This window comes from Acidobacteriota bacterium (assembly GCA_026393675.1).
Classification (GTDB): Bacteria; Acidobacteriota; Vicinamibacteria; order Vicinamibacterales; family JAKQTR01; genus JBAXOX01.
In genome coordinates this window covers 115,343-156,657 of record JAPKZQ010000030.1, presented here as the reverse complement: position 1 = coordinate 156,657, position 41,315 = coordinate 115,343, and the positions used below count along the sequence as shown (strand labels likewise).

Here is a 41,315-nt window from a genome sequence, read left to right as displayed (position 1 = left end):
GTCGACGCCTACGCTGCTGCGCGTCACCCCTCATCGAGGTGACACCACCAACTGGAGAGCTGGATGCGGGAGAACCGCCCGTCCAGTTCGGAGGGAGGGGGGGACGAACACAATCGTCTCTCCCTACCCCTATCAGGCTCGACACCGATCAGACAGTTGGCAACGTGACCCGCCCTGGGATCGCCGGGCTCCGGCTCGGCCTGCGGTCCTGACGGCGGGACACCCCTGGGATCGCCGGGCTCCAGCCCGGCAATTAGCGATGCCGCCCCCGGGATCGCCGGCTCCTCGACTTCGCTCGTTGAGCTACAGTCGAGGTCTCGCCGTAGCGCCTCGCGCGGAGGCGGACAGCCCGGCTCGAAGAGAGGCCACGCTGGAGCGTGGCGATCCCAGGCTCGACACCGATCAGACAGTTGGCAGCGTGACCCGCCCTGGGATCGCCGGGCTCCAGCCCGGCTCCGGATCTAGCCACGCTGGAGCGTGGCGATCCCAGGGAAGACGCAGCGCCTAATGCCCGAGGCTGGCGATCCGATAGAATCCGTTCCGATGCAGCGCGGCGATTCTTGGATTAGTCTCGGCGACAGTCCTCAGGCGTGGCGCTCGCGCGGGTACTTGCCGCATTTCGATTCCGAACGCGTCGTCCAACACGTCACCTTCCATCTTGCAGACAGCTTGCCTGCCGATGCGCTCGCTCGTCTCAATGTCGAGGTCGCGACGAACGCGTCTGCATCCCGTGACACAGAGCGGCGGCAGAGAATTGACGACTGGATAGACGCCGGGCATGGCAATTGTCTGCTTCGCGCGCCACGCGCGGCTCAACTCGTGCAGGACGCGCTGCTGTTTTTCGACGGCGAGCGGTACACCCTCTACGCCTGGGTCGTGATGCCGAATCACGTTCACGCACTGTTCCAGACGACGGCCCGCTGGGAGTTGGCTCGCATCGTCGGATCTTGGAAGTCATTCACCGGTAGGCGCCTCGCGAAGTTTCCGGAGGCACTTGCGGGACCGGTGGCGAGCGGTCCCGTATGGCATCGGGACTACTGGGACCGTTTCATCCGAGACGAGCAACACTTTCACGCTGTGCGGCGCTACATTCACGACAATCCGGTCAAAGCGGGATTGGTGAGTCGTCCGGAAGATTGGAACTGGAGCAGTGCCAGGCTGTCTTCCGACTCCCGCGCCGTGTAGGCCACGTCCGAGGGTGGCGAGCCCAGAGGTGTCACGCTGCCAGGACTGCGGGCCGGGCTGGAGCCCGGCGATCCCAGGCTCGAGACGGCACCTGATGCAGCCACACGCCCCGCGGTGACGCTTCAAGAAGTTGCCGTTGCGACAGCCGTTCTGCTGGATAATCCCCCACGAGGACCGTCCCGAGGAGGCATGACAGAGATGACGCCATCATTCCGCCGCCGTCACTGGACCCGCTTCATGTTCGCGCTCGCCCTGTGTGCCGGCCTGGCGGCCGTCCAGGGTGCATCGCGCGCGGGGCTTGCAGGCGACCCGCCGGACCCGCGCCTCAACTGGTGGCGCGAGGCGCGCTTTGGCCTGTTCATCCACTGGGGACTCTACGCGGTGCCGGCAGGAGAGTGGAACGGGCGCACCGAGTACGGCGAGTGGATTCGACATACCGCGAAGATTCCGATTGGCGAGTACGAGAAGTTCCGTGACCGGTTCAATCCCACCCGATTCAATCCCGACGAGTGGGTCCGCCTCGCCAAGGCGGCGGGCATGAAGTACATCGTCATCACGAGCAAGCACCACGACGGCTTTTCGCTGTTCGATTCGAAGGAGACCGACTGGGACGTGATGGCGACGCCGTTTGGCCGCGACATCCTGAAGCAACTGGCAGCCGCGTGCCAGCGCGAGGGACTCAGGCTCTGCTTCTACTACTCGATCATGGACTGGCACCATCCGGATTACGTGCCGAGGCGGGATTGGGAACAGGCCTCGCGGCCGGCGGCCGGGGCGGATTTCGAGCGCTACGTGCGGTACATGAAAGCGCAGTTGAAGGAACTGCTCACCGGCTACGGGCCCATCGGCGTGCTGTGGTTTGACGGTCAATGGGAGGGCACATGGACCAACGAGCGCGGGCGCGATCTCTACGACTACGTGCGCGCGCTGCAGCCGTCGATCATCATCAACAACCGCGTGGGCCGTGCCGGCGGCGATTTCGGACTCAATCGCGACCAGGGGCTTGTCGGCGACTTCGGCACACCGGAACAGGAGATACCTGCAACCGGGGTGCCCGGACTCGACTGGGAAACCTGCATGACGATGAACCGGAACTGGGGCTACAACCGGGCGGACAAGGACTTCAAGACCACAGAGGACCTGATCCGGAAGCTTGTGGATATCGCATCGAAGGGCGGCAACTTCCTCCTCAATGTCGGGCCGACGGCCGAGGGCGAATTCCCGCCCGAGAGCGTCGATCGCCTCAAGGGCATCGGCGACTGGATGCGTGTCTACAGCCAGTCCATCTACGGCACCAGCGCGAGCCCGTTTCCATCGCTTCCCTGGGGCCGATCGACCGAGCGCCGCCTCGATGCGAACATGACGCGGCTCTACCTGCACATCTTCGACATACCCGCGGACCGCGTGCTGGTGGTTCCGGGGTTGCTGAACGAGGTGAAGGCCGCTCGCTTCATGGGAGAGACCAGGGCGCGGACACTCGCCGTCGAGCGGCGTGGCGACGATGTGCGAATTGCCCTGGAAGACACGCCGGCCGGAGCGATACCGTCGCCCGATGTCGTCGTGGAACTGGATATCGCGGGCGAGCCGGATGTGACGATTCCTCCGTCGATCGAAGCCGACGCGCCCATCTTCGTCGACGCGCTCAACGTGCGCGTCTCGACCGCCCGCCGCAACGTGCAACTGCGCTACACCGTGGACGGCAGCCAGCCGACAGGGGCGTCGCCGGTCGCGACTGGCGCCATCACACTAACGCAATCGGCAACCGTGCGCGCCCAGGCCTATCGCGGCTCCACGCCGGTGAGCCGCGTGACCGACGCTGCCTTCACGCGCGTCACACCGCGCCCGGCGGTGCGAGTGACCGGTGTTGTGCCTGGGCTCGGCTACACGGTCGTGGAGGGCGACTTCCAACGGCTGCCAGATTTCGATGTGGCGAAGCCCTCGCGCTCGGGCGCGGTCGCGACGTTTGATCTCACGCCCCGCACCCGCGAGATGCAGTTTGCGTTCGAATTCCAGGGGTTCATCGACGTGCCGGCGACGGGCGTGTACCACTTTTACGTCAGATCGGATGACGGAAGCCGGCTCTGGCTGGATGATGTGCTGGTCGTCGATAACGACGGTCTTCACAGCTCCCGGGAACGCTCGAATGCTGTGGCGCTCGACAAGGGGCTCCACCCGCTTCGGGTCGCGATGTTCGAGCAATCGGGCGGGTTCGAACTAGGCGTGTCCTGGAGCGGACCCGGCATCCAGAAAGAGCCCATACCTTCCCGCGTGCTGCGGCGCAAGTAGCGTCGCCGCGTGATACCCTTGAGCCGCACGCGATGACGGCCTTTTCGCGCATCCTCCTGACCGGGGGCGGCACCGCCGGGCACGTGAACCCGGCACTGGCGATCGGACGGGCGCTCGGCGATGAGCGCACGGCGTATCTCTATGTCGGCGTGCGGGGCCGCGCCGAGTCCGACGTCGTCCCACGCGAAGGCATCCCGATTCGCTACGTCCGGGCGTCGGCCTATCCGGGGGCTCGCCCGTCGCCGCAGTGGCTCCGTTTCCTGGCCAACCTCACCCTCGGAACCCTCAAGGCACTTTTCCTCGTTCGGGGTTTTCGGCCCGACGTGATCGTCGGCACGGGCGGATTTGCGTCGGCGCCCGTGATGTTCGCCGCGTCGCTGCTGAAGCGGGCGGGCCTCTGCGATGCGAAGGTGTACGTGCACGAGCAGAATGCCACGCCGGGAAGGCTGAATCTGCTCGTGGGCCGCCTCGCGGATCGGGTCTTTGTGTCGTTTCCCGAAACGCTTGCGGCGTTTCCCGCCAACGGCATCGTGGCCGGTTACCCGCTCAGGCGGCGCATCCAGGCGATCGAGCGCGACGCGGTCCGCCAGTCGCTGGACTTCGCGGTGCCTGCCGGCCGCACGGTCGTGTTCGCGTTTGGCGGTTCGCAAGGCGCGCGCACCATTAATCAGGCCGTCGTCGATGCCCTCGGATCGCTGCTGTCGCACCGTGACAGGCTCTTCATCATCCATGGTACCGGCCTGAGAAAATCCGGCAGCGGCTACGACGCGGGCCAGGCGACGACCGAGCGGCTGCGCGCCCGGTACACCGACGAACAACGTCGCCAGATCGAGTCGTTCTACGTGTCGCGACCGTTCTTTCACGAGATCGAACGGGTGTACGCGCTGTCGGATCTGGTGGTCGTGCGTGCGGGAGCGGGCACGCTGAACGAGATCGCGTCGCTCGGGCTGCCGGCGATCGTCGTGCCGAAAGCAAACCTGCCCGGCGAACACCAGGTGATGAACGCGAGGGCGCTCGCCAGGACGGGCGGGGCAGTCGTGCTCTACGAGGAGACCCGCGAGCGCAACGGCACGCTGGTTGAGGAGTTGGATGGCGGTCTGCTCGCCGCCACGATTCTCGACGTGGTCGAGCCGGCGCGCCTGCGCCAGATGGCGGGCGCGGTGCGGCGATTCGTGCAGCAGGATGCCCTCGACCTCATTCGACGTGTTGTGGCCGGTGAGACGATCGACGCGACACTGGTGGGCAGGCCGGCGGACGCGCCGCGTGAGTCTGGCGCCAGCCTGCTGTCCAACGCGGCGCTTCTCAGCAAACTCGAGCGCGCCCTGGGCGCCAGAAAGCACGACTACCGGATAGAGCGCGAAATACCGCCAGCCGATGACCGGGCCTATTACACGAGCCGCGCCGCCACGCTGCTTGTCAGTCCGCGGTGGGAAAGCCGGAATCTGGGCGTCAAGCTCGTCGGCCTCTTGCAGGCGCGCGACAAGCTCCCGTTGGTCGTCGCCCTGCTCCAGGACCGCCGTCCCGCCTCCTGGTACAAGCGGATGTTCGGCGGCGATTTTGAACAGGTGGGCTTCATCCGCCGCAACGCGCTCACCTGCATTGCGCGCCTCGGGGTTGTGACGCCAGCGGTCGAAGAGATCCTGGTGGCCTCATTCACCGATCCGTACTACGAAGTCCGGAGCGAGGCCGCGCGAACCGCGGCCGCACTTGATCGGTCGTTTGGCGACGAGGCGCGGCGTCGGCTGACCGCGTCGCTCATCGGCTTGTTGCGGGATTCGTGGATCGAGGTGGTCGCAACCTCTGCCGAAGCCCTCGGCACGATCGGCGGGCAGGACGACGCGCTGCCGGCGCTGATTGAATTGCAGAACTACCGGTACTGGGTGGTACGGGCTGCCGGCCTGCGGGGCTTGCTGTCATTGGTCGAACGCGGACGCGCGGGCGATCTCGCCGAGCTTGAACGGCAGCTTCGAGGATTCGTGCTGACCGCCACGGACTTCCGGCCGGAATTCACCATTCGCAGTTCCTACGCGGGCGTCCTCGACGCCATCGCACGACAAAGGAGTTCGGGCACATGATTCACCTGCTCGGACATCTGCTCGAAGGCGGCTACCGCGCCTGGTCCATTCTCAGGCTGCTCGACTACTTGTCAGTGCGCGCCATCGCGGCGTCGATGACGGCCTTTCTGCTGGTGCTCGCGCTCATGCCGCGATTCATCTGGTACCTCCACCGACGGGGGCTCGTTGACCAGGTGCGCGAGACGGGCGTGCCGTCGTCTTTCGACAAGGCGGGCACTCCGGTGATGGGCGGCGCCGTCATGGTCGGCAGTGTGCTGGCCGCATCTCTAACCTGGTGCGATCCGACGGACCGCTACGTGTGGAGCGTACTGGTCGGCATGGTGTGGTTCGCGCTCATCGGCTTGAGCGATGACGTGGCGAAATGGCGGGCCAGGTCAGGCAATCGCGGCATGAGCGAGGGGCGGAAACTGCTGCTGCAGGGCGCGTTCGCCGGGTTGTTCGTCGTGTTCCTGGCCAGCCCGTGGTCGCCGCTGCCCGCGAAGGAGGCCGGGGCGTTTTACGTGCCGTTTGTGAAAGCGGCGCTCTTCAACTCGCTGTGGGTCTACCTGCCCATCGCGTTCTTGTTCGTCGTGCTAGTCGGCAACGCCGTCAACATCACCGATGGGCTCGACGGTCTGGCGATCGTGCCGTCGGTGCTGGCGGTGTCGACCCTGGGCGTGTTTGCCTACGTCATGGGCAGCGCGGTCTGGGCCCACTACCTGTTTTTCCCGCACCTGCCTGGCGCCGGCGAGTTGATCGTGGTGTGCGCCGCCTTTGCCGGCGCCGGGATCGGGTTCCTCTGGTACAACGCCTATCCCGCGCAGATCTTCATGGGTGACGCTGGCTCGCTCGCCATTGGCGGCTGCCTGGCCACGCTCTCGGTCGTCGTCAAACAGGAAGCGCTCTTCCTGATCCTGGGCGGCCTGTTCATTGCCGAAGCCGTCACCTCGCAGGTCCAGGACAAGGTCGGCATCAAGTGGCTCGGCCGACGGCTGTTCTACCGGGCACCGCTGCACCATCAGATGCAGCACACCGGGCTGGCCGAGACCAAGGTCGTGATCAGATTGTGGATTGTGTCGCTGATTCTCGCGCTGGTGTCGATTGCGACCGTCAAACTGCGATAGTGTCCCATCCGGGACTCCTGCTCGACACGTGGAGGCAAGTACCATGATCTCGAAGCGGTATGTGGTGTGGGTCGTGCTGGGATGTGCGCTGGCGATCACGGCAACGGTGTCGACCGCGTCGGTAGCGGCCCAGCGATCGGCAGCCCGCGGCGACGTGACGGCCGCATCCGTGGCGGCCCAGCGGTCGGCCGCTCGCGGCGACTTTACGGCAGCGTCGGCGGCGCGTTTCGCCAACCTCGCTCTCGCGTGCGTGCACAAGGAATATCCCAATAAGATTGCGCACGTGTTGAACGGCGATGCCGACGTGCGGGCGCCCCACCAGCTGACACCCGTCTTCTACGGGTGCTACGACTGGCATTCGTCCGTGCACGGGCACTGGCTCCTGGCGCGGTTGGCTCGCACATTTCCCACGGCGCCCTTTGCCGAGCCGGCGAGGCAGGCGCTCGCCACCAGTCTGACTGCCGCCAACATCGCGGGCGAGGTGCAGTACCTCAATGGCGCGGGACGGACCAGCTTCGAACGTCCCTATGGCCTGGCGTGGCTGCTGCAACTGGCGGCCGAGTTGCGCGAATGGGACACGCCGCAGGCGAGAGCGTGGGCCGCCACGCTGAAGCCTCTCGAGCAGGCCGCCGCCGCGCGCATCAAGGACTGGCTGCCAAAGCTGTCACGGCCCATCCGGATCGGCGAGCACGACCAGACAGCCTTCTCGTTCGGGCTGATGCTCGACTGGGCGCACATCGCCAGGGATCAGCAGATGATCGATCTGCTGACCTCGCGCATCGCGACGTATTACGGGAAGGACCGCAATTGCCCGTTCGCCTACGAGCCGTCCGGCCAGGACTTCCTGTCGCCCTGCCTCGCGGAGGCCGACCTGATGCGCCGCGTGTTGCCGCGATCAGGCTACGGCGCCTGGCTGCAGGCCTTCCTGCCCGTGATTCCCGTGAACGGATCGGCGACATGGCTCGAGCCAGCCGTTGTGACCGATCCCGGCGATCCGAAGCTGGCGCATCTGGATGGCTTAAACCTCAGTCGGGCGTGGATGCTCGATGGCATCATCACGGGCCTGGCGCCATCCGATGCTCGTCGCGCGTCTCTCCAGGCGGCGGCGCTGCGGCACCGCACGGTGGGACTGAAGGCCATCACTGGCGAGCACTACGAAGGCGGGCACTGGCTCGGGAGCTTCGCCGTGTACCTGGTGACCGCCCGCGGGCTCACCACGGGTGGACGCGATGCCAGATGAACAGCGAGACGGCGACGAGCACGGCCCCGACGCCGACGGCGAGGAACCAACCCCACATCACCGGCAGGCAGGCGAGAAAAATCCCGACAACCACCACGAGACCGCCGATATCCCCGCCGACCGGAATCTTGGCCATGTTGATCTGGGGGTTTGCGGGCAGATGGCTCGGGATGCCAAGCTCGGTCCGGACGCGCCCCTGGCGCCTGTGATCGGCAATGGCCAACCCGCCAGCGATGAGTCCGCCGCCAATCAGCACGAACCCGAGCCATTGCCAGAGCCACGCATTCCAGATCCAGTCGGTCATCTTGGCCTCCTTACTCCCAAGACGGCATCGGGAGTGTTTGCCGAACGGGCGGACGACGGGGGCTTAGCGCTGGAGGCCGGGGCTTCAGACCCGGCAATCAGGATCCGGATCACTCCGGACTCTTTGGGTCGCCAAAGGCTGCGAACCGTCGAATATCCGGCGTGCCGGCGCTGCGCATGATTCGGAGACGCACCGCGTCGACGACGGTTGGCGCGATCCGATCGATCTTCTTGTGGCCGATGGCGGTTCCTGACGAGATGCGCTGCCACGCTCCTCGCACCTGGCCTTCGACCACGTACTCGCGCACGCGCTCACCGCCGGCGAGATTCTCCATCATGACCACGTGGTCGATGGGCGTGGGCGCCTTGAGCGTGAGTGTCAATGCGGTGCCCGCGCCGCGCGTTTCCCCGACGGGTGTGCCCAGCCGGCGCCGGATCGTCTCGCCGAATTCCGCGGCGCGCTGCGCGTCGGCTTCGGGCATCAGGCCCGTCCGGTCGGGCGTGAGGTTGAGCAGCAGGACGGCTCCGTGGCCGACGCTCCTGTAGTACATGTCCATCAACTGGTCGACGCTTTTCAGCGTCCGGGCGTTATCGGTTCGCCAGAACCATGTGGCACGGATGCGCGCGTCGCACTCGATCGGCAGCCACCGGTTGCCGCCGAACATGCTCTGCGCGGCCGTGTAGTCGCCCCATTTCACGCCAGGGCTCGGGTCGTTCACGGCGTTCCATGCCGGGTCCGGCGCGATCCCGTCCTCGTTGCCCACCCAGCGGATTGAGGCTTGCGGCCCCTGGAACACCACAGCATTCGGCGCGTGCTTCGCCAGGATGTCGCCCACGTCGAAGATCAGATTGCCGTCGAACCACACCTCGGCCATCTCGCCGTACTTCGACAGGACCTCGACCAGTTGCGTGCGAAAGAGCGCGTCGTAGGCCGATTGCTGCGACGGATCTTTGGCGCGGCCGCCGACGGCGACGCCGTGTTTCCTGTCCTGCGGCGACAGGTAGATGCCGAGCTTCATCCCGCGTGAGCGGCACGAGGCCGCCAGATCCGCCAGCACATCGCCCTTTCCGCCACGCCATGGTGTGTGGCGCACGCCGAAATCCGTCGTCTCGGTCTGCCACCAGCAGAAGCCGCCCTCGTGTTTCGCCACAAAGACGATGTACTTCGCCCCCATCGATTCGGCGACACGGACCCAGCTGTCGGTATCAAGTTTCTCGGGGTTGATGGCGGCGAGTGGCGTCGCGAGGTTATCGGATTCCGAATCCTGCCACGTTTGCGGCGCGATGTGAATGAACATCCCAAGTTCGTCATCGTGCCAGGCGAGCTGCTGCGGAGACGGCCGCGCCGGCGATTCCTCAGTGGGCGAAACCTGGCGAATCACCTTTCCGGACAGGGCAACGACGCAGGTGAGGCTGGCGATGATGGCCATCCAGACGACGACACGAAGACGCTTCATGCGGCGGATTGTATACCCTCCGCCGGCCGACGGCCGGGCTGGAGCCCGGCGATCCCAGGCGAGCGCTAGTTACGCAGGCTTCGCTCTCTCGGCACCGAATCCCAAATCCCGAATCCCGAATCCCGAATCCCTATGACATAATCCGCGGGGTGCGCAGAGAATCACCCCCGGAGTGATTTGTTGTTCAGCGGGATCCGGAAATCACTCCGGGAGTGGTTTTCTCACGCCGAAGCGGATCCGGCGGCGTCTGATTCGGGCGAGGCAGCATGAGCGACATCTTCAAACATCTGCTGGTGATTGGGCGGCCGGCGTGCGGCAAGTCGGAGTTCATCGATTTTCTGAAGCACGCACCCGAGGACATGCGGCGGCGTCGATTGCACATCGGCCGCTTTGAGGAAGTCGACGACTTCCCCTGGCTCTGGGAGAAGTTCCAGGACGACGTGATCTGGGAGAAGGCCGGGTACGAGCGCGTCTACACGCAGGAATACATGCCGGGCAATCCGGGCATGGCCCCGAAAGGCGCCAGGCTCTTCGACTGGTGCATGCACAAATTCAACGACGTCATCGGAAAGCAGTATCTGGGCAACGCAGATGTCTATCGCGATGCGACGCTGCTCATCGAGTTCTCGCGAGGAGGCCGCGACGGCTTTGGAAAGGCGCTCGCCACGCTGGATCGGCGGATTCTCGAGCCGGCCGCCATCCTCTACATCCAGGTTTCGCGCGAGGAATCCTGGCGGCGGAATGTCGCCCGCTACCAGGAAAAGCTGAAGCACTCGATTCTGGCGCACATGGTGCCCCGCGAAACGTATGACTTCTTCTACGACGTAAACGATTGGGAGACGCTGACGGGCGGCCAGCCGTCAGGCGCGATTGACGTCAACGGCTTGGCCGTGCCATTCGTGTCGATGAACAACGAGCCCGAATCGACCGACCCCGTCGTGCTCGAGGGGCGGTACGCCGAAGCGCTTAGCCGTCTCTGGGAGTTGCGGAGCGCACGGCGATGACGAGCGCTCGACCCGCGATCTTCGAACACCTCTTCGTGCTGGGCCGTCCGGCCGGAGGCAAGAGCGAGTTCATCGACTTCATGAAGAAGCTGCCAGCTGACGAACGCGCGCGCGGCTTCGGCATTGGCCGGTTCGAAGAGGTGGACGATTTTCCCTGGCTCTGGGAGGCCTGTGTCGAAGACGATGCCCGCGAGGGGCGTGGCGAAGCGCGACTGGTGTCGGAGCGGACGCGCGAGGGCTACAACATCACGAAGCCGAAGTTCCGCGGCTCGCTTGTCGATCACTTCAACCGCGCCATCGCGGCGAAGGACCTCGCCAAGCCGGCGTTCTATGCGGATGGCACGCTCCTGATCGAATTCGCGCGCGGGATTGACGACGGGTTTCGCGAGAGCCTGGACAGATTCCGGCCGGACATTCTCCAGCGCGGCGCCATTCTCTACATCAAGGTCTCGTTCGAGGAGTCGTTCCGGCGCAATTCCTCCCGCTACAAGCCGGGACAGGAAGAATCAATCCTGTTCCACAAGGTGCCCGACCGCGACATGCTGGGGTTTTTCCGCGACAACGACTGGGACACCATCACGAATGGTGCGCCCGACGGCTGGCTCGACCTGGCAGGTGTGCGCGTGCCGTTCGTCTCCATGTCGAATGAACCCGAATCGTCCGATCCGGGCGTGCTGCGCGATCGGTACGCGCGGGCGCTGGGCCAGCTGATGGACCTGCGCCGGTCGACAGGCTCAGTGGCCTGATCGCCCTTTGGGCAGGACGTTCCACAGCCGCGACATCAGCCATGCACCCGCCAGCGCGAACGGGATTGGCACCCAGTGCCACGCATCCCATCCCCAGTTCGTAGTGACGTAGCCGGCGGCCACTCCCACAAACGCACTGGCCAGGTACTGCATGCCGTCGAACAGCCCTGCAGCCGTGGCCGCGGCCTTCCGGCCGCCGAAGTCCATGGAAGCGGCACCGCCAATCATCCCGTGGGCCCCGTTGACGCAGAACGACAGCGCCACCAGGCAGCAGGCCGCCGCGATCGGGCCCAGATGCATCATGTCGGACAGGCCGAAGAGCGCGAGGACGACGGCCATGCCGATGAATCCGAAGGTAATGACCGGCGCACGGCGTCCGCCAAACGTGCGATCCGAGGAAATGCCAAAGGCGAATCCTCCGGCCATGCCGGCGAGGGCAATCCCCCAAATCGCGATGATATAGGGGAGATACGTGGCAAACAGGGCCTTGTCGGCGCCGTGGAAATCGACCAGGTATTTCGGCCACCACGCATCCACCCAACTCCGGCGCACAATGCCCACCATCATCGATCCGGCGGCAATCGTCCACATGGCGGGCGATGCAAACACCTTCCGAATGATGTCCCGGACGGCGGGAGCCCGATCAGAAGGATCCGTGTCATCCCCGGTATCAAATTCCCCGAGACCGGCATCCTTGGGGGTATTCGCCATCCACCGCAGGTTGACCAGGAAGAACAGCGCGACACCCGCGCCTGGAATCCAGAACGCGTAGGGCCACGGAAGGAACAGGAAGATGAGCGGGACGCCCTGGAACGCGAGCAGCAGGCCGAAGCGGATCAGCACGCCGAACACGCCGGCAAAGGTCCCACGTTCCCGGACGTGAAACCACTGCGCGTTCACCTTCACGATCGACAAGGCGCCGAACGACTGGAAGTACCCGTTGATGCCCCAAACGATGGCCATCAGCGTGAGCAGCATCCCACTCGACATCCCGAAGTTCAACACTGCGGGCGTCACGACATGATGCTGGAGGCCGGTTCCCGCCCACGCCGCCGGCGACGCCACCCCAAGGCTCGCCAGCCCGAAGAGCACGTTCATCACGATCACGCCCACGGCGCCGAACAGGAACGCCTTCTTGCCGCCGATTCGATCGGCGATGGGCCCGTTCAGCACGACGCTCAGCCCATAGACGAGCGGCATCACCGTTTCGAAGACACCAAGCTCCGTGTTCTTCCAGCCAAGGGTGTCCGCCATGTACGACGCGGCGGCCGAGAAGTTGTACCGCGTGGCGTAGAAGAACGCGTAGAGCATGCCAAGCGACAGCCAGTTGATGGCCCGGCGGCGGCGGAACTCCGCGCTGAGTTGAGGACGTTCGAGTGTGGTGGTGTTCATGGTCGGCAAGGTGATGTCATTCGGCCGGCTCGCGGCGCGCGCGCCTGAATTCGAGCCAACGTGACGCGAACGGCGAATTGGCTCGACAGACTGTACTCGTTCCCGATATCTTCGACAAGCGATCGGCGGCCCGGTCGATCGGAGACTCGCCAGACGCCATGTTCACCGTTGATCTGCACCGACATTTCGAGGCTGGGCTGAGGCCGGAGACCATCGCGAAGCTCGCTTTGCGGCATAGCCTGACCGACGTGCGGACGCGATCGGGCGTGGTCGTTCCGGGTGTCGACCCGCAGAATCCGGAATCGATCCGGCGGTACTACCGCGAGATCGCGGCGGGCTTTGGCCGCCCGGACGGTTTCACCCGCTTCGCCGATTCCTTCGGCCTGCCGTTGTCGGTGCTACGCACACTTGAGGATCTGGAGGAAGCCGCGTTCGACCAGGTCGTGGATTGCGCCGATCACGGCAGTCTGCATACCGAACTGCGCGGATCGCCATTCAGCTACCAGGAGCACGTCGACGCGCCCATCGAGGAAATCGCCGCTGCGCTCGTCCATGGCGTCGATCGCGCCTGGCGCGAGCGGCGCGCGAGCGGGACATTCCTGATCGCGTTCAGCCGCCAGAAGGGATTGGCCGGTGCCGCCGCCGGACAGGCTTGCGGGCAGGCGCCCGCGGTCGCTGAGCTCGCCGCCAGGCTCCATCGCTCGGACCGACCGGTCGGGCTCGACATCGCGGGCTTTCCAGAAACATCGTTTCCGCCGCGCCTGTTCGAGCACGCGCTCAGCCCCGCGCGTGAGGCCGGCGTGCCCCTCACCGTGCACGCCGGCGAACAGGGACGACCGCCCGGGTACGAGGCGGCGCCACCCGCGCTCATCGTCGAGGCCATCGAGTCTCTCGGCGCGCGGCGGATTGGCCACGGCACGTCGCTGGCGGCCTCGCCCGAGGCACGTCTGCTGGTTCGTGAGCGCGGCGTCGCGATTGAGAGCTGCCCGGTGTCGAACGACCGCATGGGGTTCGTGCCGCTCGCGCAGCATCCGCTCCCGCTGTTTCTCGAGGAGCAGTTGCTCGTGTCGGTTGGCACCGACGACCCGCTGATGTTCGGCCCGTTCACCGTGGCCGAGACGTGTGACATGATGGCCCCCGCGCTGGGACTGGGAGGCGCATGGCGGCTTCAACTCACCAGCAATGGCATCCAGTCGGCGTTTGTCACCGACCAGCGCCGTGCCTGGCTGTGGGCACGGTTCGAAGCGGCCGGGGCGGCCGCGGCGTCATCCGCGATTTAAGGATCCGGGAAACCCGCCGACTGTACAAGTGGCGGTCGTATTCTGCCTCCGTGATGGAGTCTGGTCATGGCCATTCCTCCGCGTTTGATCGACGGCATTCATCGGCTGGACCCCCTTCCGGCGACCTTGCAGCGGCTGATGCGTGCGCTGGATGACGAGGATGCCGGGGCCTACGTGATTGGCGAAATCGTCCAGTTCGACCACGCGGTTGTGTCGATGTTGCTGCGTGTGGCCAATTCGGTGGCGTATGGCGGCTGGGTTCGCACCGAATCGGTGCGCCAGGCGGTGACGCGCATCGGCAAGGCGCGGGTGGTCGACCTCATCATGGGCGACCACATCAGGAAACTGCAGGGCGCCGCGCCGATGTTCGACCTCAGCGAAGAGGATCTGTGGCTCCACTCGACGGCGGCGTCACTGGCCGTGCGCGCCGTCGCCCGTGAGTGTCCACAGGCGGGACTGACCGAGTCGGCGGCGATCGCGGGGCTCGTGCACGATGTCGGCAAGCTCGTGATGGTGCGCTACCTCAAGGCCGATGTGTCAGCGTTGCTCGCCTTGCGTGACGAGCGGAAGATCACCTTCGTGCAGGCCGAACGGGAGCTGTTCGGCTGCGATCACGCGGAGGTTGGCGGGGAGATGGCCAGGCACTGGGGGTTTCCGCCGGAAATCCAGGAGGCCATTGCGCGGCACCACGAGGCGCCGATCGAGAACTCCACGCCGCTGCTCGATGCGGTGATCGTGGCCAACCTGGCGGCCAAGTCCATCGGGGCGGGGCTTGGCGCCGAAGGGATGGACATGATCGTCGACGACCGTTGCCACTTCCGGCTGAAGCTCGACTTCGCGGGCTTCTCGCGCGTGTGCCTGGCGACGATGTCTGGCCTCAAGGACGTGGCGACAGCCTACGGCGTCACGATGAACTGAACTAGCGCGTCTCCTGGTCGGACGCGTGGCCCTGCAGCGCTTCCCACTGACTCATCAGGTTGCCGACGTCCCACATCAACTTCTGGTGCTCATCGATGATCGGTTTGGACGTGTCTCGATTGTCGTAAAACCCGGGCGCGGCCATCGCGGCCTCGATCGCCTTGATGCGGCCTTCGCGGTTGGCAATGCGACTCTCGAGTTCGGCGATACGATCGCGCAGCACCTTGCGTGCCCGGGTGAGCTTTCGTGCCTCGGCATCCGCCCGCTTTCTCGCCTCGTACCCGGCGGCACGATCGATCGGTGCGGCGGGAGCCAGACTCTTCGGTGGCGCGGAATGTCTGTCCGGTCGGGGCGCTGCCTCTGCAGCAGGCAGAGAGCGTGACGGCGCCGGGCCCTTCGATGCCGGCTTGCGCCCGATGTCCAGCGGGTCCGGAAGCGCCGGCGTCTGGCCCGCATGCGTCCGGCTCCAATGAAACTCCTCGTACGTGCCAGGGTAGAGCAGCGCCAGGCCCTTCCCGATCTCCACGACCTTGGTCGCCAGCTTGTCGATAAAGTACCGATCGTGCGAGACGACGATGAGCGTGCCGCCGTAGTCCATCAGGGCATCGAGCAGCACGTCCTTCGAATCGAGATCGAGATGGTTGGTGGGCTCGTCGAGCAGCAGCGTGTTGGACGGCTGCAGCAGCATACGCGCCACGGCCAGTCGCGTCCGTTCGCCGCCCGACAGCACGCCAACCCGCTTGTACACGTCGTCACCCGAAAAGAGAAAGCCGCCGAGGATGTTGCGAATCATCGGCACCATGTTCATCGGGGAATCGGACGACAGTGTCTCGTAGACGGTGAGATCCGGGTCGAGCCGCGCCGCCTCGTCCTGCGCGAAGTACTGCATCACCACCTGATGGCCCAGGGTCCGCTCGCCCGCGTCGGGGGGCTCCACACCCGAGAGCAGACGCATCAGCGTGGATTTGCCCGCGCCGTTCGGACCGAGCAGCGCGAGGCGATCGCCGCGCTCGATGTGCAGATTCGCGCCGGTGAAGACGGTGGTCGTGCCGTAGGCCTTGGCGGCATCCTTCAGGTCAAACACCATCCGCCCGCTCTTCTCGCAGGTCGGAAAGTGGAAGTGCACACGCTTCCGCTCGGGCGGCACCTCGATGGGCGTCACCTTCTCGAGCAGTTTGATCCGGCTCTGCACCTGTGCGGCCTTGGTCGCCTGGTAACGGAACCGATCAACGAACATCTTGATCCGCGCCACCTCGTCATCCTGCCGGCGCTTGGCGTCGCGCAGCCGCTCCATGCGGGCTTCGCGTTCGGCGAGGTAGTGCGAGTAGTTGCCAGGGTAGTCGGTGAGCGTGCGCAGATTGATGTCGGCGATGCGATCGACGACGGCGTCGAGGAAGAAGCGATCGTGCGAGACCAGGATGACCGCGTGGGGATAGTCGTTCAGGTACTCCTCGAGCCAGTTGCGCGCGTCGAGGTCGAGGTGATTGGTCGGTTCGTCGAGCAGTAGCAGGTCCGGCCTTTCGAGCAGCAGTCTGGCGAGCGCGATTCGCATCTGCCATCCGCCCGAGAAGGTTTCGGTGGGCCGGTGGTAATCGGCAGGGCCGAAGCCGAGACCCCGAAGCACGGTGTCGATCTTCAGATCAATCGTGTATCCGTCGTGCAGGCGAAACCGGTCCTGAAGGTCGCTGTAGCGGTGCAGGATCTCGTCGTGCTCGGAGACCGGCACCAACGGGTCCGCGAGGCGATCTTCGATCGACAGCATCTCGGATTTCGCGTCGAGCAGCCACTGGAACGCCAGTGCGGCTTCTCCGTAGAGCGTGCGGCCTTCGTGCGTCAGGCCGTCCTGGGGTAGATACCCGACACGCGTGCCGGATGGCTTGGTGATGGCGCCCGCGTCGGGCTCGTCCAGGCCGGCCAGCATCCGGAGCACCGTCGTCTTGCCGGCGCCGTTCGGGCCGCACAGGCCGACCCGCTCGCGGTCGGACACCTGCCAGGTGACGTCCCACAGCAGAACGCGTTCACCAAAGGCCTTTGTCAGGGATGAGAGCTGGATCATGAATGAGGGTGCGGACTGCCTCGCCAAACGTCTTCGCGCGCCGTAAACAACACTCTACTACACGCGGATGTCTCGTCGTCTCACCACGGTGAGTGACCCAACGACCCGCGCCGGTTCCCCCTGGCAGTGGATGTGACACATCAATAGTACTTTATAGACCAGTAATCAAATGACGTTAATACCGTATATGTGTCATAAGATACCGTAGCAGGTCATTAAATCCATTACTTACAGCGAACCCGAGCCATTCTCGAGGCCAACGGATCTTGTGGCGGTTTATCGAGGGATTCTGGCGTTTCGGGACACCGTGTCCAGGAATTTGACACTGTCACTGTATGGTTTTGTAACACGCCAGGTAGCTTCTGAGGGGGAACTTCCCGCGAATCCGCGTTGCCGTCATGCAGGTTTGTGAGACAAATCTGGTGGGTTGGCGGCCTATTCGCCAAGCGCCTTCGCGATAGTCCCCAGGATCCTGGCGATCCGGAACGGCTTGGTGAGATACCCGGCCACCCCGAGGTTGGCCGCCTCAATCGCGCTGGCCTCGGTCGAGAACGCCGTCATGATGATCACCGGCAGCGTCGGCACCAGCCGCCGTGCGTCGCGAATCAGCGCCAGTCCGTCCATGCCGGGCATCTTGAGGTCGGTGATGAGCAGATCGAACGCGCTGGTCCGGATCAGGCCGAGCGCCGCACGGCCATCCGGCGCTTCCTCCACCTCGTACTCCGCCAGCGCCAGTGTCTTGGTCATCAGTTCGCGAATGGCGGCCTCATCATCCACCACCAGCACACGCGGGCGTCGCGTCGATACACGCTCGCCACCCGATGGCGTTCCCACTGCCGTGGGCTCAGCGGCAGGCAACGCCGTGGTCTGACTGTTCAGCCAGCGATCGATATCTGCTTTCCGGAAACGCCACTGCCGCCCGACCCTCACGGCCGGGATCTTCCCGGCCTTTATCAGCCGGTACACGGTGCGCAGATTGACCTGAAGGTACTCGAGAACTTCTTCGCTGGTGAGGAAGACGTCGTCCATGTGCGTCGATGGTGCTTACCGTATCACCGTTTGGATGACGGCGCTGCCGGAAGGTGCACGGTGAACACGGCCCCGCCGCTGCCTCGCGGAGCCGCCACGACGTCGCCGCCATGCTCGCGGATGATGCGAAGCGTCATCGTCAGTCCGAGACCGCTTCCCACGTCCTTGGTCGTGAAGAACGGATCAAAGACGCGCGGGAGCACGTCGGGAGCGATCCCGGAGCCCGAGTCTTTGACTTCGACCGCCACCAGTTTCCGGCTCGCCGAATACGACGACCGGACCTCGATTCGGCCCGCCCGTCCCTCGAGCGCCTGTTCGGCGTTGAGAATCAGATTGAGAAACGCTTGCTGGAGAAGCACCGCATCGCCAGCCACCTTCGGCACCGATTCCGACAATCGTCGCACCACCGTGATCTTCGCGCGGCGGCAGGCAGAGGCTCTCAGGGCCAGCGCGCGGCGCAGGGCCGCGTTGACACTGACCGGACGCTGCACCACGTGCCCGGAACCAGCCAGCACCAGCAGGTTGCGAACAATCCGTGCGGCGCGATCGGATTCCCGGTAGACCAGGCGCAGTCCACTCGAGACCATCGCCGAGAACCTGTGTGAGCGCTGAAGCAATTCAACGTGGCCAAGCACCGCCTGCAACGGATTATTGAGCTCGTGCGCGATGCCGGCGACCAGATGCCCCATCGCTTCCGATCGCGCGAGCCGCTCCCTGAGCGCGGCCCGCTCGGCCCCGAGCCGGCGTTCCTCGGACACATCGCGGGCGACCACGACAGAGCCCAGCAGCGACGGGTTCTTATCGGCCAACGGCGTCACCGTCACCAGGAATGTCCCGCCCAGCACCGCATCTTCGATTTCTGCGGTGCGCGCCGGTCTCTGTTCGCCCTCGCCGTCGTCGGGCGTGGCCAGCCATTCGGCGAAACTCGGGCCGACCATCGCGGAGATCGGGTGCCCAACCAGTTCCCCACGTAACCGATTCAGGCGGCGCACCACGGCCTGGTTGACATGAGAGACGCGGCCATCGTGGCCGCACACGAACACATGGTCGCGCATCGAGTCGAACGTGTTCTCGAGTTCGCGCCTCGTGCGCAGCACATCGTCCAGCAGCTGAGTGCTCTCGATGACGTTGGCCAGCTGGTGTCCCAGGCCTTCGACCAGATCAAGCGTCTGCTGGACGTCTCCCGGATGCACGCTGAGGCCCTCGATCAGCAGGACCCCCAGGGCACGGCGGCGTCCCTCCAGCGGCACCGCCACGGTGGCGGCGCCCGTGCCGCCGTCGGGTGGAGCACCGACAAATCGCGCGCATGGCTGGCGGAGCGTTTCCGCAACGACGTGTTCGGTGTCGGAGGTCAGTACGCAGACCACGTCTCCAGGAACCAATCGGTCGGATGACACCATCCGGTCAATCTTGCGGCCAAGGCGATCATGCAGCCACAAGTCGACGCGCTCTGCATCCATCGCCCGCGCGACATCCGTGCAGAAATTCTCGAATCGATCCAGCGGGATCGTGGGCGTCCCGCTTCGGCCAAGCTCCACCAGTAGCCCCTGAAGGTCGTGCTGCAGTGAGGCCTCGTGCCGCATCCGCGCGCGAACCAGCGTCAGGCCGATTGCCTCCGCACATTCGACGACGCGGTCGGACCACTCAATGGCAGGGACGGCAGCGGGCAGGCCGAGCACCAGCAGCCCAAGCGGCTGCCCCGCGTGGATGACGGGGGCCAGCACGACGGCCGCTGTTCCGAGCCGCCGGGCCAGCTCGGGTGCCGTCCTGGAATTGAGTGCCACCTGTCGCACACGGCCCGACGACAGGACGTCTGCGACCAGCGCGGCGTCGTCTTCCTCGTCGAACCAGGTGTGCTGGTGCTGTTCGTCGTCTGTCGGGTCCGCGGCCTGATGAAGTTGACCCGACCGCGCGTCAAGCTCGAGCAGCACGGTCATGGTTGCGCCTGTCGCCGCGGCAGCCCGGTCGCGCAATGCCGCGACCACATCGGTCAGCTGGTCGGATCGTGCCAGGAGATTGATGACCGAACCGGCAGAAAGAGGAGCGTGTTCCAAAGAAACAGAACCCTCGCTTTCAGTGGCGGATTCGACCCCGGCAGCGCGTGCGGGGCGCGGTTGGCGGGATTTTACCCCGAACACGCGCCTCCCAGGCTAACAGATTCCTCGCGAATGGTTTAGCACGCCTATAATCGATGAATAACGGTCTATACGCACGGCGCCAGACTAGCGCTCCCATTCCTGCGTCTAACTGGATGAGCGGGAACGATATCCCGGCGCGCAGGCAGGATCAGGGAGCTGAGACGCGATCGCCAGGCATGACGGTAACTGACGAGGAACTGGTCGCACGCAGCGTTGCGGGCGACACGGACAGCTTCGACCAGCTCATCCTTCGCTGGGAGCGGCCGATCTACGCCCTGGCGTACCGGCAGATCGGTCGCGAGGACGATGCGCGGGACGTGTGCCAGGAGGCGTTTCTCCGGGCTTTCCGTGCGCTGCCCGGTTTCAAGGGCCAGGCGAAATTCTCGTCGTGGCTCTACCGCATCACGCTGAATCTCTGCCGCGACTGGATGCGACGCCAGCGGCGCGCGCCGTTCGTGCAGGTGCCGGAGGGCATGGATGTCTCCGATTTGGCGGCGGCCGAGGCCAGCCCGTCCGAATCGATCGAAGACGTGATCGACCGCAAAGATCTCAGCCGGCACATCGCGAGGGCGATGCAGACTCTGCCGGAAGAGCAGCGCTCAACGATTCTGTTGAAGGAGTATCACGACCTGACGTTTCAGGAAATTGCCGAACTGCAGGGATGTCCGCTGAGCACCGTCAAGACGCGCTTGTACCAGGGGCTGACGGTGCTTCGGCGGGAACTCGAGCGGTGCGGTGCGGTGACAGCGACCCTGGTGGGTGGACGATCATGAGCGACCGACGATTCTGCGGCAATGTTGATGTGCTGATGTCGTACCTCTACGAAGAGGACGACAGCCTCGAACGCCAGGCGTTTGAAACGCACCTGGCCGGTTGTGAGGCCTGCGCCGGGGAAGTGAGCGCGATGCGGGCCGTGCGCGGCGGTCTGGCCGCGTGGGCGCCCCCAGAAACGGTGCTCGACTTCCGCATCGTGCGCGAGCCGGAATCAAGGCCCAGACGCTTTGCCTGGGTTTCGATTCCCCAGATGCCGGCATGGGCACAGTTTGCGGCCGCCTCGCTGGTAGTGGGCGTGGCTGTCGGGATCTCCGGGTTGGAGGTTCGCTACGACCAGCAGGGATGGACCGTGCGCGCCGGCTGGAGCAAACAGGTGTCCGCGCAGACGGCGGTCGCTGCTCCGTCGGGCGTGCAGCAGGCCTCGACGGCAACCGACGCGCCGTGGCGCGCGGAGCTGGCGGCGTTTGAACAGAAGCTGCGGACCGAACGTCGCCCGGCTGATGCCGGTGGGAGCGACCCGGGCGTACGGCAGGCGTCGAATGCTGGTCCGAGGCAGCCGATGAGCGACCAGGCATTCATGGCGCGTGTGCGCGAGTTGATCGACGCGAGCGAGACGCGGCAGCAGCGCGAGATGGCCGTGCGGATTTCGCAGGTGATGCGCGACTTCGACACGCAGCGCCGCACGGATCTGACCCGGGTGGTCAACGGAATGGGGGCGCTCGAAGGACGGACCGGCGCCGCCGTCGCGGAGCAGCGCGAACTGCTCAACTACCTCGTGCGGGTCTCGCAGAAACAGCAGTAGGTCGGATGGACAACGCGAGTTGGTTTCGAGGTGTGAGCCCGGCAGGGGCCAGGGTTTCAGGGAGGACGGACGTGAGTGCTCGACGATGGTGGGCTGGACTGATGGCGGTGGCATGGAGCGTGCTCGCGGCGGGTCCGGTGCTGGCGCAGCCGACGCCGAAGCGGGCGCCGCAGGCTCCGGTGGCGGTCGCGAAGGCCGATCCGCAGGAGAAGGCGCGCTACCAAATTGCGGTGATGGAGAGCGTGCTCGAGACGGCCGTGCAGCGCGGGGCGACGGTGATGACCCGGCAATGGCGGTCGGTCGCACCAGAGATGTTGTTGATCGGCGGCACGGCGCGCGCGCGCGGGTTCCGTCTGGATGGCTACGGCCTGTTTTTCGCCGTGGACGTGCCCGCCATGCAGCCAAGCGTCATCTGGACCTGGCGGATGCTCGACCGCGATTCGGGCGGCGCCAGTACGGCGATCCAGGCGCTCAGGAACTTCATCAAGGGCGTCGCCGATCCGGCCCAGCGCAAGGGGCTCGAACAAGCCGTCCGACGGCTCGAGGTGCAGGTGTCCCCGTACTCGAGGCCGGGAGACACGACCGCACAAAGCGCGTCCGGCGACCCCGTGGTGACGCGGACGCAGTCGTCGGGGGGCACGCCGGTCACGACGATCACGGCTCCGGCCCTCGAAGTGATGTCGGACCCGAACGAAGTCTATTCGACCGCCGTCAAGGAGGCTTTGATCGAGGCTATGCTGGATTACAGCCAGGCCCTGCTGGTCGGTGTCGAAGAATCGCTGACCGTGGCGGCGCGCGACAGCAACGCGCGGGGGATCGGGGCCGACGAACAGGGCGAGTCGATGACGATCTTCATTCGCATCAAGGGCGCCGACCTGCAGGCGTTGTACGCCGGCCGGATCACGCGCGATGAGGCGCGCAAGCGGGTCGAGGTTCGCGAGTATTGATATAGTGGAACCTTTCGCGTCTGGCTGGTGCCTAAAACGGCAAGAGTGAGGACGCTGGTCCGGAGCGGTGAATGCTGCGCCGTTCCTCAGGAGTCCGGCGAGCCAGCTAGACGAAAGGGATCCCATGCAACTTCTGCGATTGCCCGCCTTTGTCGTGATCCTGGCACCGCTGGTCCTCCTCGCCGGCTGTGGCCTCACGGCCATTGACGTGGCCAGCGCCATCAAAATCGGCAACATCACGACGGGCTGGTTCGATGCCGGCGTCACCAACGGGATGAACAAGCTGGTGCCGAGCGCGTCGTTCACCGTGTCCAACACGAGCTCGTCGGCCATCAGTTCGCTGCAGGTGTTCTCGGTGTTCCGCTACATCGGCGAGAATGAAGAACTAGGGTCCTCGCTCGTCATCCTGCACGGTGCCGACGCCCTCGGTCCCAATGCGACGAGCAAGCCGCTGACGGTTCGGGGCGTCTGGGGCTTCACCGGCCAGCAACCGCGCGCGCAGATGCTCATGCACAAGTTGTTCAAGGACGCGCGCGTAGAGATCTTCGCGAAATACGGCGCCGGTCAGTTCATCAAGCTGACCGACGTGCCCGTCAGGCGGCAGCTGCTCACGCACTAATCGCTACTTCTTCACCATCGGCACAAAGCGCACTGGAATGACGCTGCGTTTCGTGAGCGAGCCGGCAACGTCCTTCTCGACCACCACGAGATCCTGAACCGCCCCCACGGGCCCGACCGGAATCACCAGTCGTCCACCCGGGCGCAATTGTCCAACGAGCGCAGGCGGGATGTCGTCGGGTGCCGCCGTGACGAGGATGATGTCGAAGGGGGCCTGGTCGGGCCATCCCAGGTAGCCGTCGCCCTGACGGACGGTGACGTTCCGATATCCCAATGTGGTCAGCCGCTCCCGCGCCGTGTCGGCCAGAGCCGCGATGATCTCGATGCTGAACACCCGATCGACCAGCCTGGACAGCACGGCGGCCTGGTAGCCTGAGCCCGTTCCGATTTCGAGTGCCCGATCCGTCGGGCGCGGGCGGGCCAGTTCCGTCATCAGGGCGACGATGTACGGCTGCGAGATGGTCTGTCCGTGACCGAGGCCGAGCGGCGCGTCGATGTAGGCGTTGGCGCGATCGCGCTCCGCGATAAACAGGTGACGCGGCACCTCGCGCATCGCCGCGAGCACCCGCGCGTCAGCAACACCGCGCTCGGCAATCTGCTCGGCGACCATGGCCAGCCGCGCGCGGGTGAAGTCGTCCTGAATGGGCGGTCGCTGCGGGTCACGGGATGGCGGAGTCGGTGCGGCCATGAGCGACACCGTCAAGCAGAGCGCCGGAACAACGCGGACCACCATATATAATGCGGGCGTGTCTCAGACATCAACCAACCCACACACGCTTGAACGCCGACTCGGTCCCTTCGATGCCGCCGCCATCGTCATCTCGAACGTGATCGGCGTCGGCATCTTTACCAGTCCCGGCTACATCGCCCAGATTGTAGCGCATCCGGTCGGGATCATATCGGTTTGGCTGATTGGCGGCCTTCTGGCATTTGCCGGGGCCATGGCGTACGCCGAACTCGCGGCCCTGCGGCCCCGATCGGGCGGCGAGTACGTGTACCTGCGCGAAGCCTACGGTCCCATTGCTGGATTCCTGACCGGGTGGACGTCGTTTGTCGCCGGGTTCACGGGAGCGATTGCGCTTGGCGCCCTCGCCGTCAGCGAATACATCGCCCGCTTCGTCCCTGCGGCCAAGGACCCGACGCCGATCGTCTCATTGCCGCTCGGGCTCGTCACCTTGACACTGTCCCCCCGAACCATTGTGGCGACCGCCGCGATCGTGGCGTTGACCTTGATCCATGTCCGCGGGCTCGGGCCAGGCCGCATCGTGCAGAACGTGCTGGCGGCTGGAAAGGTCGGCGCGCTGCTCCTGCTAGTCGCGCTCGGGCTCGCGGTGGGGCGCGGGTCGGTGCCGCACGCGGAAGCCGGGCAGGCCATCTTCTCGATGAACTGGCTGGCGGCACTGATTCCGGTCATGTTCAGCTACAGCGGGTGGAACGCAGCGGCGTATGTCGCCGAGGAGATTCGGGATCCGGGCCGAAACGTACCGCGCGCCCTGGCCCTTGGGACCGCTGCCGTTGTGGTCCTGTATCTGGGCGTGAACGCGCTGTACCTCTACGCGCTGCCGGTCCAGGAAATTGCGCACCCGACCGGCGGACAAGGCGATCTCGCGGTGGCAATCGCGGCGACGACCCGGTTGCTCGGTCCGGGTGCAGCCGATGTGCTGGCGGCCGTCGTGGTCGTGGTGCTGCTTGCGAGCATCAGCGCCATGACCATTGCCGGGCCGCGCGTGTACTTCGCGATGGCTCAGGACGGCGCGTTCTTTCCGGCGGCCGCACGCGTGCATCCGCGCTTCAAGACTCCGGCGGTCGCGATCGCGGCGCAGGCGATCTGGAGCGTGATTCTGGTGTTGTCGGGCAACCCGCTGAAGCTGATCTACTACACCGGCTTTGCCGTCGTGCTCTTCTCAGGCCTCGCCGTCAGCGCGCTCTTCGTCCTTCGTGTCCGCTACCCGAACGAGCCGAGGCCGTTCAAAGCCTGGGGGTATCCGGTGGCGCCGGCGATCTTTGTAGTCGCGAGCCTGATCATCCTGATCAATCACATCAGGACCTACACCGCCGACTCGCTGTCGGGGATGGCACTCATGGCGGCCGGCATCCCGCTCTACTTCGTGTTCAAGGCGACGAAGCGACGACAAACGAGCAGGGAGAACCTGTGAAAAACGATCGGGTCACGTTTCCGGACCTGACCACTTTTCCGTACTAACCCGTCCCCTTCGCATCGGTGCCGGACGAGGCCCTTCCAGCCCGTCATGCCGGCGAACGCCGGAATCCACGACTGGACCCCGGCTTCCGCCGGGGTGACGAGAACTTATTTCCGTTGGCAAGACGCGACACGCAGAAGACCGCTAGGTCCGACGCTTTCTTGAACGAAGTAGCGCCCAGAGTGTCAGCAGGGCGATCGATCCATCGCCCAGCGCAAACAGCAGGAACGACGCCGGCGATCCGCGCAGCAGATAATCGAGCACGAACAGGATCGCCCCGGCGCCTTTCAAGCCCGGCCCCATCAGCCACAGATACGCGCGGTACCGCTCCGGGTCGCTGTACGGCAACACGTAGCCCACGCCGATGGCCAACGCAAACAGCCCGTTCAGGTCCGCATGTACAGGCGGAACGGGAGCTGGCAGGCCGAACAGCTGTACAAGAAGAGGCCGCCCCGCAAGCAGGGCGGCCCCGATGAGGAGGTCGTAGACGGCCGAAAGCGCGGCGACCAGTCGAAGCACGAGGTGTCTGCTACTTGATGATCTCGAGCTCGCCTTGGAAGTTGATGTTCTCGCCCGCGCGGATGTTCACCTCGAACGAGATCGACTTGAACCCCGGCGCCGAAATCTCGATCTTGTGGGGCCCCGGATCGAGCCGCAGCTTCTGGAAGATGCCGTCGAAATCGTCCACCCGTCCCGAGTAGTAGCCGTCGACGTACACGGTCGCCTGCGCCGGTTTCACTTTGAGCCTGATGCTGCCTGTCAGGCGCTGCTGGGAGGCGTACCCGCTACCCGTGCTCCAACCGTATCCCCCGCCGTATTCGCCGCCATACCCCGAGTATCCGCCGTACCCCGACCAGAATGGGTCGTAGTAATACGAGTAGCCGAGGCCAAGGCCGCCCCACCCAAACGGCTGGAAGCCCCAGCCGTAGTTTCCGTAGTAGCCATTGTTCCCGTAGTAGCCTGGGTAGTACCCGTAATACGGTCCATACGGCGAGTACTCACCATTGGATCCGCCGAACCCCTGGCTGCCCGTTCCCGCGGCAGGCGTCGTGCGCACGGTTGCCGTGCCGGTCGCCGGGTTATTCCCACGCGGCCGGGAGAACCAGGGTGAGACCTGGGTCGTGGGAGCCGTGCCCGAACGTGGCTCGCGCGAGTTCGCGGTACGACCAGTGTCGCCATAGGTCGGCGAGCCGCCAGAGGATCCCGACGTGCCGCTGCTGCCGCCGTTCCAGTTCCCACCACTGGAGCCGCCAGACGGCGACGCCATCCCTCCACCGCCGCTCGGGACAGCTGCGCCAGTAGGTCCACCCGAACCGGCCGTGGATAGGCCCGGTGTTGGCGTGCCACGCTCGCCGCCGCCGCCGCCAGCCCCTGTTGCTTTGGGGTTGCCCTGCGCGAACACGACGGCCGACGGCACGGCGAGCAGCAGCGCTGCCACAACCAGGATGATGACGCCGAAATTGAGCCGAGTCATGATGCGCTCCTTTGCAAGGACGGACCGCGGAGGGAGACAGTCCAGCGCCGCCCACCTACTGCTCAAGCAACTCCATTGCCAAGCAGACCCGACTGGATCTCTTCAGAATCTACGCCTCCGGGGTCCCGTTGTCCAGTCCAGGGGTCAGAACGGCTGCCTTTGGCGTCCGGTTTTCTTGACAGCATTTTCGGCCGTCCGATAGACTGCCGCCAGAGAGACGACCGACCCCGCACAACGCGCGACTCCCACGTTCCTTCCGAAGGTTGGCCAGTCATGGTTCACGCGACGACGATTCTCACGGTCCGTCACCAGGACCGCGTGGTGATGGCCGGCGACGGCCAGGTGACCCTCGGCCAGACGGTGGTCAAGCACGGCGCACGCAAGATCCGCCGTCTCTACAACGACCGCGTGCTCGCCGGGTTTGCCGGTTCGGCCGCCGATTCGTTCGCCCTGTTTTCCCGCTTCGAAGCCAAGCTCGATCAGTATCGCGGCAACCTCGAACGTTCAGCCGTCGAGCTGGCGAAAGACTGGCGCACCGACCGGGCGCTCCGGCGCCTGGAGGCGATGCTGACGGTCGCGGATCAGAAATCAACATTTCTCCTGTCCGGCACCGGCGATCTGATCGAGCCGGACGATGGCATCGTGGGCATCGGAGCGGGCGGGATGTATGCGGTGGCGGCGGCAAGGGCGCTCGCACGCAACACGTCGTTTGACGCCAGAAAAATCGCAGAGATCGCGATGGCGCTGACCGCCGAAATCTGCATCTACACGAACAACCAGTTCACGATCGAAGAGTTGACCATCAATCCCCAGCAGCCGGTCGCGACGACCTAGCCCCATGCCCATTTACCTGCCGTCATCGCTCAGTCCCTTCGGGTCGGCCATGACCCCGCGCCAAATCGTCGCCGAACTCGACAAGTACGTCGTCGGACAGCACCAGGCGAAACGCGCCGTGGCGATTGCGCTGAGGAACCGGCTCCGGCGCCAGCTTCTGCCGAAGGATCTGGCCGACGAGGTGACGCCGAAGAACATCCTCATGATTGGCCCGACCGGCGTGGGCAAGACCGAGATTGCGCGGCGACTGGCGCGGCTGGCGCAGTCGCCGTTTCTCAAGGTCGAGGCCTCGCGGTTCACCGAGGTCGGCTACGTCGGGCGCGACGTCGAGTCGATGATCCGCGACCTGGCGGAGATTGCGGTCGGCATGGTGCGCGACGAGCGCTACCGCGACGTGCAGGCGATGGCCGAAGAGCGCGCCGAGGAACGACTGCTGGACCTGCTGTTGCCGCCCCGTCCTCCGACGCCCGGCGACGACGCGGCGGCGAAAAACGAACACGCGGGCCAGACGCGCGAGTGGCTGCGGACGCAGTTGCGGGATGGCAAGCTCAACGATCGCACCGTCGAGTTGGAGTTGCGCGAGCAGAGCATGCCGATGATGCAGGTGGTCGGCGGTTCGTCGATGGAGGAAATCGGTCTCAATCTCAAGGATATGCTGCCGGGCCTGTTCCAGGGACGCAACCGCAGCAGCACGATGAAGGTGCCGGACGCGCGGGCGCACCTCATCCAGGAGGAGCAGCAGAAACTGGTGGACATGGAGACGGTGGCGCGCACTGCCATCGAACGTGTCGAGCAGAGCGGCATCATCTTCGTTGATGAGATCGACAAGATCGCCGGGCGCGAGGGTGGCCAAGGCCCGGATGTCAGCCGCGAGGGCGTGCAGCGCGACATCCTGCCCATCGTGGAAGGCACCACCGTCAACACCAAGCACGGCATGGTGCGGACCGATCACATCCTGTTTATCGCGGCCGGAGCCTTCCATGTTTCGAAGCCGTCCGACCTGATTCCGGAACTGCAGGGCCGGTTCCCGATCCGTGTGGAACTCGAACCGCTCGGCCGCGACGAGTTCGTCCGGATTCTGCGCGAACCGCGCCATGCGCTCATTACCCAGTACGTGGCGCTGTTGGCCACCGAGGGCCTGACCCTTGCGTTCACCGATGACGCGATCGAGCGCATCGCGGAACTGGCGGCGATGGTCAACGAGCGGACCGAGAACATCGGCGCCCGCCGGCTCCACACCGTGATGGAGAAACTGCTCGACGTCATTTCGTTTGAAGGGCCCGACCGCGTGGAGAAATCGATTACGATTGATGCCGGATACGTTGACCATATGCTCGGGGAAATCGTGAAGAACGAGGATCTGAGCCGGTACATCCTGTGAGACCCACGCCGATGCCGCGAGATGTCAGAGCGCCCCGTTCCACGGCCAGGGCGGCCGGTTGGCGCCGGGTCCAGGCTGCGCTCATCCTGTTGGCGGTCGGGTTGCTGCCAGCCGCGTGCGGCAAGAAGGGGCCTCCGCTGGCGCCGATCGTCAAGACGCCGGCCCTGCTGTCAGACTTCACGGCTCGCCGGTCCGGCGACACGGTGTATCTCCGCTTTACCGTGCCTGCCAGCAATACCGACACCACGAAGCCAGCCGACCTCAGCCGCATCGAGGTGTACGCGTACACCGCGGTGAAGGAGATCGAGGGACTTCAAGTTCGCGACCTGACGCTCGTCTCGGAGGTGCTGGTACGGAGGCCGCCCGATCCCGAAGACGATCGCGACGCCAGGGAAAAACCGGCCGCCACAAAGAAGCCGACGAAGGAGAAACCTCCGGAACCCGGCGTCGACCAGGGATCCATCGTCACGATCACCGACGTGCTGACGCCGGAGTCCATGAAACTCACGCCGATCCCCAAAAGGTTGATCCCGCCGCCGATTGCGAAGGCTGACGAACCGTCACACGGATCAAAGCTGGAACTGCCGGCTGTCGGACCGGTCCTTGAGGCCAGGCCGCGACGCTTCTACCTCGCCTACACCGTGAATCACAGCGGACTGCGCGGAACTCCGTCGCCACGATTCGCCGTCGCGTTCGATGCGCCGCCGCCGCCGCCAGGCAAGCCTCGGATCGAGGTGAAGGAGAAGACGCTCGAGATTTCCTGGGATCCGCCGGCAGGCGCCGCCGTGGCTGTCGAGCAGCCGGCCACCGGATTCGAGTTGCCCGTCGTGACTCCCGACATGCTGCTGCCGGGGCTGCGGTTGTCCAACATTTCACCCGGCAAGCCTCGGATCGTGGTGAAGGAGAAGACGCTCGAGATTTCCTGGGATCCGCCGGCGAGCGCCGTCTGGACTGTCGAGCCGCCGGCCACCGTCCCCCCCCTGTTGCTTGTGACGCCTCGCGGCATGCTGCTGCCGGTGCTGCCGGTGTACAACATCTACGCCGTGACCAGGTTGCCGGTCCCGGCTGAGGCTGGTGGCGTCCGCCCGCCCGAGATGCCGCTGCCTCTCAACGTCACGCCCCTGACATTGCCGACCTTCGTCGACGCCACCATTGAGTTTGGCGTCGAGCGCTGCTATCAGGTGCGCACCCTGAACACGGTGGGCGCGACCGCTCAACTGGCGACCGCGACTCCGACGGCGCCAGTCCTTTTGTCAATGCCGGCCACCTCCGAGAGCGACCCGTCCGCGATGGCGTGCGTGACGCCGGCCGATACCGTCCCGCCGCCCGCGCCGACCGCCTTGGCGGCCGTGGCCAGCACAGGCGCCATCAGCCTGATCTGGACCGGTGTGGATGCGCCCGACCTGGCCGGGTATCTGGTCTTGCGCAGCTCGACGCCAGACGGGCCGCTGACACCGCTCTTCACGAAGCCCATCCGCGAGACGACGTATCGCGACACCAACGTGAGGTCCGGCGCCCGCTATGTCTACGCCGTCGTCGCGGTCGACAGGGCGTTACCACCCAACCAGAGCCCGATATCGAACAGGGCCGAAGAAACGGCGAGGTAGGCTCGCGAGCGAGGACCGACAAATGGATCGGATCTACCGGATTCTGTGGAAGGGTGAACCCCGGCACGCCATTGAGCGGGACGGCATCCTGAGGCTGGTGGCCGGCGATCTGTTCGGGCGCTACACGCTCGGGGATCGCATTGCCGAGGGGGAGGCGGGTGCGTTTGCTCCGGCCGTGCCGTTGCTCGCGCCGATCGAACCGACCAAGATCGTCGCGATCGGTCTGAACTACAAGGACCATGCAGCCGAGCAGGGCAAGCCGCTGCCCAAGGAGCCGATGCTGTTTCTGAAACCGTCGACCGCCGTCGTTGGCCCGGGCGAGTCGATCCAGTTGCCACCCGGAGTCGGGCGCGTCGATCACGAGGCGGAGATGGGCATCGTGATTGGACGGCGGGCCACCCGCGTCAGCGCCTCTGACGCCAGCGGGTACATGCTCGGCGTGACCTGTTCGAACGACGTCACCGCGCGCGACATGCAGAACCGCGGGTACCAGTACTCGCACGTCAAGGGGTTCGACACGTTTGCCGCACTCGGGCCGTGCATTGCCGTCGGACTCGATCCGGCCGATCTCGCCGTCGAAGGCTGGGTCAACGGCACGAAGCGTCAGGGCTCGCGCACCAACCAACTGGTGTTCTCGGCGGCCGAGTTGATTGAGTACATCAGCGCCATCATGACGCTGCTGCCCGGTGACGTGATCTCCACCGGCACGCCATCCGGTATCGGGCCGCTCGTTGACGGCGACACGGTCACCATCAAGGTCGAGGGCGTTGGGGAGCTGACCAATCCGGTCAGGGCCAGGCTAGGGGCGCGAGTCAAAGGAGCGAAGGCGTGAAGGAGTCCCTCGAAAAACTGGCGGCGCTCGAGCGACAGGCCGAACTCGGCGGCGGCGAGGAGCGACTGAGGCGGCAGCACGAGGCGGGGAAGTTGACCGCGCGCGAGCGGATACTGGAGCTGTTCGACCCGGGGACCTTTGAAGAACTCGACAAGCTGGTCACGCATCGCTGCCGGGACTTCGGGATGCAGGAGCAGGTGATTCCCGGCGACGGCGTCGTCTCAGGACACGGAATAGTCGAGGGGCGTTCCGTCTATGCGTTCGCGCAGGACTTTACCGTCTTCGGCGGATCGCTGTCGGAAACCAACGCCGAGAAAATCTGCAAGGTGATGGACCTGGCGGTCCGGATGGGCGCACCCATCGTCGGGCTCAACGACTCGGGTGGCGCGCGGATCCAGGAGGGCGTGATGTCGCTTGGCGGCTACGCCGACATTTTCCTGCGCAACACGCTGGCGTCAGGGGTGGTGCCGCAGATCTCGGCCATCATGGGCCCGTGCGCCGGCGGCGCGGTGTACTCGCCCGCTATCACCGACTTCAACATCATGGTCAAGGGCACGAGCTACATGTTCGTGACCGGGCCGGACGTCATCAGGACGGTGACCCACGAGGACGTCACCAAGGAAGAGCTTGGCGGCGCAATGACGCATAACGAGAAGAGCGGCGTCGCGCATTTTGCCGTAGAGAACGATCGCGAGTGCATCGCGCTCATCCGGGAGCTGCTCGGGTTTCTGCCCGCCAACAATCTGGACGATGCGCCGCGCGGTCCGCTGACCGATTCGTCGACCCGCGAGGACGAATCGCTCGACACGCTGGTGCCGGCCTCACCGTACCAGCCCTACGACATGCTGGACCTGATCCACACGATCGTCGATGACGGGTACTTCCTCGAAGTGCATCGGTATTTTGCGCAGAACATCATTGTCGGGTTCGCGAGAATGGGAGGGCGGTCGGTCGGGATCGTGGCCAACCAGCCGGCGCATCTGGCCGGCACGCTCGACATCGATGCGTCGGTCAAGGGCGCGCGGTTCGTGCGCTTCTGCGATGCGTTCAACATTCCCCTGGTGACGCTCGAAGATGTGCCTGGATTCCTGCCAGGGACCGTGCAGGAATTCGGCGGCATCATCCGCCACGGCGCGAAGCTGCTCTACGCATTTGCCGAGGCGACGGTGCCGAAGGTCACGATCATCACGCGCAAGGCGTACGGCGGTGCCTACTGCGTGATGTCGAGCAAGCACCTCCGCACCGACTTCAACTATGCGTGGCCGATGGCGGAAATTGCGGTGATGGGTCCCGAGGGCGCGGTGAACATCCTCTACCGGCGCGAACTGGAGCATTCGGCCGATGCGCCGGCCCGACGTGCAGAGAAGACGGCCGAGTTCCGCGACACGTTTGCCAATCCCTATATCTCTGCGGCGCGCGGGTTTGTCGACGAGGTGATCCAGCCGCGGACGACGCGGCGCAAAATCATCTCGGCGCTCGAGGCCTGCGCGAACAAGCGCGAGAAGAACCCGCCCAAGAAGCACGGCAACATCCCGCTGTAGCAATCACTCCGAGCAATCACTCCGGGAGTGATTGTGCCATCGCAAGGACCGATCCAACGGGAATCAGGCCTTCACGTGTGCTTCGGGCTAGAATAACTACGGCATGTCTGCACCGCTGACCAAAGTCCTCATCGCCAACCGCGGCGAAATCGCCGTCCGCATCATCCGGGGCTGCCGCGAGATGGGCCTGAAGACGGTGGCCGTGTACTCCGAGTGCGATCGCACCAGTCAACACGTGCGCCATGCCGACCAGGCGTACGCGATCGGACCAAACCCGCCGCGCGAGAGTTACCTGTGCATCGACAAGATCATCGACGTCGCACGCAGTTCGGGGGCCGACGCCGTGCATCCTGGGTACGGATTCCTGGCGGAGAATCCGGATTTTGCCCGGGCCTGCCGCGATGCGGGACTGATCTTCATCGGCCCGACGCCAGAGGCCATTGATCTGATGGGGAGCAAGACCGCGGCGCGCGCGGTCGCGATCGCCGCCGGCGTGCCGGTCGTGCCCGGCACGAAGGAGCCGCTCGGACCCGAGGTGCCCGAGGCCGATGTGGCGCGAATCGCGGCCGAGGTCGGCTATCCCATCCTCATCAAGGCGGTGTCGGGCGGCGGCGGCAAGGGCATGCGCACGGTGACCGACCCGGCCGAACTGGCCAGCGCGTTGCGCGCCGCGCGATCAGAGGCGCTGTCGGCGTTTGGCGATCCGGCCGTCTACATCGAACGGCGTGTCATGCGGCCCCGCCACATCGAGATCCAGTTACTCGGTGACCACCACGGCACCGTCGTGCCGTTCGTGGAGCGGGAGTGCTCGATCCAGCGCCGCCATCAGAAAGTGGTCGAAGAGTCGCCGTCGCTCCAGGTGAATCCCGGGACACGGGCGTCGCTGGCGGCGGCGGCGGCCGCGGTCGCGCGACGCGTGGGCTACACGAATGCCGGGACGATCGAGTTTCTCCTGGATCAGAATGGCGAGTTCTTCTTCCTCGAGATGAACACGCGGTTGCAGGTCGAACACCCGATCACCGAACTGGTGACGCTGACCGATCTGGTGCACTGGCAGCTTCGCATTGCGCGCGGCGAGCGTCTCGACCTGGATCCTGAGCAGGCGTTGGTTCCCCACGGGCATGCGATTGAATGCCGCATCTACGCGGAGGATCCGGACCGCGACTTCCTGCCGTCGCCCGGACGGGTCACCGCCCTGCGCGTGCCGGCAGGGCCAGGCATCCGTCGTGACGACAGCGGGGCGGTGGCCGGGGCCGACGTGCCGGTCTACTACGACCCGCTCATCGCCAAGCTCTCGGCCTGGGCGGTCGATCGACCGACCGCCATCGCGAGGATGGCACGGGCGCTCGGCGAATACGACGTGCGCGGCATCAAGACCACGATTCCGTTCTTCCGGTGGTTGATGACCGATCCGGACTTTCAGGCCGGCCGGTTCGACACGACCTTCATTGATCATGCGCTCGCATGTCGCAACGGGCAGCCGTTTCAGGAGGTGCCTCCCGAAGACGAGCACCTCGCCATCGTGGCTGCAGCCGTGCATGCCATGACCCAGAAGATGTCGGCCGAAGCGCCCGCGGCATCTGCGGTGCAGGACAGCCACTGGAAGCGGCACGCCCGCGCGCAGGGGCTTCGCTGACCGCACTCGTGCCGGAGCACGCGATGGAATTGCAGATCGACATCGGCGGCCGAACCCGCACCGTCATCGTCGAAACCAAAGACGGGCAGTATCACGTGACCAGTGACGGAGAGACGTGGCTGGCAGACGCGGCGGTTGTCGACGGGGCCACCTATTCGCTGATACTCCCGGGAACCGGCTACACCAGCCACGAGGTCGGTGTGGCAGCCGCGGGACCCCATGGCGATCTCAGCGTGCATCTGGCGAGCGGGATCACGACGGTGCGGCGGCTCAGTGGCGCGGGCCGGTTCGGCGGGCGCGGCGTTCAGGCGGCCCAGGCCGTCGGGACTCAGCAGGTCGTGGCGCCAATGCCCGGCAAAGTCGTACGGGTCCTGGTGAAGCCAGGCGACCAGGTCAAGGCCCGGCAGGGGCTGGTGGTGGTCGAGGCCATGAAAATGGAGAACGAGCTGCGCTCGCCGAAGGACGGTCGCATCGTCGACGTGTTCATAACCGAGGGGACTTCGGTCGAGGCCGGCCGCCTGCTCGTCGTCGTCGAGTAGGACCTGTGCGGACATGACACTGAAGGACCTCGCCCGCGGCGTGCTGCGACACTCGAAGAGGGCCGCGGTGCTCGCGCTTGCTCTCATCGCCGCCGGCATCGTCACCAGCCTCAGTGTCGAGCTCGGGCCGGGGCTGCGCAAGCGGGCCGAATCGGCGGCCACCAACGCCCTGCGGCGACCGATGCACATCGGGGCGCTGTCGATTCGCCTGTTCGGCGGCCGGTTCGTCGTACACGACATCGTCATCGAGGGGCTCTCACCCAAGGACGCGCCGTTTTTCGAGGCGCGGGAAATCGTCGTGTCGATGCCGCTGTGGTCGCTCCTGCGCCGCGAGCTGGTGGTCGAAAGCGTCGAGATCTCGGACTGGCGGGCGGCGGTCGAGACCTGGCCGGGTGATCGCAACAACCTGCCGCGACTCAAGTCGGATTCGCCGGGGAGTGGCTCCAGTCCGATCCGCGTGTCCGCCAGTTACGTGCACGCCTATCGGGGCCAGTTCACCTTCGACGATCACCGGAACTGGAGTACGGTTGCGCGCAACCTCGACATCACGGTGATGAAGCTGGTGGGGTACCGCGGGACCGCGCGATCGTCGGGGGGCGTCATCACCATCGGCCGGTACGAGCCCATGTCGGCGGCGATGAACACGTGGTTCAAGGTCGACGGCGGCAAGATCCTGCTCGAGCGCATCGAACTGAACACGTCCGGGGCTCAGACGTTGTGCACCGGCATCGTCGACGTGGGCCACTGGCCCGAGATGCGTTTCACGGTGCGGTCGACGATCCAGATGCCGCGCATTCGGGAAATCTTCTGGGCGCACGATCAGTTCACGTTGTCAGGCGTGATGCAGTTCCAGGGGATCTTCCGCCTGTTCAAGGGTGGACACGAGGTGGCCGGCAACTTCTGGAGTGCCGAAGCGGGCGTGAATCGGTACCGCTTTCCCGATATCGAGGGGGCGGTAACCTGGACGCCGTGGCGGTTCGAGGTGACGAAAGCCCGTTCGCGCTTCTACGGCGGGTCCATGGCCCTGACGTACTTGATGAGTCCGCTTGGCGGAAAGACGCCTGGCACCGTCCGGCTCGATGCGACGTATGAAGGCGTCGACCTCGCGGAGTTTTCCGACGCCATGGAATTTGACGGGCTTCGGCTGGCCGGTCGCGCGACGGGCCGGAACCTGCTGGAGTGGCCGATCGGCGGGTATTCCCTTCATACCGGTTTCGGCGATGTGACCATTGAGCCGCCGCCCCGGGTGACGCTGCGGAGCCGGGCCCTTCCGGCCGTGTTGCCCGAGCCCTCGTTCGCCCATGTGTACGGGGATCCGTTTCCGCCGCTTGGCCATGTGCCGTTTGGCGGCGAGATCCACTATGGGTTTGGGCCGGAGTGGATCGATCTTGCGCCGAGCCACCTGGCAAGCAGTACGACCTACGTCGAGTTCAAGGGCCGGACTGCATACGGCCAGCGTTCGATCATCCCTTTCCATGTGACCAGTTCGGACTGGCAGGAGAGTGATCGCCTGCTGGTGGGCATCATGACGGCGTTTGGCTCGAAGACCAGACCGACTGAAGTCGGCGGGGTGGGGACATTTGACGGCGTTCTGCTGAATGCGGTGTCCAAGCCGCGGATCGAGGGCACGATGGCTGGCCGGCGGATGCGCGCCTGGGATGTCGAGTGGGGCACCGGCCAGGGCCACGTGACGGTTGAAAACTCCTATGCCGACGTGGCCGACGCGATTCTCCGCAAGGGCAACGCCGAGATGCGCATCGAGGGCCGCTTCTCGCTCGGATTCCCCCGTTCAGACGGTGGCGAGGAGTTCAATGCCCGGGTTACGGCCGACAAATGGCCGCTGCCGGACCTGCGTCATGCGTTCGACCTGGATGAGTATCTGCTGGAGGGAGGGCTCTCGGGCGAATTCCACCTGTATGGCGCGTACAAGGAGCCCTTCGGCTTCGGCCGCGTCGACATTTCGTCCGCCGAGGCGTACGGCGAAAAACTCGCCAGTGCCACCGCCGCGGTGCGCTTTGAAGGCACGGGCGTTCGATTCGACGGCGTCGAGATCCGGAAGGGGACCGGGCTGATTCGTGCCGCCGCGCACATCACCTGGGGCGGCACGTATTCGTTTAACGCGGATGGGCGCCAGATCCCCGTCGAGACAGTTGACGCGCTGAGTTTCCCGAAGACCCCGTTGACGGGCGTGCTCGACTTCTCGGCCGCCGGAAGCGGTGTGTTCGCCACCATCGAGTTCGACGTCACGGGCCGCATTCGCGATCTGTACATCGGGGACGAAGGGATCGGCCAAGTCAACGGCAAGATCGGCATGCGCGGGGACAACGTCAACTTCGAGTTCCAGGCAGGCTCGACCAGGCTCGCGGCGTCGATGGTCGGCACGGTGAACCGCCGAAGCTTGAGCTATCCGGGCGACATCACGCTGCGCGTGACCGATACGTCACTCGATCCCTATGCGCGGCTCTTTGCGGCGAACCTGTCGCCGTTTGCCAAGGCGATTGTCAGCGGCACCGTTAACATCAGCGGCACGCTCGGGAAACTCGACGGCATTGTCGCGCGGGCCACAATCGATAAAATCGACCTGAGCCTGTTCGACTACCCGCTCCGGAACAATGGCGTCATCGACATCGGTGTGGATCAGAATACGGTTCGGATCCACCAGTTCAAGCTGACGGGAGACCAGACACAACTCGGTATTACCGGGACCGTTGATCTCGGACGAGGCCAGGTCGGGGTCCACGCCGAGGGTGATGCCAATCTTGGCATCCTGCAGTTGTTCTCCGGGAACATCAGGGGATCGGGACGCGTCGCACTCACGGCCGATGTGACAGGAGACATCGATCACCCCCAGATCGGTGGCAGCGCGATTCTCGACAATGGGCGGCTTCGGCACATGTTCCTGCCGCACGCCATCGAGAACCTCAACGGCAAAATCACGTTCGCCGACAACAGCATCCGGTTTGACGAGGTCGTGGCGAAGGTCGGTGGGGGAAACGTGAAATTTGCCGGCCGCGTCGTGCTCCGTGGGCTGTGGCCATCCCAGTTGGATGTGACGGCAAACGGCGAATCGATGGAGTTACGATATCCGGCCGGCCTGCGGTCGCTGGTCGATGCCGACCTGGCGTTGCGCGGCAGCATCAACGACCCCCTGCTCAGCGGCACCGTCACGGTCCGTCATGCCTCGTATACGAAACGCATGGACCTTGCGGGCGGGCTGGAATTGGCCGTCGGTGGGGCGTCACCCGCGTCCGGGACATCCGGCGGGCTGGGGTTCCCACTGCGATTCGATGTCAAGTTGCTGGCCAAATCGTCGCTCGAGATCGACAACAACGCGGCGCGGATTACATCGAGCGCCGACTTGACGCTTCGCGGCACGCTCGATCGGCCGCTCGTCTTCGGCCGCGCCGAGGTCGAACATGGCGACGTGTTTTTTGAGGGCCGCCGCTACGTGGTGACGCGGGGCACGTTCGATTTCGTCAATCCCGGCAAGTTTGATCCGTACTTTGACGTCGAGGCCGAGACCCAGGCGCGGGCGCCAGGGCAGACCTACCGCGTCACGCTCAGGGTGTTCGGCAACCTGCAACGGATCGACCACGAACTGTCGTCGGATCCGCCGCTGCCCGAACTTGACATCCTGTCGCTGGTATTCGGCGATACGCGATCGACGCAGGATGCGGAACTACGGGCCCTGCAATCGCCGAATTCCGCTCAGCAGACGTTGATCGGCGTGTCGCGGGCGACCCGGTTGCTGGCGAGCCCGATTTCCTCGAACGTCCAGAAAGTCGTCGAGCAGACGTTCGGGGTGGATACGTTCCAGATTTCGCCGATGCTGGTGGATCCCTCCCAGCAGTCGATGCACTTCTCAGCCGGGGCGCGGCTGACGATTGGCAAACGCATCTCCGACCGTGTCTACGTGACGTACTCCCGCAGCCTGTCGTCGACCGCGCGCGACCAGATCATCCTGTTGGAATACGATCAGTCGGACCGGCTGTCGTGGATTCTCACCCAGAACGAAGACAAGACCTACGCGCTTGATGTGCGCGTGCGCCGGGTGTTCCGGTGATGGCGCGCCGCCTCAGATGGGGCTCAGCCTTCGTACTCCTGCTCTGCGTCGCGCTGGCGTCGCCGGCCTCCGCGCAGGATGTGGCGCAGGACGTGGCGTCATGGGTGGGCCGCCCCGTGTCCGATCTCCGCATCGTCTCGGCCGGCCGCATCGTTCAGGATGAACAGCTGATCAGCCTGATCGAGATTCATCGCGGCGATCTGCTCTCGATGAAGGCCGTCCGCGACACGATCCAGCACATCATGGGGCTGCGGCGGTACATCGACGTCCGGGTCGAGGCCACAGCCGATGGAGCCGGCGTGCGCGTGGATATCGTGCTGCTCCCGTTGCGCGACCTGCGAGGCATCGTCTTCCGGGGCTCGCTGGGCCTTCCAGAAAGCGCCTTGCGCGGTCTGGTCGCCGACAGGTTCGGTGCGACTCCGCCGGTCGGTCGCAGCATCGACATCGCACGAACGCTGGAGGAGTTCTACGCGACCGAGGGGTACCTGCAAGCGGCGGTGCGTCCGGTGCCCCTCGGTGATGTCGAGGCGGGCGCCGGAGATCTGATCTTCGATGTCACGGCAGGATCCAGGGCCCGGATCAGCACACTTGAATTCCGCGGGTCCCCGGCCGCTGTCGTGGACACGCTGCGCAAGCAACTGAATCTCCTGGAAGGATCCGAATACGAACCCGCCGCCTTGAAGCGCCGGCTCGACGCCTACGCCGCCGCCCTCCGGCGGGCAGGCTACTTCCAGGCCAGGGCCGACTCGCTCCCCACCATCAACAGCAACCGGGACGCGGTGGATGTGGTGATCGCCGTCACACGTGGCCTGCTCGTGTCGCTCGTGTTCATCGGCGACGAACTGCCGCCGGCCGTGCGCGCCGACCTGGTGCCGATCGAACGCGAAGGGTCGGTCGAACAGGATCTGCTCGAAGATTCGGAGGGGCGCATCAAGGAATACTTGACGGCCCGCGGGTACCGCGACGCGTCAGCACCGTTCACGGTGAGCGAGTCGAACGATCGGCTGAAAGTTGAATTCAACGTCAAGCGTGGGCCGCTGTATCGCGTGGCCGAGGACGTGGTGATCACGGGCACCGAAGGGGTGCCGGAGAGCGCGCTGAAGCCACTCATCAGGATCGTTCGGGGTCAGCCGTTTGTGAAGGAGCAACTCGATGCGGACCTGGCGGCTCTGAAGAAGGCGTACTTGCAGCGAGGGTATGCCGACGTCAGCATCATCGCCAATCCGATCATATCGGGATCGGATGCGGGCGAACGCGCCGTCACGATCACGGTCGCCATCAACCAAGGCCCGCTGATGACCGTGCGCGCGATCAGTTTTGCAGGACGCGACCAGTTGCCCGAGTCCGCCCTGCGCGCGATCCTGACTCAGCGCGAGGGCATGCCCTACTACCAGCCCACCATTGACGCGGACCGCGACCGTCTGGAAACCGAGTACCTCAATCAGGGTTTCAGACGGGCCCATGTGCGCGTCGATCCGCCGCCCGCCGATGGCCTTGCTGACGTCCACATCCGGTTTGTCATTCAGGAGGGGCCGAGAGTCATCGTCGATCGGATCCTCGTGGTTGGCAACCAACGGGTCAGCGAGGCGACGATCAGGCGGGAGCTTGAGATTCGGTCCGGCGAACCGCTCGGCGACGAGAAAGTCAGGCAGAGTCAGCGCAAGCTCGCGGCGCTCGGTCTGTTCCGGCGAGTCACGATTTCGGAATTGCAGCATGGACAGGAACAGCTGAGCGACGTGCTGGTGACGGTCGAGGAGGCGCCGGCCATGACGCTGGGCTATGGCGGTGGTGTCGAGTTTCAGAGAGTCGAAACCAACGAATTCGCGCCCCGCGGCTTCTTCGAGATCGGGCGCC

The 41,315-nt window shown here is 65.3% G+C and carries 32 protein-coding genes (1 of these 32 cut by a window edge); 23 read left to right on the top strand and 9 right to left on the bottom strand.

The genetic code is table 11. The annotated features are described in order from the left end of the window. The first annotated feature begins 543 nt into the window (after positions 1-543). The 5 genes from NT151_08600 (at position 544) to NT151_08580 (ending at position 7,889) form a co-directional block, all read left to right on the top strand. On the top strand, positions 544-1,185 hold the full coding sequence (locus tag NT151_08600) for a transposase (GenBank protein MCX6538978.1): 642 nt from the start codon (positions 544-546) through the stop codon (positions 1,183-1,185). A gap of 198 nt (positions 1,186-1,383) precedes the next feature. Then, positions 1,384-3,471: an alpha-L-fucosidase gene (locus NT151_08595; GenBank protein ID MCX6538977.1), complete on the top strand. Its 2,088-nt coding sequence runs from the start codon at positions 1,384-1,386 to the stop codon at positions 3,469-3,471. Positions 3,472-3,503: 32 nt separating this feature from the next. Continuing rightward, the gene (locus NT151_08590) at positions 3,504-5,546 is read left to right on the top strand and encodes a glycosyltransferase (GenBank protein ID MCX6538976.1); all 2,043 of its coding nucleotides are present in this window, start codon (positions 3,504-3,506) and stop codon (positions 5,544-5,546) included. Next, on the top strand, positions 5,543-6,649 hold the full coding sequence (gene mraY / locus NT151_08585) for a phospho-N-acetylmuramoyl-pentapeptide-transferase (GenBank protein MCX6538975.1): 1,107 nt from the start codon (positions 5,543-5,545) through the stop codon (positions 6,647-6,649). Before NT151_08590 ends, mraY begins: the two co-directional genes overlap by 4 nt. A gap of 43 nt (positions 6,650-6,692) precedes the next feature. Continuing rightward, entirely contained in the window at positions 6,693-7,889 is a 1,197-nt protein-coding gene (locus tag NT151_08580; protein MCX6538974.1) for a DUF2891 domain-containing protein, read from the top strand. On the opposite strand, the gene NT151_08575 is transcribed toward NT151_08580, so the two are convergent. Beyond that, entirely contained in the window at positions 7,861-8,193 is a 333-nt protein-coding gene (locus NT151_08575; protein ID MCX6538973.1) for a hypothetical protein, read from the bottom strand. The genes NT151_08580 and NT151_08575 overlap by 29 nt on opposite strands. 109 nt (positions 8,194-8,302) lie before the next feature. Then, positions 8,303-9,649: an alpha-L-fucosidase gene (locus NT151_08570; GenBank protein ID MCX6538972.1), complete on the bottom strand. Its 1,347-nt coding sequence runs from the start codon at positions 9,647-9,649 to the stop codon at positions 8,303-8,305. A gap of 266 nt (positions 9,650-9,915) precedes the next feature. Between NT151_08570 and NT151_08565 the strand changes: the two genes are divergently transcribed. Together NT151_08565 and NT151_08560 are read left to right on the top strand one after the other, a co-directional pair. Then, on the top strand, positions 9,916-10,653 hold the full coding sequence (locus tag NT151_08565) for a hypothetical protein (protein ID MCX6538971.1): 738 nt from the start codon (positions 9,916-9,918) through the stop codon (positions 10,651-10,653). Beyond that, positions 10,650-11,399, top strand: coding sequence for a hypothetical protein (locus NT151_08560; GenBank protein ID MCX6538970.1), 750 nt, complete (start codon positions 10,650-10,652; stop codon positions 11,397-11,399). The genes NT151_08565 and NT151_08560 overlap by 4 nt, the downstream gene beginning before the upstream one ends. On the opposite strand, the gene NT151_08555 is transcribed toward NT151_08560, so the two are convergent. After that, on the bottom strand, positions 11,388-12,791 hold the full coding sequence (locus NT151_08555; protein MCX6538969.1) for an MFS transporter: 1,404 nt from the start codon (positions 12,789-12,791) through the stop codon (positions 11,388-11,390). The genes NT151_08560 and NT151_08555 overlap by 12 nt on opposite strands. Positions 12,792-12,868: 77 nt before the next feature. Here NT151_08555 and NT151_08550 point away from each other — a divergent pair, with 77 nt between their 5' ends. Beyond that, on the top strand, positions 12,869-14,071 hold the full coding sequence (locus tag NT151_08550) for a hypothetical protein (GenBank protein MCX6538968.1): 1,203 nt from the start codon (positions 12,869-12,871) through the stop codon (positions 14,069-14,071). Between the two features lie 66 nt (positions 14,072-14,137). After that, on the top strand, positions 14,138-14,989 hold the full coding sequence (locus tag NT151_08545; GenBank protein MCX6538967.1) for an HDOD domain-containing protein: 852 nt from the start codon (positions 14,138-14,140) through the stop codon (positions 14,987-14,989). 1 nt (position 14,990) lies between these two features. Here the strand turns inward: NT151_08545 and NT151_08540 are convergent, their stop codons facing one another. The 3 genes from NT151_08540 to NT151_08530 all read right to left on the bottom strand — a co-directional run bounded on the left by NT151_08540 (position 14,991) and on the right by NT151_08530 (position 20,128). Next, positions 14,991-17,045, bottom strand: coding sequence for an ATP-binding cassette domain-containing protein (locus NT151_08540; protein MCX6538966.1), 2,055 nt, complete (start codon positions 17,043-17,045; stop codon positions 14,991-14,993). Positions 17,046-17,480: 435 nt separating this feature from the next. After that, positions 17,481-18,074, bottom strand: coding sequence for a response regulator (locus NT151_08535; GenBank protein ID MCX6538965.1), 594 nt, complete (start codon positions 18,072-18,074; stop codon positions 17,481-17,483). 23 nt (positions 18,075-18,097) lie between these two features. Beyond that, positions 18,098-20,128, bottom strand: a complete 2,031-nt coding sequence (locus NT151_08530) for an ATP-binding protein (protein ID MCX6538964.1) — start codon at positions 20,126-20,128, stop codon at positions 18,098-18,100. Positions 20,129-20,388: 260 nt separating this feature from the next. On the opposite strand from NT151_08530, the gene NT151_08525 reads away from it, so the two are divergent. The 4 genes from NT151_08525 (at position 20,389) to NT151_08510 (ending at position 23,354) form a co-directional block, all read left to right on the top strand. Then, positions 20,389-20,985 carry an RNA polymerase sigma factor gene (locus tag NT151_08525; GenBank protein ID MCX6538963.1) on the top strand — a complete coding sequence of 199 codons (597 nt, stop codon included), beginning with the start codon at positions 20,389-20,391 and terminating at the stop codon, positions 20,983-20,985. After that, entirely contained in the window at positions 20,982-21,788 is an 807-nt protein-coding gene (locus NT151_08520) for a zf-HC2 domain-containing protein (GenBank protein MCX6538962.1), read from the top strand. The genes NT151_08525 and NT151_08520 overlap by 4 nt, the downstream gene beginning before the upstream one ends. Before the next feature lie 71 nt (positions 21,789-21,859). Further along, the gene (locus NT151_08515) at positions 21,860-22,735 is read left to right on the top strand and encodes a hypothetical protein (protein MCX6538961.1); all 876 of its coding nucleotides are present in this window, start codon (positions 21,860-21,862) and stop codon (positions 22,733-22,735) included. Positions 22,736-22,859: 124 nt separating this feature from the next. Then, positions 22,860-23,354: a hypothetical protein gene (locus tag NT151_08510; protein MCX6538960.1), complete on the top strand. Its 495-nt coding sequence runs from the start codon at positions 22,860-22,862 to the stop codon at positions 23,352-23,354. A 3-nt stretch (positions 23,355-23,357) separates the two neighbouring features. Here the strand turns inward: NT151_08510 and NT151_08505 are convergent, their stop codons facing one another. Beyond that, on the bottom strand, positions 23,358-24,041 hold the full coding sequence (locus tag NT151_08505; GenBank protein ID MCX6538959.1) for a protein-L-isoaspartate(D-aspartate) O-methyltransferase: 684 nt from the start codon (positions 24,039-24,041) through the stop codon (positions 23,358-23,360). On the opposite strand from NT151_08505, the gene NT151_08500 reads away from it, so the two are divergent. Further along, a complete protein-coding gene (locus NT151_08500) occupies positions 24,040-25,509 on the top strand; it encodes an amino acid permease (protein MCX6538958.1) in 1,470 nt (489 codons plus the stop codon). The two genes, NT151_08505 and NT151_08500, sit on opposite strands and share 2 nt — an antisense overlap. A 189-nt stretch (positions 25,510-25,698) precedes the next feature. On the opposite strand, the gene NT151_08495 is transcribed toward NT151_08500, so the two are convergent. Next, on the bottom strand, positions 25,699-26,073 hold the full coding sequence (locus NT151_08495; protein MCX6538957.1) for a hypothetical protein: 375 nt from the start codon (positions 26,071-26,073) through the stop codon (positions 25,699-25,701). A 10-nt stretch (positions 26,074-26,083) separates the two neighbouring features. Next, complete coding sequence (locus tag NT151_08490; GenBank protein MCX6538956.1) at positions 26,084-27,028, bottom strand: PEGA domain-containing protein; 945 nt, start codon at positions 27,026-27,028, stop codon at positions 26,084-26,086. A gap of 273 nt (positions 27,029-27,301) precedes the next feature. Between NT151_08490 and hslV the strand changes: the two genes are divergently transcribed. The 9 genes from hslV to NT151_08445 form a co-directional block, all read left to right on the top strand. Next, complete coding sequence (gene hslV, locus NT151_08485) at positions 27,302-27,862, top strand: ATP-dependent protease subunit HslV (protein MCX6538955.1); 561 nt, start codon at positions 27,302-27,304, stop codon at positions 27,860-27,862. Positions 27,863-27,866: 4 nt separating this feature from the next. After that, complete coding sequence (gene hslU, locus NT151_08480) at positions 27,867-29,243, top strand: ATP-dependent protease ATPase subunit HslU (protein MCX6538954.1); 1,377 nt, start codon at positions 27,867-27,869, stop codon at positions 29,241-29,243. 11 nt (positions 29,244-29,254) lie between these two features. Next, positions 29,255-30,850, top strand: coding sequence for a hypothetical protein (locus NT151_08475; protein MCX6538953.1), 1,596 nt, complete (start codon positions 29,255-29,257; stop codon positions 30,848-30,850). 22 nt (positions 30,851-30,872) lie between these two features. Next, entirely contained in the window at positions 30,873-31,682 is an 810-nt protein-coding gene (locus NT151_08470) for a fumarylacetoacetate hydrolase family protein (protein MCX6538952.1), read from the top strand. Continuing rightward, the gene (locus tag NT151_08465; GenBank protein MCX6538951.1) at positions 31,679-33,223 is read left to right on the top strand and encodes an acyl-CoA carboxylase subunit beta; all 1,545 of its coding nucleotides are present in this window, start codon (positions 31,679-31,681) and stop codon (positions 33,221-33,223) included. The genes NT151_08470 and NT151_08465 overlap by 4 nt, the downstream gene beginning before the upstream one ends. Positions 33,224-33,326: 103 nt before the next feature. Further along, positions 33,327-34,859 (top strand): acetyl-CoA carboxylase biotin carboxylase subunit, encoded by a 1,533-nt coding sequence (locus tag NT151_08460; protein MCX6538950.1) that lies wholly within the window; start codon positions 33,327-33,329, stop codon positions 34,857-34,859. 23 nt (positions 34,860-34,882) lie between these two features. Beyond that, a complete protein-coding gene (locus tag NT151_08455; GenBank protein MCX6538949.1) occupies positions 34,883-35,398 on the top strand; it encodes a biotin/lipoyl-binding protein in 516 nt (171 codons plus the stop codon). 13 nt (positions 35,399-35,411) lie between these two features. Then, complete coding sequence (locus NT151_08450) at positions 35,412-39,461, top strand: translocation/assembly module TamB (GenBank protein MCX6538948.1); 4,050 nt, start codon at positions 35,412-35,414, stop codon at positions 39,459-39,461. Then, on the top strand, positions 39,461-41,315 hold the 5' portion of the coding sequence (locus NT151_08445) for a BamA/TamA family outer membrane protein (GenBank protein ID MCX6538947.1). 1,079 nt of this gene lie beyond the right edge of the window; 1,855 of the gene's 2,934 nt are visible here — the first part of the coding sequence; it begins with the start codon at positions 39,461-39,463; its stop codon lies beyond the right edge, outside the window. The genes NT151_08450 and NT151_08445 overlap by 1 nt, the downstream gene beginning before the upstream one ends.

Excerpts from the sequence above, each read along its gene's own strand:
- NT151_08600 (MCX6538978.1), top strand. The coding sequence starts at position 544 with ATGCAGCGCGGCGATTCTTGGATTAGTCTCGGCGACAGTCCTCAGGCG.
- NT151_08595 (MCX6538977.1), top strand. The coding sequence starts at position 1,384 with ATGACGCCATCATTCCGCCGCCGTCACTGGACCCGCTTCATGTTCGCG.
- NT151_08590 (MCX6538976.1), top strand. The coding sequence starts at position 3,504 with ATGACGGCCTTTTCGCGCATCCTCCTGACCGGGGGCGGCACCGCCGGG.
- mraY (MCX6538975.1), top strand. The coding sequence starts at position 5,543 with ATGATTCACCTGCTCGGACATCTGCTCGAAGGCGGCTACCGCGCCTGG.
- NT151_08580 (MCX6538974.1), top strand. The coding sequence starts at position 6,693 with ATGATCTCGAAGCGGTATGTGGTGTGGGTCGTGCTGGGATGTGCGCTG.
- NT151_08575 (MCX6538973.1), bottom strand. The coding sequence starts at position 8,193 with ATGACCGACTGGATCTGGAATGCGTGGCTCTGGCAATGGCTCGGGTTC.
- NT151_08570 (MCX6538972.1), bottom strand. The coding sequence starts at position 9,649 with ATGAAGCGTCTTCGTGTCGTCGTCTGGATGGCCATCATCGCCAGCCTC.
- NT151_08565 (MCX6538971.1), top strand. The coding sequence starts at position 9,916 with ATGAGCGACATCTTCAAACATCTGCTGGTGATTGGGCGGCCGGCGTGC.
- NT151_08560 (MCX6538970.1), top strand. The coding sequence starts at position 10,650 with ATGACGAGCGCTCGACCCGCGATCTTCGAACACCTCTTCGTGCTGGGC.
- NT151_08555 (MCX6538969.1), bottom strand. The coding sequence starts at position 12,791 with ATGAACACCACCACACTCGAACGTCCTCAACTCAGCGCGGAGTTCCGC.
- NT151_08545 (MCX6538967.1), top strand. The coding sequence starts at position 14,138 with ATGGCCATTCCTCCGCGTTTGATCGACGGCATTCATCGGCTGGACCCC.
- NT151_08540 (MCX6538966.1), bottom strand. The coding sequence starts at position 17,045 with ATGATCCAGCTCTCATCCCTGACAAAGGCCTTTGGTGAACGCGTTCTG.
- NT151_08535 (MCX6538965.1), bottom strand. The coding sequence starts at position 18,074 with ATGGACGACGTCTTCCTCACCAGCGAAGAAGTTCTCGAGTACCTTCAG.
- NT151_08525 (MCX6538963.1), top strand. The coding sequence starts at position 20,389 with ATGACGGTAACTGACGAGGAACTGGTCGCACGCAGCGTTGCGGGCGAC.
- NT151_08520 (MCX6538962.1), top strand. The coding sequence starts at position 20,982 with ATGAGCGACCGACGATTCTGCGGCAATGTTGATGTGCTGATGTCGTAC.
- NT151_08510 (MCX6538960.1), top strand. The coding sequence starts at position 22,860 with ATGCAACTTCTGCGATTGCCCGCCTTTGTCGTGATCCTGGCACCGCTG.
- NT151_08500 (MCX6538958.1), top strand. The coding sequence starts at position 24,040 with ATGAGCGACACCGTCAAGCAGAGCGCCGGAACAACGCGGACCACCATA.
- NT151_08505 (MCX6538959.1), bottom strand. The coding sequence starts at position 24,041 with ATGGCCGCACCGACTCCGCCATCCCGTGACCCGCAGCGACCGCCCATT.
- NT151_08490 (MCX6538956.1), bottom strand. The coding sequence starts at position 27,028 with ATGACTCGGCTCAATTTCGGCGTCATCATCCTGGTTGTGGCAGCGCTG.
- hslV (MCX6538955.1), top strand. The coding sequence starts at position 27,302 with ATGGTTCACGCGACGACGATTCTCACGGTCCGTCACCAGGACCGCGTG.
- hslU (MCX6538954.1), top strand. The coding sequence starts at position 27,867 with ATGCCCATTTACCTGCCGTCATCGCTCAGTCCCTTCGGGTCGGCCATG.
- NT151_08475 (MCX6538953.1), top strand. The coding sequence starts at position 29,255 with ATGCCGCGAGATGTCAGAGCGCCCCGTTCCACGGCCAGGGCGGCCGGT.
- NT151_08470 (MCX6538952.1), top strand. The coding sequence starts at position 30,873 with ATGGATCGGATCTACCGGATTCTGTGGAAGGGTGAACCCCGGCACGCC.
- NT151_08460 (MCX6538950.1), top strand. The coding sequence starts at position 33,327 with ATGTCTGCACCGCTGACCAAAGTCCTCATCGCCAACCGCGGCGAAATC.
- NT151_08455 (MCX6538949.1), top strand. The coding sequence starts at position 34,883 with ATGGAATTGCAGATCGACATCGGCGGCCGAACCCGCACCGTCATCGTC.
- NT151_08450 (MCX6538948.1), top strand. The coding sequence starts at position 35,412 with ATGACACTGAAGGACCTCGCCCGCGGCGTGCTGCGACACTCGAAGAGG.